Source organism: Labilibaculum sp. K2S (assembly GCF_030372765.1).
Lineage (GTDB): Bacteria > Bacteroidota > Bacteroidia > Bacteroidales > Marinifilaceae > Labilibaculum.
In genome coordinates this window covers 107,418-165,088 of record NZ_JAUCMW010000008.1, presented here as the reverse complement: position 1 = coordinate 165,088, position 57,671 = coordinate 107,418, and the positions used below count along the sequence as shown (strand labels likewise).

Genomic DNA, 57,671 nt, shown 5'->3' with positions numbered 1-57,671 from the left:
GCATATTCATAATAAAATTTCCCTTGAGGGAAATCAAGAAAAACTTCAGATTTTCCAGTTTCTAAATCAATCTTTAATAAGCTATATTCGTAGTGTTCCCCCTCACTAAGAACAAAAGCTTCATTATTTTCGTTCAACATTACTCCATAAAAAAACCCACTTGGTTCAAGTGGAATTTCTTTCGTCTGTTTAGTTGAAAGATCCAAAACCATTAAGTTAGCAGCTCCCTCATTTTCTTCTCCAACGACCAAAAGAATTTTATCTGTTCCAATAACTTTACAACTGGAAATAATATCATCTTTTACTTCTACTAACAATTCTTCTTCCCCCGATTGCAAATCATATCTGAATAACTGTGATTTTTTAATCGATTTTTCATTCGCTGAATCCCAATAATTCCAGCTTTTATTTACATATACATTGCTTTCATTATCCGTTATAAGGTCTACCCACTCTAACTTGGTATCTGACTCAAATTCCTTTTCTATAATAGATTTTGTGTCAAGATTAATTCTCAATATTTTATATTTTTTTATATCTATTTCAGGACTTGCAATCAACAAAATTTCGTTGGTGCTTTTTAAATAAGATAATGAAGAATACATATACTCTCCGCCCGACCAAGGTAATTCCAACAAAACACTTTCGGCACCTGTTTCCGGATTGATTTCTATAACATTATCGTACTGATTATCATAGTTTGATTTTAATACAAAAACTTTTTCTTCCAAAACCTTAAAAACACCAAAATCAATACTTTTTTCATCAACTGTTACAGAAAGAATTCCTGTTTTAGCTTCTTGGGGAAGAACCAACTTAAGCTGAGAAGCCGTAGCTTCTGAAACAGAAATTACCAGGTCATTCAATTTTATCAGGTTTTCTTCTTTTACATTACTGAAGCCTTCACCTGTAATTATCAACTCATCGCCTGCTTTGGCTTCAGTAACATTAAGTTTTCCTGCTACCAGTTCAATCGTATCATCACTATCGGAACAAGAGAGATTAAGTGCTCCTGCCAAGCACATCATTAAAAATAATTTTATTTTCATAAGTTTCTTTTGTAAAAGTTAAAAAGCCTATTCGTTTAAATAGACTATATTTTTTAAAACATTCACGAATGTAAAATATTTTACTTAACATTAGCAACTTAACAAGCCGAAATAATACTGTTTATAATTAATTTAAGAAATGATAAACATTACAATGCAAACACAACTATCTATTTAACAGGTAAATAGCTTCATCGTAGGAATGGGGAAGTTTTTTATTCAGGACTTTTCCCTTTCTGTCAACCAAAAAGAATACCGGAATGGCCCGGGTAAATATCTCATCGTTCGGAAAAGTTTTCTCCAACAGAAAGTGAATGCCTGAATTTTGAAATATGCCTTTATCGGGACCTGCAAAATCGAGAAAATAGGAGTTTACCTGCAACGCATTATTTGATACCAGAGAATCGACTTCTGCTTTGTTTTTACTTGCTGCTATTAGTAGTATTTGATATTCGGAAGCATCAATAGTTTCTTGGAGCCGGGGCAGCGTTTCAGCCAAAGTTTTGCGACAGCCACTGCACCATGTTGTCCAAATGTATACCAAGGTTTTGTCCTTTTTGGAGATGAGATAACTTAGTTTTTGGGAATTAATCATTCTCCCCTTTTCAGTAGTGTTTGAACAGGAAAAGCTCGCGAACAAAAGACTGATGACTAGTAAGTATCTCATAACAAACAATTTTGTAAAGCAAAAGATACGACTTTTATTATTCTATTTTTGCAATAACTAACAATACAATCGTGCGACGGCATGAATAGTCATTAACTTTCTAGATTGTAAAAAAGCGATAGGATAAATCTCTAAACAATTGCTATGAATGAAGCATTTAATGGCTTTACAGGAAGCTCCTTTTTTATCACTATTAAAAATAGTGCATCTTTAATTCATTCACCTATATTTGCTTAAAATTTAAAAACTAGAATTATGATTTCAGCTAACGCATACTTTAATGAAACTGTAAAATCGTTAGGTTACACAACTGCATCGGGAAAATCAACTGTTGGAGTTATGGAAAAAGGCGACTATAAATTTGGCACTTCGATGCACGAAACAATGACTGTTATTGAAGGTGAATTAATTGTATTACTTCCTAATGAGACTGAATGGAAATCTTACAAATCGGGCGAAACTTTTGAAGTTGATGCGAATGCCTCTTTTCAAGTGAAATCGGTTGGACAAACTTCCTATTTGTGCCAGTATAAATAATCAGTTTGCTGTAAAATTGGATTAACTTTTACTCAATCTCAAAAGTTAATCCAATTTGAAACGCATATTCCTTTTTATTTCAGTTACATTCCGGTTGCTGGTCAGTATTTCAAGTAAATGGAAAGCTACATCGAGGCTTGTTGCCGGACCTGTTGATGTAATGATGTTATTATCGACCACCAATTGCTTTTCCTGAACCAAAGCACCGAATTCAGCTAATTGCTTGCGTCTGACACCTTCGTTTAAGTCCCATGTTGTTGCTTTTCTGTTTTTTAAAATTCCCGATTTCCCAATTGGCAAAGCAGCTACACAAATCGAGGCAATCGGCTTCCCTTTTTTATCAAATTCGCGAATTAAACTGAGAAAGCGTTCGTCGTAGGCATCCTCAAAAAAACCAGCATCGCCAGATCCTCCGGGAATGGCTAAAGCATCGAAATCATTCACATTTATTTGCTCGAAAGGAAGTTCGGGCTGTACAATCAAATTCCAATAACATTTTAGTACAGGACGCAATCCTGTTGTGAGCATATCCACTTGCTCGAAACCACACTCCCTGCTCCAACCAAACACATCGGTAAATGCACTGGCCTCGTAAGCTTCAAATCCTTGAGCCAAAAATAAGAGAACTTTTTTATTCATTGCTTATCAAATTGTTCTGCTGCAAATTATTTGTTATTAATAATACTTCATTACAAACTTCTTCAGGCGTTTTGTCTTTTACAAAAACTATATGTGTGGCTAACCTGAAATTTGATTCGTCCATAACTATATGTTCAATTAGCTCTTTTTGAATTTCGGTGAAATTACGACGCTTACAGATAAAATTTAATGATTCCTCTTTATCGGCACAAGGAAATAAAAGAACAATATTTTCGTATGGATTTAAAGCTTTTTTAAGGCGTTTAAACTCGAAATTAAATCCTGACGCATTATTTCCTCCACCAAAATCAAATATACAATTCTGATGATCCTCAAGTATTCTTTCTATTGAATAAGCATCAAAAATCTTTCCGTATTGGTAGATAGCCATTATCCCGGCTTTTTCAAACAGATGTTTCATATGATTGTTGTCATATCCGATTTCTTTATAATAGTCAAATCGAAGATCATCCATCGAAATTAATGGTTTGTTTAACTTTTCGGAAAGCAGTTTTGCTGTTGTTGTTTTTCCAACTGCAACAGGACCTATAAGAATTAAATCTTTCATTGTTTATCTTCTATAAGCGATGGTAAATTACATGGTATCGTGACAGTTATGGCACTTTCCTGTCAAACTGATATGAAGTTTGAGCGGGCTATAACTCTAGGACTTACAACCATATCGGTTATTATTTTTATACATCCTAAGTTTGCAATTTACATATCTTAGTTATTCATCTTCCTTAAAATAAATGGTCTGCCTATTAATGCTAAAAAGATAAAAACCAATATAATAATTAATGGTATAGGTCTTTCCTGGAATTGTTTATACGACGAAAGTAATATGGCTATCAAACAAGCAATAGATCCAATAAGAGATAGTATTCTATATTTCATTTTTTGCTGATAGCTAATATAGTTAACAACGGAAAAAGTGATTAAGAAGATCAGACTTGCGGCATCAACCAACGTACTCAGCGAACCAATAGTTGCTAAAACGGCTGCTAATCCAGCCATAATAATGATGGCATAATATGGTATATTCGCTTGATTTTCTTTAACAAAAAGATGAGGTAAGTCTTTCTTTTTAGCAACTGTTTCCATTAACCTTCCCGTTGAAAAAAGCGTGGCATTAATGGCCGAGCCTGTCGAAAAGGCTGCTGCAATAGTTACCAAAACCAATCCTGTAATTCCCAAAGCTTGTTTTCCGGCAATGGATAAAGCCACTTCTTTTTCCTGAATTAAAGTCTCTGCACCAACTAACATAGTTGACCCGAGTGCAACTAACACATAAATACAAATAACTGCTATTACAGCTGATATTGTAGCTCTTGGTAATGTCTTTGTGGGGTTTTTAATATCTTCATAATCGTAGGACAATAACTGAAACCCCTCAAATGCCATAAATATAGTCGCGGCTCCAATAATTGCGGCACTCCAACTTTTAGGTTCAATTCCTGCTGTAAGCTGCTCCGGACTCCATTGAACTATTCCAAATATTGACAAGCCCAAAAGAACAAATAGTTTCCCCCAAACTGTTATTATTTCAACTCTGGATGAATCTCCCACTCCTCGCAAATTTACTAAGGCTAAGACTGCAATTATTGTGAATGCCAGTACTCTGGGAAACCAACTTCCAAAATTAAAAACGTGAGCTACATAATGTCCAAATGTAAACGCATATACCGAAATTGTTAAAATATATCCGAGAATGAGTACCCATGATAAACTTCCGGCTATACCCTGGTGATTTATTTCATTGAGGAACGTAAAAGCACCACCGCTTTTTTTATATTTAATAGCCAATTGACTGTAACTAAATGCTGAAATCAGAGCGATAAGTCCTGCCAATACAAAACTTAACCAGGCCCATTGTCCGGCAATGCCAATAATTACTCCTAAAACGGAAAAAATCCCACCACCAACCATACCTCCCACAGCCATTGACCATGTGGCATTGAAACTCATTTTTTTGTTTTCTTTTGTCATCTCACTTCTTTTCGGTTAGTGGTGGCAGATTGCACAGCACTTTTTCTGCTATTACTTATACAAAGTGTTATCTGCTTTTATTTCTTTAGCTTTTCTCTTTTTTTAATACAATATCAAGTAATACATATTTAACAGAATATGGTTCAGCTTGAGTTACTTTCTTTACTCTAATCTCATATTCCCATCCAGATTCATAATTAAAGTCTTCAATGTTAACAAGCGCCATCCAACTATCCGTTCCTACCTCTTTCACACGTAGTGCGTTATAAATATTAGGCGACGATTCATCTTCGGCCTCATATTCTTTTCGATATCTGGGTATAAATTTAATCGTCTCCGATGCTACAAAGAGTGTCATCTCTTCCTCTTTATCCGCAGTTATAACTTTTTCTTTTGATAGCAATTCGCTTATAATATATTTAATATCTGAAACATCCTGAGGCGGTTCTGACATCCATATTTTTTTTGCCTTGAAGGTGTACCTATAACCTCTTTCGTAATTAAAATCAACTAATCCTTCAACAAAAATGTTAGTCAAGTTGCGAATTTTCTCATTATCACTTTCAGAAAATAATAAAGGCTCAGTCAGATAGGTACTCAATATAGCTCCACCAAAACCTGTCTCTTCATAAATTGTAAATACAACATCTTTCTCTCTATCTTGTTCCTCTTTAGTAGAACAATTAATAAGCGTAATTAAAATAATAAATCCAAGTAATAAATTTAGTTTTTTAATTTTCTTAATTTTTATTATCAGTTAATATGCCTATTAGATGTTTACTAAGCTAAAGAGTTGCGTGCAGTTTGTCTGTAATTTCGCAGGAAGTTTTCATCATATCCTTGATTTGGAACCTCACACCAACCCTATCCAACATGGAGAAAAAAAAGGAGTGCAAATGCACTCCCCAATTAATCAGTCTTCAACTATTTTTCTATTTCAATTGATTCAAGAAATCGGTAACAGCTTTCCAATACTCTTCTCCGCCTTGCTGATTTTTCCATAAAGCACGGGAACCATGATGTCCGACTCCTTCGGGAATAAACTGAACCTGTTTTCCAAGTAATTTATGCTTTGCGAGCAAATCGGTCACACTTTTTGCCTCGCTGTTCGAACTGGTTAGAAACATTGGCTTTGCAAAATTTTCCAATTTATCGACTAATGACCCTTTGGTTTCGGCCAGATAATCACCCGGACTAAAAGAGATTACTGCACTCACATCTTCCCGCTCGGCAGCAATATACAATGCCAGGGTTGAGGAATAAGATGATCCCCACAAGATTACTTTCGAGGTGTATTCCTGAGTCAAATAATCGATGGCAGCAACAATGTCTGCTTCAGCATCCAGATAATCGACTCCCTTTGCCGTTTCAAGAGCTCTTAAATAAGTTTTGTTCTGAGTATTGCCAATTGGTCCGCCCGAACGTTGATCAATTGCCAGACAGTTAAAACCCATCTCGTTTAATCGTTCGGCAATACCGGCATATTCAAATTTGTTGAATCGTGCCTGATGGCAAAGTAAAATAAACGGAGATGTTTCATCAATCTGATACAAGTAAGCACTAATCATCAATGAATCCAAAGATTCAAACTCAACCAATTCAGGATATCCGGCTTGTCCCTGTATTTCAGAAACGGGTGTTTCAGCTTTTCTAGAAGCCGGATTGCATGATGCCAATACCAAGCTTAATGCGAAAAGTAGTAAGAGAATATTTTTCATCAATTTTAAGTTTAATGTTTACGATATGATGATTAAATGTAAGAATACCCTGCTTGAAAATCAACGGCCATTTTTTTTCCAATGGTATTCATCTTCATTCAATTGATTTCCGTTTTTACAAATTGGACAATAATAAACGTATCTGGTTTTGATAGGAAATACGGATATAAAAAACAGACTGGCAAAAGTCGCGTTCTTTTCCAATACCCAGTTTGTGGTATTGTTGCAATGGTAACAATGCTCCTGATTATAACAATGTTGCTTTTCAATTACTTTATCGTTGGCTCCGAAAATGAAGATCATATTTTGTTTTTTTATTTAAGCCCCTTTAGGTATTTGAGATAATTGTCACAAGATAATATTTGATGTAAACAATACAGCAAGTCTATAAATATAATATTTAAAACACCCCTCTGCCTATCGGTATCTCCCATTCTAAAAGAAACTTTTTCATCTATTTTTCTTTGTGTACTTTGTAATATCCCTAGCTTTTCTTCGTGGTAAACTCCTGATCCAAATCAATATCCTTCAAAAATGACTCTTTCTGATTCAATGAAACGGAATTTCGGTAGTCCTGCAAAATAGATTTTAGTTCTATGTATGTCCTGGTCTCCAAAACGGGAATCTTATCGGATCCTGTATTCTCTAAAATATCAATCACCTTGTTTACCGACATGGTATTAATATCAAAAGCCGGATGGTATGCTATTTGTTTATCTGTATCCGTTACTAATTCTGCCACCAATCCGGCATTTATCAAATCGAAAAGAATTTCCCGTACCAAACGGATAGGCATCTGTAATCGATGAGAAATATCCTGAGAAAGCATTGGGATTTGATCCTTTTTAAAATTATGGATAATTAAATGCAGAACATATATACTTAGCAAGCGTTTGTAGTCGTATGCTATTTCGGAAGTTTCTGTTTCGTACTCGTAATTTTCAACATTCTGCTCTGCAAACGAAATCTCTGCTCCCAATAAAACCACCAACCAACTCATCTGCAACCACATCAAAAATAGTGGTAAGGCAGCAAAACTACCGTAAACAGCATTATAGGTTGTAACCATCCCCTGAAACTCGATGTACAAAACCTGAAATATTTGATAAATTGTACCGGCAATAACTCCCGCCAGTAAACCCGACTTAAATTTCACATGCGTATTTGGCATAAAGGTGTACAGCATGGTAAATAAAGTCCAAACCAAAAAATAAGGAGTCAAATTAATCAGAAAGCTGAGATACGGCCCAACTGCTTCCATTAAAGTATTGCCTTGGGTTACCTGCTTAATCATGGTTTTTAAAAAAACTGTTGCACCGCTGGAACCAATCAGTAAAATGGGTGCAAAAATCATGATCGCAGTGTAATCACTAAACCTGCGCCCCCAGGTTCTCCCCTTTTTTATTCGCCATACGTCGTTAAATGATTCCTCGATATTGCTTAAAACCTTTAATACAGACCAAAACAAGATGACAAATCCCAATCCCGCAACTAACGATCCTTTTGTATTGATCAGCATTTTGTTCGCAAACTCAATCAGCCAGTTCAAAACTTCTTCCTGACCGGAAAGATTGGTGATAAGCTCCTTCTCTAACTTTTTATCCAAATCGAATCCTTTGGCAATTCCAAACCCCATAGCCAAAACAGGCACCACTGATAAAATGGAATAAAAAGTTAAGGCAGATGCCCGCAGTTGACATTTATCCTCATAAAAGCCTTTAATGGCCAAAAGGTAAATTCGTAATTGTCGAATTAAAAAATAACGATGTCCGGACAAATCCTTTAAGCGCATGTTCCATACTCCACGGCTCAAAAAATTCATTACGATATCGAAATAATTACGAAGACTCTTCATTTCTTGCTTTTTAGTAACTGATTTATGAGTTCGAATTTACATAAAAGGCAAAGATTTACCAATAATTTCCAAATCTTGCCATTTGATTGATTCAAAAAAAGCAAAAAATCTTTTTCTACTAAGAAATCTTCTTCCCTTTTTTTAAGTTTGTAAGAACTAAGCTTACTTCTTATCTCTCATCATCATGAAAAAAGAAATTCTAATTATTGAAGATGACCTTTCGCTGCAAAAAATCTTAGCTGATTATCTTACAAGTTGTGGATTGCAATGTACTTGTGCGGAGCTGATTAAGGAAGGTAAATCTCTTTTCGATAAAAAGTTTTTCCACATTGTACTTCTTGATTTGGGACTTCCTGATGGTGATGGATTGGATTGCATCTCTTTTATTAAATCAATTTGGTCCGATACGGGCGTGATCATCATTTCAGCCCGCGATAAGCTGGAAGACCGGGTTGATGGTCTAAACTTAGGTGCTGATGATTATTTAGTAAAACCATTTCATCTTTCAGAACTCAATGCACGAATCAATGCTCTTGTGCGGAGAAACTTTCAAGCAGAAAATCAGGTGTTAAGCTTTGGCGAATTGGAAATTGATACTCGTTCCCATCATGTAAAAATTAAGAGCGAACAAGTAGATTTTAGCCGAAAAGAATTTGATTTACTACTGTATTTTATCGAAAATAAAAATAGAGTTCTTACTAAAGAGAGTTTATTTGAACATGTGTGGGGCGAAAACCCAATTTTTATGGATAACTCCGATTTTATTTACACGCATATTAACCGACTCCGGAAAAAAATCAAAAATCATACCGGAGAAAATTACATCAAAACTGTTCATGGGTTTGGCTATAAATTAGATAATCATTAAAAAATGAAACTCTTAACTAAGATCAACAGATCCTATTTCAAATATGGCATTCTGGTATTTCTAATAGCTGATGTTATAATTATTGCAATGAGCAATTACTTTTTAAAAGAAGAAATTGACCAGCAATTACGTCTTGAAGCTAAAGAAATTTTTGAGGTACTTAAGGAAAAAGGAGAATTTCAAAGCATTTATCCTACGGATATAGTTACTCCCATTTCTTCCTCAGAAATTAGAACGAATATCGAGAAAGACACATTGATTTTGGACTTGTACCAGAATGAACTAACTCCCTATAGAGAATTCACAAGCTCTCAATCAATTAATGAAAAATATTATCGAATTACAACACGGCAAATGCTGATGGAATTCGATGATATTTTCACAATTTTCACCACCCTAATATCCAGTGTATTATTATTAATTTTCGTCGGCTTACTGCTATTTACACGTCGGTTAAATACCTCCCTATGGAAAACTTTTAATGACAATATTGAGGAAATAAAATCTTATTCTTTTACTCCTCCATCAAAATTGGAATTGACAGCTACCGGAATTGATGAGTTTGATGATTTAAACCAGGTGCTTTCCATGATGTCAAATCGTTTGGAAAAGGATTACTCGGCAACAAAGGAATTCTCCGCCAATGCTGCCCACGAACTTCAAACTCCTCTTGCTGTTATCCGAAATAAATGTGAAAACTTATTTTCAGACTCAGGTTTAAATGAGAAAACAATAAAAACAATACGGGAAATATACCTTTCTACAGATAAACTTTCAGGCATTACCAAAGCACTGCTCTTGCTTGCAAAAATTGACCACGGACAATTCAATGAGAGAGATCATGTCTCCTTGAATAAAATTTTCAAATATTGGATGAAGTCATTTCAGGATGTAATACAAGATAGAAACCTACTTGTAACTATTTCTGCTGCAGATAACTGCCAATTGCTAATGGATAAAAGATTAGCCAACCTATTGATTCAAAATGTTTTTGTAAATGCCATAAAACACAGTAAGAATGGTGAAGAAATATCGATTTATCTAGCAAAAGATTATTTTACAATCACCAATTCAGGTGAACAAGCCATTAACCAACCCGAGATGATCTTTAATCGGTTTTACACAGAAAGCCAAAATGTTGGATCAACAGGAATTGGTTTGGCTATTGTAAGAAAAATAGCAGACCATTATAAAATTGATATCAACTATTCTTTTAAGGATTTTAAACACTTATTTACATTCAAATTACAGGATTGTTAGCTTTTTGTTAGAATCAGGTTGTTTTTTTGACCAAAGTATTATAATTTAATAAATATGACGTTCAAAAATATCCTGCGTAGTCGATTTGGTGGTCTTGTACTGTTTGGTTTCATTTTCCTTGCCATTTCTTTTCTGATCCGCACCATTCTATTAATTACTGATTTCCAAAATGTAGATCTAAACTTTATTCGGTTTATTCAGATTTACAGCATAGGCTTGTTTTACGATCTGGTAACCATTTCCTACTTTATCATTCCTTTTACAATCTATCTGCTGTTTATTCCTGATAAAATATTCAACTCAAAAATCCATCGCTGGATTTCTTATGTGTTTTTTATTGTAACGATCGGAATTCTAGTTTTTTCGGGAATTGGCGAATGGTTTTTTTGGGAAGAATTTAGTGTGCGATACAACTTTATTGCTGTTGACTATCTGGTTTACACTCACGAAGTTATTTCCAATATTCGGGAGTCCTACCCAATGCCTGCTATCATATTGGGTATGTTATTGGTTTCAGGAGGAATTTTTGCCTTGGTTAAAAAGAATTTCGACCATAGTATCAATTCAGAATCCCGATTCGTTAAGCGTCTTATCACATGTGTTGTTTTGTGGATGTTCCCTCTTGCAGCATTTTACACAATCAATAAAAGCTCAGCAGAAATTACCGAAAACACTTATTCCAATGAGTTGGCTCACAATGGAATATATCAGATTTTCTCGGCCTTTCGAAACAACGAGCTGAACTACAATTCCTTTTATCAATCAATCGATGATAAAGAGGCATTTACAAACCTTCGAAAGTTGATAAAAACATCAAACAGTGAATTTATAAGTGACGATGTTTTCGATGTCAGCCGAAAAATTACTTATCCGGGCGACGATAAAAAATACAATGTAATGCTGATCACTGTTGAGAGTCTGAGCGGGTCATTTTTTACTCGTTTTGGCGGGAAAGACAATATTACTCCCAACATGGATACGATTGTTCAGCAATCGCTTTTTTTCACCAATTTCTATGCTACAGGTACACGTACAGTTCGTGGAATGGAAGCACTAACTCTCTCCTTACCACCAACTCCTGGATTTTCGATCGTTAAACGACCAAAAAACGAAGGCATGTTTACCCTTGGAAATATATTGACCTCAAAAGGTTATAATTCAAGCTTTATTTATGCCGGAAACGGTTATTTTGATAATATGAACTACTTTTTTGGAAACAACGGATATAATGTTGTTGATCGAAAAGATTTTCTGGACAGTGAAATTACATTTGAAAATGCCTGGGGTGTTTGCGACGAAGACCTGTTTGCGAAAGCATGTCAGGTGGCCGACAGCAGTTATAAAGAGGGAAAACCTTTTCATAATTTTATCATGACAACATCCAATCATCGCCCTTATACTTATCCTGATTCAAAAATTGATATTCCATCGCATACGGGAAGAAACGGTGCTGTTAAGTATACTGACTATGCCATTGCTAAATTTCTTCGTGAAGCAAAAGATCACGAATGGTTCAAGAATACCATTTTTGTGATTGTTGCAGATCATTGTGCTTCAAGTGCAGGAAAAACATCTCTTCCGGTAAATAAATACCACATTCCGCTTATTATTTATGCTCCGGATATTATTCAGCCATCCGAAAACAATACACTGTCCTCTCAAATTGATTTTGCACCGACTATTCTGGGACTTTTAAATATGGATTACACATCCAAATTTTTTGGCAAAGATATTCTGTTGGAGAAACCAAACCGTGCATTAATTGGCACTTATCAGAAAATTGGATTGTTACAGAACGGTCAGCTGATCGTTCAATTACCCGTAAAACGAACCGAATCCTTTAAAATATCCGGAGAAGAACAAGATGCGGAACAAATAAATCCGACCGAATTAAAAGATGCTATTACTTACTATCAAACAGCTAGTTATCTTTTTCACAATAAAAAATATTCTTTTAAAGACTAAAAACCTTATACCCAAAATTGGCGCTGTTCTTCAAAACTAATTTTGAAACACCTTAAGAAGGCTAAATAAAAATGAAGGGATTCCCTAATAATACAACCTCTGTGGTTGTATTATTAGCTCCTAAATTTAAGAATGTCCCGTTTCCTCTTTTTAAGTCTCGGCAAAAATTTCACTTTTACAAGTAAAGAAACCATCTCGTCCCGTTATATTTTTACTTATTTCAAACAAAAAGTACACATTCAATTCATATCTTTGAAAAAATTTACATTTAGAAAAATGTGTATTATTTGCATTGTGATTTGTTTGGCAATGCTTATAACCACTACCAATTCGTTAAACCAAACTTAATGAGCCAGCAAGAAAAAGAATTCGAATTAACGATCATTGTTCCCGTTTTTAACGAGGAAGATAATATGCAACGTGTAAAAGAGGAATTTACAGCCTACTTTGCAAGCTCAAAATATGCCTCAAAAGTACTTTTTGTGAACGATGGTTCATCTGATGGAAGTCAAAAAATGATTGAAGATATTTGCAGGAATTCTGATCGTTTTTCTTATTTGGAACTAAATAAAAATCTTGGATTAAGCGCAGCTATTAAGGCTGGTTTTGATAACACAACGACACCTTTTGTTGGATATATAGACTCTGATCTTCAAACAACACCTTTCGATTTTGATTTATTGATGGAACATCGAAATGAATTTGCGCTGGTGACAGGTGTTCGTCAAAACCGTAAAGACAGCTTTGTGAAAAACATCAGCTCAAAAATTGCAAATGGATTTCGCCGTTATATGACAAAGGATACAGCTGAAGATACTGGTTGCCCGTTGAAAATAATGAAAACCGATTACGCCAAAAAGATGCCTTTCTTTACAGGAATGCACCGTTTTATTCCAGCCTTAATCATGCTTCAGGAAGGTGAAATAAAACAAATTCCGGTGCGTCATTTTCCACGAATTGCGGGCGAAGCCAAATACCATCTCTTCAACCGTTTGGTTGGCCCTTTTAAAGATTGTTTTGCTTATCGCTGGATGAAAAAACGTTACATTAATTACGAAATTATTTCTCGTAGCTAATGGACAGCAAGTATATTTACGCCATTGGTTTTTTTGCACAAGCTCTGTTTTCAGCGCGGTTAATTGTGCAGTGGATAAAATCTGAAAAAGCCGGAAAAACCTTGTCTCCGGTATTATTTTGGCAAATCAGTATTTTAGCTTCGTGGATGCTGTTTATTTACGGCTTACTACGCGATGATTTTGCCATTATTATGGGACAAGTGATTGCTTATTCCATTTACATCCGAAATCTGCACATTCAGAATAATTGGAAAACATTACCCATGTTAACGCGGCTAATTGCCATAATAACTCCTGTTGTTGTTTTATCCTTCATGCTAAAAAACTGGGGATTTCACTATCAGCAGTTATTTAAAAACGAAGACATTCCAACTCTTCTTTTAATTTGGGGTGTAGCAGGACAAATTACCTTTACTTTCCGTTTTGTTTACCAATGGATCTACTCTGAACGTAAAGGAGAATCGGTACTTCCTATGGGGTTTTGGGTCATCAGTATCATCGGATCCATCATGATCTTGTCTTATGCTCTCTATCGGAAAGATCCTGTTCTTTTTCTTGGTCAAGGTTTTGGGATGTTGGTTTACAGCAGAAACATCGTACTGATTCGAAAACAATCTCACAAGTTAGATCACTAAATTCAGATTAATATGATTCAACGTTATCTGTTTGAGAACAAAACTTCTGTTCATATTTTATTTTTACTAGTAGTTTGCTACTTTGCATTCTTCTTTGCCAACAGTAGTTTTTTTGTGAATATCATGGAAGCACGTAACTTTGTAACTGCCCGTGAAATGATTGAAAAAGGAAACTGGTTGGTGCCCACAATGAATGGCGAATTGCGCTTGGCAAAACCGCCGTTTCCTACATGGATTACTGCAGTATTTGGAAACTGGTTTGGAATCGAAAATGTAAGTATGCTTCGATTTCCGGCGGCAATGGTCAGTTCCCTAATGGTGATTTTGATGTATTTCTTCACCATTTCCTTAAATAAAAACAGAATAGCTGCTTTATGCAATAGTCTCGTTTTAGCATCAAGTTTCTATATCGTTTATATGGGAAGAACCGGAACCTGGGATATTTACTGTCATAGTTTTATGCTTGGTGCCATTCTCTTTTTTCATAAAGCATGGAAAACAGAAAATAAAAATTGGAGATTATTTACGGTTGCAGGTGTCTTCTTGGGTTTATCATTCCTTAGCAAAGGACCAGTGGCATTCTTTGCCGTTTTAATTCCATTTTTAATTGCCTATTCATGGGTTTATGGGGGGAAAATAATCTTACAAAAATGGCAGCCGCTTTTATTAGCCATTGGAATTTTTATTGTGATCAGCTTTTGGTGGCCTGTTTTTATCTCTTTGGCTCACGCTAATGAGGCTGCAGCAATTGCTAAGCTGGAATCAGGTTCCTGGATGAACCGTCACGTTCGTCCGTTTTATTACTATTGGAATTTCCCAATTCAATCAGGCATCTGGACACTGATTATTTTCTCGGCATTGATTTTTCCATATGCATTTAAACAATTCGAGGCCAAAAAAGAATACAAATTTGCACTAATCTGGACCATTACAGCCGTTGTGCTGCTATCGCTGATACCAGAAAAAAAAGACAGATATCTACTTCCGGTATTAATTCCTAGCGCTTTACTAGCCGGACAATTAATTCAGCACTTATTTCAGGTTTTTAAAAACAAAACGGCTGACAAATGGGACAATCTTATTTTTGGAGTTAACATCTGGTTAATTGCCATTGTTGCTCTTGTAATGCCTGTCGGTATTTTTATCTTTTTCTATCAGGATCAGCAAATATCATTATTCGCATTTATTCTTTTTGCTCTTTTTTCCGAAGGAATTTTTCTGTTATTGCTGATGGCATGGAAAACCAAAAACATTCTAAACTTTGTTTTTGGTATAATTTGTTTGATGGCAATTACTGAAGTGTTTATAATTCCAAACACCAGTAGCTTACAAAACAGAAATGAAGAATTTAAAAATATCCGGGAGGCACGAAACATCGAATCAATAAAAGATTTAAATCTATATAGTATTGGTAAGGAAGAATTTAGAATTGAATTGGTTTGGGAAGTTGGCCGAGAAGTAAAGTGCTGGAATACAGAAAACTTAACTGAATTTCCTAAGGAGAAATCATTTGTCGTTTTCTCCTCTGAGAATCCAAAGGAATTGTTCTCCGACTTGCAGCTTCAAAATATGGAATTTGAAACTATCGATCATTACGATTACAATCGTCAACCAAAAAGTAACAAGCTGTACTTTCAAAAATACATGACCCTTATTACGATTAAACAATAAAATCCTATTAGTTAAAATAAACTAATATTTCAGGCAAAATCAGTCATCTTTCATGATTATAGAATAGCTTTGTTTTACTTTTAAGTTAATTCTTCAGTTGTTGAAGATAATTGATATGGATTTATCTAATTTTGGTTCACCCTTTTGAATTAAATCCAAAAAATAAGTCAGGAGTAAATATGCAAACTGTGGAGAATAAATCAACGAAAAGAACCATTCTTGTAACCGGATGTGCAGGTTTTATTGGATCTCATCTTTCAGAAAGATTACTATTGATGGGATATAAAGTGATTGGCATCGATAATTTCGATACTTTTTACCCAAAAAAAGTGAAAGAAGAAAATTTAAACGGTTTTCTTCAGGATTCCTCCTTTACATTTCACGAATTGGATTTACGAATTGATTTAAGTTTAGATATCATCGAAGATCAAATTGATTTGGTGGTGCATTTGGCAGGTAAAGCAGGAGTCCGGCCTTCTATCGAAGATCCGCAAGGATACATCGACAGCAATATTACAGCGACCCGAAATGTATTGGATTTCATGCGGAAAAAAGGAATCAAAAAACTAGCTTTCGCTTCCTCCTCATCGGTTTACGGCAACAACAAAGACGTTCCTTTTTCGGAAAATCACAATGTTGACCGGGCCATTTCGCCTTATGCTTTCTCAAAAAAATCTTGCGAAGTTTTAAATCACAGCTACCATCATTTGTATGATTTGGATATCATAAACATGAGATTTTTCACTGTTTTTGGTCCTCGTCAGCGACCCGATCTGGCCATTCATAAATTTCTGAAATTTCTCCGAAATGAACAGCCGATTCCAATGTTTGGGGATGGTTCAACGGCAAGAGATTATACTTTCGTTGATGATACTGTGGAGGGAATTGTAAAAAGCTGCAAGTATCTATTCAATCACGAACAGGTTTTTGAAACCATAAATCTGGGCAACAGCTATCCAATTCTTCTTCGCGACATGATTGAGATAATAGCGAAAAACGCCGAATGCGAACCGCAAATCAATCATCTGCCAATGCAGGCAGGTGATGTGGAACAAACTTATGCCGATATTTCCCATGCAAAAGAACTGATTGGCTACAATCCACAAGTTAGTTTCGAAGAGGGAATTAAGCGCTTTATTACTTGGTTCGACAACAAATAGGAATCATTCCGTACCCGAATTAAAACATAAAAAAGAGGCTCCAAATCAATTGAAGTCTCTTTTCATATTTTATCGATCCACAATTAGAATTATAACATACCTTTTATTTCATCTTCAAAATCTTCAGGAGCAATGTTTGGCTCAATTCGTTTTACCACTTTTCCATTTCTATCGATAATAAATTTGGTAAAATTCCATTTGATCCCGTTTCCTGCATAAATTTCAGGAAACTTTTCACTGATAAATTCCTTGAATTTTTGTCCTGATTCTGAATCATCAAAACCTAAAAACGGTTTTTCTTCAGTCAGCATTTTATAAAGTGGATGAGCATTTGGCCCGCGAACTTCAATTTTCTCGAACATTGGGAAGCTGACACCGTAGTTTTTCTCACAAAAAGCTGCAATTTCCTTAGAGGTTCCAGGCTCTTGTTCCAGAAACTGATTACTCGGAAATCCTAAAATAACCAAACCTTGATCTTTGTATTTCTGATACATTGCCTCCAAACCTTTGTATTGTGGCGTTAAACCGCATTTACTTGCCGTATTAACAATTAAAACAACTTTTCCTTTGTACTGATTCAAATCAACTTCCTCACCAGTTAGAGAGGCTACTTTAAAGCCATACAATCCTTCTTTCATACATTTCTCTTTTGAACAACAGTCTTTTTTACAATCTTTCTTTGCATCTGTTTGTGCTATTGTCTGATAAGACATCAAACCTGCAGCAAAAATAAGCAGTAAGGCAATTCTTTTCATCTCATTATATTTTTAGTTTTCAAAAGTATTCGATGGAACTCGCTGATATAATGTCACACCTATATGATTAATTTTATCATGCTCGTTTAATTTCAACTATTTTTATCGTTTGTATTTGCTTTGCATTTCGAAAAAATCCATTCCAATTTATATCGTGTGCGATACAAATATATGCTTTTATTTTTAATTGATTTAAATAAAGTTTGTTAAATGTCTGTTAACCGATTAAAATCATTTAGGTCATTCGTTGAATCACTTCTTTGGCCACCCATTCCGGAGTAATATCTACCATACATTGCTGATAAACCTTTTGTTTGCATTTCCCCGAGCCATCTTTTGTACATGGACGGCATTTCATATCCACTTCAAGGGTTTTGATGTGTTCTCCCGTTGTAAATCCAAATGCTGTTGGTCCCATTAAAGACAAAGCAGGAATGCTAAACTTATCTGCGGCATGCAAAAAACCAGTATCACCGGAAATCACCAAGTTCGATTTCTGAACCAAATAACAGGATTCCAGTAAACTTGTTTTTCCACTAAGGTTCAGAACTCTTTCTTTTGCAACAGCCTCAATCTCTTCACAAAAAATGTCATCTGGGCCAGCCAAAATTACAAAATGATAATCCGGTAGCAGTTGCACCAATTTTTGCCAGTGAGAGACCGGCCAGCGTTTCATCATCCAGGCTGCAGAAGGAACTAAAGTGACCAATTTGGATGGTTCCCCCTTTAAATTTGAAAAAACCTTCTCCTCCATTTTCTGCTTTAATTCCCTAGGAAAATACCAATTGGTATTGACTTTTGAATAATCGGTTAAGCCCCATTTCTCAAGAGGTTTTCGATATGATAGCATTCCTTTAAAAGGCATCGGAAAGCGGTCAATACCAAACTTAAACAATAAAACTCTTTTGATTCGATCTTTGCTCCGCATGGTATACTTAGATCCGATACCGAACCAACGTTTCCATCGTGGCACCAATACTGTTTTTAGCACAATCGACCGAATGTTGCTGTGAGCATCGTAAACAAAGTCGAATCTTTCCTTTTTAAGCTCTTTTGCCTGCTTTATAAGACCTTTAAACCCTTGTCCCCTATCAAATCCCCAAACTTTGCAGATCCGCTGATCCATCGCCAAAAATGAAGACATATCCTTTCTTGCAATCCAATGTATCTCAGCATCCGGATAGTGGTTTAAAATACCATCCACGGCTGTCATACACTGAATAATATCACCTATGGAAGAAAAACGAATAATCAGGAATTTTTTGGGCATTTTTTCTAGTATCTGGTACGAAGTAATTAGTAGATAGACTATTTACAGCTTCTGTTTAAACAATTACAGTCACAAAAATAGTAAGAGTAGTTAGGAAATCCACAATGTTGGTAATAAAAAAGAGACTTTAGAATTTCTAAAGTCTCTTTACGATAAGTTATATTGCCAATATAAGTACCAATTACTATTGTACTAAATACTAACTTCTATTTTTTCTATTTATCTGCCAATACTGAAATTACATTTTTCTTACATTCAACAACACCTCCATTGACTTCAAAGAAAATTTCATCTCCTCCAACTGGTTTTAGCTTAATTGTTCCTTTCTTCAGAGTAGAAACAATCGGAGCATGGTTTTTCAATATTTCAAAAGACCCGTTTTTTCCTGGAAGCTGAACCAATTCAACCTCTCCGGAATACAGACTTTTTTCAGGTGTGACAATTTCCAAATGCATACATTCTAAGTTTATAAGTACTTACTGAGAGTACTTAAAGTTAAAGTATAGTAGGCACTCCAAGTACTTTTAGTACTTGAAGTACTTAAAAACTTAATTATTCTTTAGATTCCGCTAATAGTTTTTCACCTTTTTCAATAGCTTGTTCAATTGTACCAACAAGGTTAAAGGCTGATTCAGGATATTGATCAACTTCTCCATCCATAATCATATTGAAGCCTTTTATTGTATCTTCAATTGAAACCAAACATCCTTTTAAGCCGGTAAACTGCTCGGCAACGTGGAATGGTTGTGATAAAAACCTTTGTACACGACGAGCGCGATGTACAACCAATTTATCCTCTTCAGAAAGCTCTTCCATACCCAAAATCGCAATAATGTCCTGCAATTCTTTGTAGCGCTGCAAAATCTCTTTTACATCTGTAGCACATTTATAGTGAGCTTCACCAACAATATCTACTGAAAGAATACGGGAAGTAGAATCCAATGGATCTACCGCCGGGTAAATACCTAACTCCGAAATCTTACGATTCAATACAGTTGTTGCATCCAAGTGAGCAAATGTTGTAGCCGGAGCAGGGTCTGTCAAGTCATCCGCAGGAACGTAAACCGCTTGCACAGATGTAATTGATCCTCTTTTTGTTGAAGTAATTCTCTCTTGCATCACACCCATCTCGGAAGATAAAGTTGGTTGATATCCTACAGCCGAAGGCATACGTCCAAGTAGTGCCGAAACTTCAGAACCAGCCTGAGTAAAACGGAAAATATTATCTACAAAGAAAAGAATATCACGCCCCCCAGATTTTTCATCACCATCACGCAAACTTTCCGCAACAGTTAGTCCCGAAAGAGCAACACGGGCACGTGCTCCTGGTGGTTCATTCATCTGACCAAAAACCAGTGATACCTGAGAGTTATCCAAAGCTTTTTTATCTACTAAAGAAAGATCCCATCCTCCCTTTTCCATATTTTTTTCAAATGCATCTCCATATTGAATAACCTTTGATTCGATCATTTCCCGAAGCAAGTCATTTCCTTCACGGGTACGCTCACCAACACCGGCAAATACAGATAAACCGTCTTGACCAATGGCAATGTTATTTATTAATTCCTGAATCAATACAGTTTTACCAACACCAGCACCTCCAAACAAACCAATTTTACCACCTTTTACGTATGGCTCAATAAGGTCAATTACCTTAATTCCTGTATAAAAAACTTCTGATTCAGTACTTAGCTGGTCAAATGCCGGCGGAATTCTGTGAATAGCATTACCACCTTCTTTACTTACAGGTCCAATCCCATCAATGGTTTCCCCAATAACATTAAGCAATCTACCTTTGATCTTATCTCCGGGAGGCATCATAATAGGCGAACCGGTTGCAATTACATCCATCCCCCGGCTTAAACCGTCGGTTGAATCCATTGCGATGGCACGAACAGTGTTCTCACCAATATGCTGCTGACACTCAACAACCAAATTTTTACCATTTTCAATCACGACCTCTAAAGAATCGTAAATTTCAGGAAGCTTGGTTCCTTCCTTATCAAAACTTACATCGATAACAGGTCCGATAACCTGTACTATTTTGCCTGTATTTTGTGACATTTACATTATTATTTTTGGATCATTAATATCGCGTGACAACAAATTTAAAATTTTTTGTCAATAAAGGTGAATCTTATCTGAATTTTTAACATTCTTAAACGGAACGATTTACTAACCCTTTAACCAGTAAATAAAGTTCCTTTTTCTTTTCGGCCTCAACATCTACTTTATCGAGGTATTCAAGACATAAAGCAAAATAATTCTCAATTTTATTCTGTGAATATTCGCGAACATTTAATTGCTCATAAATAGCTCTTACAGCCTTTATTTTTTCTTCCGGATTAAAAGATTTTACTGTAATCCAGGACTTTAATTCATTTTCAACATTTCCCGAAGCAGTTTCCAGAGCTTTAATTAAAAGAAAGGTTTTCTTATTGGATAAGATATCACCGCCAATTTTCTTTCCAAAAACAGCCTCATCACCAAAAACATCTAAAAGATCGTCCTGAAGTTGGAATGCCATACCTAAATTCACACCAAAATGGTATAGTAATTCAGCATCTTTTGAGCTGGCATCACCCATTATTGCACCCATTTTTAGACTTCCGCCTAATAGAACTGCTGTTTTCAATCGAATCATATTTAAATATTCTCCAAGCTCAACATCATTTCTATCTTCAAATTCCATGTCGAACTGCTGTCCCTCACAAACTTCCAATGCTGTTTGATTAAACACCGTAAGAATATCGCGCAGGTATTTGTCTTCGCAGGAACCAATATACTGATATGCCTTAATAGACATAGCATCACCAGAAAGAATGGCTACGTTGCTGTTCCATTTTTCGTGTACCGTTTTCTTGCTTCTGCGTATTGGAGCGTTGTCCATTACATCATCATGCAAGAGTGTAAAATTGTGAAATATTTCTATTCCGATGGCAGGCAAACAAGCTCTTGTAAGATCATCTTTGTATAAATTAGCACCCAACAGGACTAAAATTGGACGAAGCCGCTTCCCGCCAATGCCTAATATATATTTCATTGGCTCAAAAAGACCTTCAGGCGGAGCAGAAAACTCCAAGCCATCTATCTCTTTTTCAATAATTTCCTGAAGTTCATTAAAACTATGCATGGTTTAAAAGCAATTTTAGTATGTATTTTTAAACAGCCCACTAAAATATAAAAAAATCAATTCATTAAGCTTTCTTTTCCCTCTTTGTTTTCCATCGGAGCAATTCTAAGATCATCCAGTTCAATATCCTCCTCTTCATCGAAAATCTGAAGCAGTGGTTCTTTAAACGATCGGTTGGTAATAAACTTCTCAAGAGTCAGCAACAGTGACGGCAACAAAATTAAGTTGGAGAGCATTGCTGAAAGCAAAGTTACGGACACCAATATCCCCAGGGAAACAGTTCCTCCAAAATCAGATAAGGCAAAAATACCGAAGCCAAAAAACAGGATAATTGAGGTGTACATCATACTTTGCCCGGTTTCTCGAAGTGCAAGAACAACAGATGATCGGATACTCCAATTGGTTGCTTTTAATTCTTGACGGTATTTAGCCAAATAGTGAATGGTATCGTCAACAGAAATACCAAATGCGATGCTAAACACCAATATAGTTGATGCCTTAATAGGAATACCGAAAAAGCCCATTAGTGCTGCTGTAATTACCAATGGCAAAAGGTTTGGCAGTAAAGCAACCACAACCATTCTTTTGGAAGAAAACATCCAAGCCATGAATGAGGCAATAAGGAAAATTGCCAAAGCAAGACTTATGAATAAATTCTTTACCAGATATTTATTCCCTTTAAAAAAGATAATACTGGATCCTGTTACATGAACAGTGTATTGATCCTCAGGGAAAATATGACTTACATGGGCAAGAATTCTTTGCTCCATTTCTTCCATTCTGGTAGTTCCAATATCCTTCATTCGAAAACTCATTCGGGTAATTGACTGAGTGGAATCCACGAAAGTGCTGAACAATTTGGAATCATTACCGGTATCAGCTTTAGCCAAATACGACATAATCACATTTCGGGTCTGATTACTAGGCAATTCATAGTATTTTTCTTTGCCATTGAAATACGCCTGATTGGCAAATTTTGCCGCCTCAACAATCGAAACGGATGATGATATTTCGGGATATGATTTTAACGTATCGTTAAGAGCGTTTAATCGTTTTAAGGTTGATAACTTTAAAATAGCTGCTTTTTTCTTGGTTTCTACCATCACTTCCAAAGGCATAATTCCATCCATGTTCTTTTCGAAGAACTTTAAATCCTGAAATATTACATTGTCATGTGGTAAGTCATCGACCATATAACCAGTGCTTTTCATTTTGCTGATTCCAAAAATCCCTACGGCAAGCAAAACAAAACCTACCGTGTAAACTACAGTCCGTCTGTTCAATACAATTTTTACTAATTTGCCCACAAACCAAACTGTCATTTTATTTTCCAAATGACTTGTTGCTTTTTGATCCGGAGGATTTAAAAAACTGAAAATGATTGGAATTAGAAGTAAGGAAAGAACAAAAACCACCATAATATTTAAGGCAGCAATCACACCAAATTCTTTTAATATCTGACTGGAAGTCACAATAAAAGTAGCAAAACCTGATGCTGTTGTTAAATTGGTTAAAAAGGTAGCATTCCCAATTTTAGAAACTACACGCTGCAAGGCTTTTATCTTGTTGTTGTGACGAATGTATTCTCCGTGGTATTTATTGATCAGAAAAACGGAATTCGGAATTCCGATCACCACCAGTAATGGCGGCAGCATTGCGGTAAGTAAAGTAATTTTGTAATCGAACAAGACCATTGATCCAACCGCCCAGATTACACTCAAACCAACAACCAACATACAAAAGAAAACCACTTTAAAAGAGCGGAAAAACATAAATAAAATAATCGCAGTAACCAGAAGAGATAGGTAAATGAACATATTCATCTCCTTTTTAATCATTTGCGCCGTTACTACCCTGATATAAGGAAGTCCCGAGTATTTCATTTCCAAATTGTACTTGGCTGTAAACCGGTCGGTAATTTCCCGAACCCTAACAACCATTGGTTCACGCGCTTTCGAATTAATTATTCTGGCGTTCACCGTAATTCCCATTAAAAATGTATGAGATTCTTTATTAATTAAGCTGCCTTGATAAAATGGCAATGATTCAGCAATAGCCGCAAGACTATCTAATTCTACTTGCGAACTTAGTTTCTTCGGGAATATTGTTTGAAATTCGAATCTCTTCGCTTCATTGTTTTTATTGATATTGTAGGTATGTGCGATGGAAACCACAGCATCAATTCCATCTAAAGCTTTCAGGCTATCTCCCAAGGCAATCCAATCGTTAAACTTATCAAGCTCATAAAAGTCCGAATCCTGAACGGCGAAAAACATTACATTTCCTTCTTGTCCAAAAGTGTTTTTGAAACGCTCATATTCCACAGATGCAGGGTCATCATCAGGAAGGAGTGCCGCATACTGATAGGACATCTCCACAAATTGAGCTTTGTACCCCATAAATATTGTGATAAGTCCAATTATCACCAAAAGTAAAATTCTATTCCTAAGAATTAATCCTGCAATTCTGTTCCACATACTATTATCCTGCTAAAGAGATCTCGTTTTTATTTTTAGATTCCGGCGAAAATACGACTTATAATCATTTTATCAAAAGATGATGATTGTACCGAATCCTAATACGCATCTGTTGGCGGTATTAATGTTCAAAATTATATAAATTCAATGAAACCATCTGGTTTTTAATAAATTAATTACCAAAAATAGTCGTGTTTTAGATGATTTCATCTCAATTATTCACAAATTTCGTCAAAAATTGAATACGAAACTCAACTTTCCAGATGCAAGGCAACACACAATCAACTTACTATCAAAACGATTTGGAAGCGTTAAAAATCTATAAAAAATTCCATTATTATTTTATTGTAACATTTTCCGAATCTTATTTTTACCTTTTCTTAATACTCAATTAACACGATAAAAAATTAGAGGTTTTGCAAATATCTTCTATTTTTGCGGCCTTAACAGCTACTAATCTATTGAAAAACAAATAAACTAAATAAGTTATGAATTACGGATTGACCGATATTTTAACGCTTATAGGATCTTTAGGCTTATTCCTTTACGGAATGAAATTGATGAGTGAAGCTCTTCAACAAGTTGCCGGAGACAAAATGCGAACTATTCTCGCAGCAATGACTTCCAATCGATTTAAAGGTGTAATGACCGGAGTGTTAATTACTGCCCTTATTCAGTCGTCATCAGCAACAACCGTAATGGTGGTTAGCTTTGTAAATGCCGGGCTGTTATCGCTGGCAGAATCGATAGGAGTGATTATGGGTGCCAATATCGGTACTACGGTTACTGCCTGGTTAATCTCCCTTTTGGGATTTAAGGTTAGTATGAGTGCAATATCTTTGCCTTTAATAGGTTTAGCTCTTCCATTCCTTTTTTCAAAAAACCGCACAAAGAAGAACTGGGGTGAATTGATCATGGGATTTGCTTTGCTTTTTATAGGCTTGCAATTTCTTAAAACTTCAATGCCTGATATCAAAAATAATCCTGAAATTCTAAATTTCCTGACCAGTTATACGGACATGGGATTTGCTTCTACCTTACTATTTTTGGCTATCGGAACTCTTCTTACTATTTTAATTCAATCATCGTCGGCCACCATGGCACTTACCTTAGTAATGTGTAATAGTGGGTGGATTAGTTTCGAAATGGCTGCCGCAATGGTATTGGGAGAGAATATTGGGACGACCATTACAGCGAATCTTGCCGCAATGATTGCCAACACTTCAGCTAAAAGAGCTGCAAGAGCCCATCTAATCTTTAATACTTTTGGTGTGATGTGGATGCTGATTACGTTGCCGTTTTTCTTAAAAATGGTTGCTTGGGTCAATATGACTATTCTTGGTGGTGGCGATCCATTTACAAGCACAGTTGCTGTACCAATTTCTTTGTCATTATTTCATACCGGATTCAACATACTTAATGTAGTATTCCTAATTTGGTTTGCCAACTTCATCGTAAAAGTAGTTACCAAACTGGTTCCTGTTCGGGAGGATGTAGAAGAGGAATTCAAACTTCAGCATATTAAAACAGGAACTCTTTCAACTCCAGAAGCATCCCTGTTTTTGGCTAAAAAAGAAATTAGTACCTACGTAAAAAGCACAAAGAAAATGTTTAGCTATACCAAGCAGGCATTTAACGAAACCAATGATAAAACTTTCAATAAGCTTTTCGAAAAAATTGACAAAAGAGAAGATGAGAGTGATGATATGGAAGTGGAAATTGCCAACTTCCTTGCCAAAGTATCTGAAACCCGCCTAAGTTCAGAAAACTCGGAAAGAGTACGTGCTTATTTTAAGATGGTAAGTGATATTGAAAGTGTTGGTGACTCGATTTTAAATCTTGCCAAAGCAATGAAGAGGAAACGTGAACAAAAAGCGTGGTTCCCTCAGGAATTAAGAGATAATATCAACAATATGTTCGTTTTAGTTGACGATGCTCTTAATGTGATGCACGAAAACACAAAAATGGAATTTACCGAAGTGAATATTAAGAAGGCATGGGAAATTGAACGCGAAATAAACGATTACAGAACTTTGCTGAAAACTGAACATTTAAACAATGTAGAGGAACATAAATACAAATACCAGGCAGGTATTATTTACAACGATATATTCTCAGAATGTGAAAAAATTGGTGATTTCTGTATCAACGTAAGCGAAGCTCTTCACGAGATAAAAGAATAATTCAGATGCTGGCACTTTAACCATCAGATTTTAGAATACAATTGATCCTCATCCATTTGGGATGAGGATTTTTTTTGTCCTTTTTCGCCATCAGAACAATCTGGTATATCAAGAGTCTCAGGGATTTTAAAGAATCAGTCCCATGCCATCTGAAATCTAACTATAAACTTATTTGGTAAGTGGCACTGTGTCGGAACTAATATTTGCAACCCAATTTATCTCCTCCAACAGGATGCGTTCTATCCTTTTTCATTTGATTAAATACAATTATCAAAGAAATACATCAAAATCAATTTTGAAAAGATTGAATTTTTATGGCTTGGCAACCAGCCACTAATTGCTGTCAATTCCTGTGGCTCATATTTCGCATCCACCTTTAATTCATTTTCTCCCTTTATCTGCACAAAAAAAGCCCACCCTAAGGTGAGCTTGCAACAATTATAAATCGTTTAAATATGGTCTTTAAAATGGCATTAGTTAGCCAAAGCATCAGCTCCGGATACAATCTCCGAAATTTCATTCGTAATTGCAGCCTGACGAGCTTTGTTGTAGGTCAGATTCAGATCCTGAATTAAATCAGAAGCATTATCTGTTGCCTTATGCATTGCCGTCATTCTTGCTCCGTGCTCGGATGCAAAGGAATCCAACATTGCCTTAAAAAATTGTGTTCGTAAAGATCTTGGAATCAATTCATCTAAAATTTCTTCCTGATTTGGTTCAAAAATATATTCAGTCTGACTGCTCATATCCCCTTCGGGCTGAACAACAGGCAAAAACTGCTCGGTTGTTAAAATTTGTACTCCCGCATTTTTAAACTGATTGTAAACTAATTCTACTCTGTCATATTTTCCTTCTACAAACTCCTTCATAACTAAAGAAGCAATAGTCGAAACACTTTCAAAGTTCAAGTTATCGTACACATGATTGTGTTCTCCAACAACATTGAAATGCTTACGAAGAATTTCAAATCCTTGCTTTCCAATTGCCAATATGTGCAGTGAACCTCGCTGATTTTGTTCAGCATAGGTAGTTTCAGCCAAAATAGTAACCTGCTTAATTACATTTGCATTAAATCCACCACATAAGCCCTTGTTAGAACTTATTGCAATCAACAAAACCTTTTCAGGCTTTCTTTCCACACCGTATAAATTTTCATCAGAATTAGTCAAACTTCCAGTTAGGTCCGATAAAATCTCATGAAGCTTAGCTGCGAATGGACGAATTTGCACAATAGCATCCTGAGCCTTTTTTAATTTGGCAGCAGAAACCATTTTCATCGCTGCAGTAACCTGTTTGGTTTTCTGTACCGATGAAATACGAGTACGAATTTCTTTTAAATTAGCCATTTATTCTAATTAGCAATGATCAATTAATAATTGATGAGCTATCTGCCTTATTATCAATTACTAATCGTTAATTATTTATATTTCGCAGATAACTCAGCAACAACGGATTTCATGATATCCTGTGCTTCCTGAGTATATTTTCCCGATCCCAGCTCAGCTAAAACATCTTTGTGCTTCATGGCCATAAAGTCAAGAAATTCAATTTCAAATTCTTTCACTTTATTTACAGGAACATTACGCAATAATCCTTGTGATCCGCAGTACAAAATCGCGATCTGCTTATCAACTGTGTAAGGTGAATATTGTCCCTGTTTTAAGATCTCTACGTTCTTCGAGCCTTTATCTAAAACAGAACGGGTTGCAGCATCCATATCAGAACCAAACTTGGAAAAAGCCTCTAATTCACGATATTGAGCCTGATCCAGCTTCAAAGTACCGGCTACTTTCTTCATCGATTTGATCTGAGCGTTACCACCCACACGAGATACCGAGATACCTACGTTAATTGCTGGACGAATACCCGCATTAAAAAGATCTGATTCCAAAAAGATTTGACCATCGGTAATCGAAATTACATTGGTTGGAATGTATGCCGATACATCACCAGCCTGAGTTTCGATAATTGGCAGAGCAGTTAAAGAACCACCTCCTTTAATAATCGATTCACCATTCTCATCCCTGGCATTTTTCATACTATCAGGCAAATCATTCATCTGACGGGCGATATCATCTGAACTAATAATTTTAGCTGCACGTTCTAACAATCTTGAGTGCAGATAAAATATATCACCTGGATATGCTTCACGTCCTGGTGGACGACGAAGTAGCAGAGAAACCTCACGGTATGATACCGCTTGTTTCGATAAATCATCATAAATAATTAAAGCTGGACGACCTGTATCGCGGAAAAACTCTCCAATAGAAGCTCCTGCAAATGGTGCATAAAACTGCAATGCTGCCGGATCGGCTGCTGTTGCCATCACAATAACCGTATAGGCCATAGCTCCGTGCTCCTCAAGTGTTCTGGCGATATTGGCTACAGTAGAACCCTTCTGTCCTATGGCTACATAGATACAGTAAACCGGCTCTCCTTTGTCGTAAAATTCCTTTTGATTAATGATGGTATCAATTGCAATTGCTGTTTTACCAGTCTGACGGTCACCAATAATTAACTCACGCTGTCCACGTCCAATAGGAATCATCGCATCAATCGACTTTAATCCCGTTTGTAAAGGCTCTGTTACCGGCTCACGATAAAGTACCCCGGGAGCTTTACGTTCCAATGGCATTTCGTATGTCACCCCTTTTATTTCACCTTTTCCATCAAGAGGCTCACCAATGGTATTGATTACACGTCCTAACATTCCCTCACCAACATTGATTGAGGCTATTCGCTTGGTGCGCTTTACAATATCACCCTCTTTAATTCCTTGAGTTTCTCCCAAAAGAACAGCTCCGACATTGTCCTCTTCGAGGTTCAATACAATACCTAAAACGCCATTTTGGAATTCAATCAACTCATTGGATTCAGCGTGCGATAAACCGTAGATGCGGGCGATACCATCCCCAACTTGCAATACGGTTCCGACTTCTTCCAGTTCTGCCTCGGTTTTTAATCCTTGTAATTGCTGCTTTAGGATTTCCGAAACTTCTGCAGGTTTAATACTAGCCATATTTAATTTATTTGTTCAAGTTTAAAGTATTTAGAGTGTCTAAAGTATTTAAAGTGCCTAAAGTAGTAAGTATAAGATACCCTACACTTTAAGTACTTTTAACTTTAAGTACTTCTAACTCATTTTCATTTCATATGATTTGAAAGCAATTCTCGCTTAATTAGATTCAACTGATTACTTACACTCGCATCCAGTTGCTGATCTTCAATTCGAAGCACAAATCCACCAATAATTTCTTTATCAACCACTTCCTGCAATTCAATTTTTGCATTGAAAGATTTTGACAATAATTCACTCAATTTACGATTGCTTTCTTTCTCAATAGCTGATGCAGATGTAAGTGTTGCCGATAAAATCCCCTTGTCTTTACGACATAATGCCAGAAAATTCCGAGAAATATCCTTCAGATAAATTTCACGACGATTTTGCACCACCAAATCTAAAAAATTAAGACTGACCGGATTTATTTTATCACCAAATATCAGCTTAACCGAAGTTCGTTTCTGAGAAGTTTTAACAACAGGACTTTCAACCATAAGCCAAAATTCAGGCATTGTTTTACAAACCTCATCAACCAGCTGAATATCTTTAATTACGGACTCAATTAAGTTCTTCTCTTTTCCTAATTCAAAAAGAGCTTTGGCATAACGAACCGAGATTTTACTTTCGTTCATATTCTTTTAGATTATTAGATGTGAGATCTGAGATTCAACTAGACTCCCGTACTCTCATTTACTAATTCAACTTTACTTCGTCCATTAGCTTTTTGAAGTAATCTTTTTGCTGCTGATCATCAGCAAATTGCTGACGGAGAATTTTCTCTGCAATTTCAACAGAAAGAATTGCAACCTGAGCTTTGATTTCATTTAAAGCAGCCGATTTTTCACTCTCAATGTTTATTCGTGCCGATTCTATTACTTTATCAGCCTCAAGAGTCGCTTTTTGTTTGGCTTCACTAACCAACTTCCCGCCCATCTCTTTTGCCTCTTTAAGCATTGCCTCACGCTCTTTTCTTGCCTCCTGAAGAATTCTTTCGTTGTCGGCTTGTAATGCTGCCATTTCTTCCTTAGCACGTTCAGCAGAACGAAGAGCACCTTCAATAGATTCTTCCCGCTCTTTTAATGCACTTAATATTGGTTTCCAAGCAAACTTTTTCAGGATAAATAATACAATGGCAAATGCCAAAAGCATCCATATAAAAGTTCCTAATTCAGGTGTTACCAAGCCCATGATATTCTATTTTAATTCACCTTTAAGTGACGTTAACATCCAAATAGATTCCACAATTTGCCGCAGACAATCTCTTATGGCAAATTGTGGATAATACTATTACAATACGATAGCCAACAAACAAATGATAATCGCAAAAAATGCAGCACCTTCAATAAGAGCAGCAGCAACAATCATGTTTGAACGAATATCTCCAGAAGCTTCTGGTTGACGGGCAATACTCTCAAGAGCAGAACCACCAATTTTACCGATACCAATACCAGCACCAATAGCAGCTAAACCTGCTCCAAAAGCAGCACCCATTTTGGCAATGCCCATACTTGCTGCAGCCTGAAGAAGAATTGTTAATGTAATCATAGCGTTTTTAATTAATTGATAAAAAACTATTAAAACTCCCTGTTTTAGGAGTAGATAAATTCTTAATGATGTTCTTCTGTTGCCATACCAAAGTAAAGCGCAGAAAGAAGCGTAAATACATATGCCTGAATTAAACCTACCAACAGCTCAAGCATATTCATAAATACCATAAAAAGTACTGAAACAACAGAGGTTCCGTATCCTAATCCCGGACTAATTTGACCAAAAATGAAAATCAAACTAACAAAAGCTAAAACAATCATATGACCTGCAGTAATATTGGCAAAGAGCCGGACCATTAAAACAAATGGTTTTGTAAAAACCCCCATTACCTCAACCAAGGGCATCAATGGTATCGGAAATTTCAACCACCATGGTACTCCAGGTGTGTTGAAAATATCTTTCCAGTATGCTTTGTTTCCATTAATTGTAGTGATTACAAAGGTGAACAGTGCCAATACCAATGTTATAGTAATATTTCCTGTCACATTTGCCCCCCCAGGAAAAAATGGAACCATGCCCATTAGATTGTTTAACCAAATAAAAAAGAAAATAGACAGCAGATAAGGCAGGTGTTTTTCATATCTCTTTTCTCCGATTGCAGGTTTTGCCACCTCATCTCTCACGAAAAGAATAATAGGTTCGACCAGTGATTGCATGCCTTTAGGTGCCTTACCTTTACTGTTCGTATATGATTTTGCGACAGAAATAAATACCCAAAGCAGTATTGCCATACTTATTAGCATCGATACAACATTTTTAGTCATCGAGATATCAAATGGACGTACTTCATGTCCGTTAACCATTTCTACCACTTTTCCTCTGTATTCACCTTCCTTGGCAATCAAAAATCCATTGTACGTAGAATGTCCGTGATGAAAATTACTGGACATGAACATGTGAAATCCGGAATGCTGAGAGTAAACAATCACTGGCAAAGGCATCGTTGCATGAAAATCACCAATACTAAAAACATGCCAATCGTAAGAATCAGCAATATGATCCATTATAAAACTTCCTGGCTCAAACTTTTCTTTTTCATGTGTTTCTTGAGAAGCAGGTTCTGCATGTTCATCACCAAAGGCAAAAACCGGAATAACACTTAATGCGAAGAAGAAAATCAACAGAAATCGATGAATGTTTTTCATACGTAAACGACTTACTTTGTAACAGATACCAAATAACTTGGTTTGAGACAAAATCCAAATCAACTGATTTAGAATTTATTCGATCCGTTTGGTTAAAATGTTAATACAAAACCAATTGCATTAACAATATTTTTTAGGAATGATAACTCATTCGTTTATTACTTGCTCTTTAAACTAATAACCAACCGGTTTTAATTTTGACTTCCAAATTTAATAAAAAAACTATTGCATGTGACTTTTTAAAATCATTTAACATTTCCAGACTTTAAAGTATTGGATAAAGACACAACATCATAAACTGTATATACCACATAGCAAAAACCAAAAAACAGCACAAAACTCAGTGCTTGTGAACGATCCAGTAAAACGTAAATGATTACAAAACTAAGATGTGAAAATAACTTTATTCCAAACCATGCCATATAGTTTGTATTGAAAACCCGAGGATTATCCTTTGCTGTTTTTATCAACTTATAGTGCTGAAAGGAACTAATCAGAAAAAAGTACAATATAACAAAAGGAAAAACATAGTTGAACCATGGTTTTAACAGAGTCAAATACATTAGAACCGAGATGACTAATATTGCTGCGGAAATAATTCCTAAGTTTCGAATGTACTTTTTAATTGATTTTTCCATATTCGAATTTATATGCGTCCGATTATTTTTTCAACAAATCTTTTAACGCAAAATACAAGGATAATACAACACCTCCAAAAGCTCCGATAATTGTGAATAGTGGAAATTCATTTTCCAAATACTTATCTAACTGAAACCCTCCAAATAATACCAAAAGAATGATGGCAATCATTTGAAATGCCAGACCGGAATATTTTGCCAAACTGGTCGTTTGCTGCTTTCGCTTTTCGAAGGAGCTTTTGTGATCCTTGTTACTTTTTTTCATCTTTTTTTGGAACTGGCTCGCCCATTTTACACGATCCGGTAAATTTGGCTCCCGGCTCAACAGAAATTTTATCGGTAGTTATATTTCCATGAATAATTGCAGTATTTTTTAAATTGACCATTTCTGAAGCAATAATATTGCCTTCTACCATTCCGGAAACGTCGATTGTTTTACAATGAATATCTCCTTGAATTTTACCGGTATTTCCCACAACAACTTTTCCATTTACCTTCATTTTCCCATTTAGGAATCCATCAATTCGAATATCTCTTGATGCTTGAATATCCCCGGTTATGGATGTTCCATCGCAGATCAAATTCACTGCGGTTGGTTGTACTTCATTGTTTTTGCTCATTTTATCTTTTTTGCTAAACATGTTAATATCATATTGAATTTATAAATCTGAGTGGTTAAATACTGCCGACACTTATGAAACTGTCATGTCACCACCTTTTAAAAGCTTCAGTTACATTAATTTCATCAGTAATAGTAAATCAACTCAATTTTATAAAAAAAAGTATTTTCGAATTAAAAAAGAGCTTACAGTTCTCTTTGTAAGCCATACAAATATAAAAATTTGGTTGAAGAAAACCATTCTTTTAAAACGATTCCAAGAAAAAAAAAGCCTCCAAATTGGAGGCCTGATTATATTCTTACTTAGTTATTGTTTTATTTAGGATTGTAACCCCATTTCAAAAGAATAGAGCCCCAGGTAAACCCGGCTCCAAATCCTGAAAGGATAATGTTATCACCTTTATTCAATTGGTTTTCCCACTCCCATAAACACAAAGGAATAGTTGCCGAAGTAGTGTTTCCGTATTTTTGGATATTGATCATTACTTTCTCTTTCGCCAATCCCATTCGTTTTGCTGTGGCTTCAATAATACGATTATTCGCCTGATGGGGCACCAACCACGCTAAATCATCCGCGGTCATGTTGTGTTTTTCCATCATTTCAACGGAAACATCTGCCATATTGGAAACGGCATGCTTAAATACATGATTTCCCTCCTGATAGATGAAATGCTCTCGGGCATCAACGGTTTCATGACTCGCCGGTCTGCAAGATCCACCAGCTTTTTGATGCAGATGTTTTCTGCCGAATCCTTGAGTATGCAGCATTTCATCAATAATACCAATGTTTTCGGTAGTTGGTTCCAACATTACTGCTGCCGCACCATCACCGAATATCGGGCAAGTCTGACGATCTGTATAATCAACAATTGATGACATTTTTTCAGCACCAACAATTACCACTTTCTTATACATCCCTGATTGAATGTACTTTGAACCAGTAACCAATGCGAATAAGAATCCCGAACATCCTGCATTTAAATCAAAACTAAATGCGTCATTAATTCCCAATTTATCGCTAATTATATTAGCTGTTGCCGGAAATTGCATGTCAGGAGTTACTGTTGCACAAATCAACAAATCAACATCCTCAGGAGAAGTATTGGTTTTTTTCAAAAGCTCTTCAACAGCTTTTGCTCCCAAATCTGAAGATCCTTTTCCTTCGCCTTTTAGAATTCTTCTTTCCTTAATACCAATACGAGTCATAATCCACTCATCGGTTGTATCAACCATGGTGCTTAATTCCTCATTGGTAAGAACATAGTCTGGAACATAAGCTCCAACACCAGTTATTACTGCATTAATTTTTGACATTCTTCTAGCTTACTTAGTGTTTATCAGATAGATTCAGCGTTCTGTTTACACAGAAATCCATTCTAAACAAATTAAATAGATACCAAATTATACTTCAACCAAAAATTTGATTAAAACAATTTAATAACTCTGGAATTTGCAAAATGAAACTGTATAATAAGCAAAATTGCTCCCAAGTAAGACCTGAGGAGCAAATTTACATATTGCGTTTAACCTAAATAACTTGACTTAGATTATGCTGTAACTTTCTTTTCGATCGCCAATTTACCTCTGTAATAACCGCATTCAGGGCAAACAGTATGATATTTAACAGTTGCTCCACAATTTGAGCAAGATGCTAAAGTAGCTGGAGTTGCTTTAAGATGAGTTCTTCTCTTATTTCTTCTCTGCTTCGACGTTCTGTGTTTTGGATGTGCCATTTTTCAACCTATTTAACTAATTATTATCAATCAATTTTCTTAAATCATTCCATCTTGGATCGATGCTCTGTTCATCTTTCACTGAATGGTCATTCAATTTTTGAATCATTTCTTCATTACAGGTACTATCTCCATCCTCATCTTCCGGATGTACAAAGCTTAAAGGTAAGCTTAGTGAAAATAGTTCATAGATGTAATGTGCTGTTTCAAGCTCGTTTACTGCTTCCGAAATCACAATAACATCATCGGCCAACTCTTCGTTTTCCTCTCCAAATTTCACATAAACAGAGCTTTCTCCGTTCACCTCCATGTCAAATTGTTCGAGACAACGATCGCAGGCCACATTCATTTTACCATCCAGTTCAATAGTGAGAGTCATAACCAAAGTTTTCTTCTCCAGTGTTACTTTCACTGAGGCATCAACCTGATATGCATCTTCCTGTTGAAAATGCTCAAAGAATTTCTGATCAATGGTAAAATTGAATTCATGCTTACCATCTTTCAATCCTTTGAAAGGAATCGTATATTTTGCTAGATAATCCAAAATATTCTAATAAAACTTTGCAAAAGTATAAAAATTAATCATACGTTTTCATAAATCTCAACATCTTTTTTCGGCAATCTCAACCAATTATTAAACTGAATTACAGTTTCAATGATAAAATTCCCTTGAAAACGGGCTGCAAAAATAGGTAGTTATTTGTTGGTTTCAAAAAAAAATCAGCTATTTGAAAATCAAATGGTTCAATTTAAAGGTAAAATAATCCTAAACACCGCACCGTTGCCCAATTCTGAGCTAACAACAAAAATTTTTCCGCGGTGATAATTTTCAATAATTCGTTTCGAAAGAGATAACCCAAGCCCCCATCCTCTCTTTTTTGAGGTAAATCCCGGCTTAAAAATAGTCTTAAATTGATTTCTTGCTATTCCTTTACCCGTATCGCTGATATCGATTATTAGTTGATTTGTTTTATTTGACACTGAAAATTTCAAACTCCCTTTGCCTTCCATCGCGTCAACCGCATTCTTCGACAAATTCTCTATTACCCACGAAAACAATTCTTTATTTAATGGAATGACTGCATTCTCCACATCAACTCCTTTTAAATTAAAATCAACCTTATCCGAAGTTCTCTTTTTTAGGTATTCGATACTACTACTGAGTACATCCAAAATGTTTGTAAACTTTAAAACAGGCTTTGAACCAATTTTTGAAAAACGTTCAGCGATAACCTCTAACCGATCGACATCTTTTGCCATTTCGAGAGATAATTGAGGATCAATCTCACCAGATTTAATCAACTCCATCCAAGCCATTAAAGAGCTGATAGGCGTTCCCAACTGATGAGCTGTTTCTTTTGACATCCCGACCCAAACCTGGTTCTGTTCGGCTGATTTTGAATACGAAAAAGCCAAAAATGCAATCAAAATAAATGTGATAATCGCTCCCAATTGAACAAAAGGATACCAAGCCAATCGCTTTAGAATACTCGAATCGTCGAAATAGATATAGTTTTTTCCATTTACAAGCTCTATTTCAATGAAATGATTATCATCCTTCATGTCCTGAAGTTTTTCCTTTAAAAACTCATCATCATTCCTTTTCGGGAGTTTAATATTTCTATGATCAACTATGTTTCCATCATCATCAATAAGAATAACAGGAATGGTTTCGTTTTGTTCCAAAATACGGTTAATCAAAGAAACATCCTGATCGGGGTTTAGCTGCAAGCTTCGCATTCCTTCGGCCCACAATTCAATTTTCTTCACCTCTTCGTTGGCTAATTTTCCAACTAAGTTATTGGTATAAAGAATTGAGCCAAAAACGATTATTATGGCAATCAGTAAAAAATAAAATTTCCAATGACGGTTTTTCAGATAAATATCCAAGATTTTCGAGTTCTAAGGTTTCACATAAAGGTAACGACAAATCTTTTGATTTCTTATCTCAGAAACTACTTCTTTAAGTTCGAGTAGAATTCAATTATGGCTTTCGCATTCTCTTTAGGATCATCCTTTTCGAGTGCTATTGAATAAATGGTTTGCCCTTTTCGCTTTTGCTGGCCGTGAAGGTATGCTTTGTCGTAGTAGGTTAGTGTAATATCAGCAACAGTATGAAAATCTCCTTTATCAAGACTTTCCAAAGCATTTTTCACATTCAATCCGCCCAATCTTTTCTCAATTTTTAAAACCAGTTTCTTTAAATCAGCAATATCAAAACATGCATACTCCCTCACTAATCTTTCAATTCGCTCTACTTTTGGAATATCCATTTTAACAACATCAGCTTTTCTCATTCTAAGAAACAACAGCTCATTGACCCAAACAGTTCCTACTGAGTTGCTTTCATCTTCAATCCAAATGGTTTTATTGAAATCGAAACCTGACCATATTCTAGCCAATTCATTTTCAAAATTCTCGTTAGTTGGCTGATCTGCCTGCCCCAAAGCACCAAAAACCGATCCTTTATGATTTGCAACTCCTTCCAAATCGAGAACCTGATGCCCCATTTTTATCATTTCATGCAAAACTTCTGTTTTGCCGCTTCCAGTCATCCCACCCAAAACGATAATCTCCGCTTTTCTGAGAAACTGCTCTCGATTATACGCTCTGTACGCTTTGTAACCGTCCTTTAACAGATAAACTGTAAAGCCGGCAGTCTCGAACAACCAAGCCATGCTTCCGCTTCTCATTCCACCTCTCCAGCAGTGTACCAATATATTTTTCCCGGGAGCAATTTTTTTGGCTTGCTTTACAAAACGCGCCAATTTTGGCCCTACCAATTCCAAGCCTAACAATACAGCAGAATCCTTTCCTGCTCTTTTGTATTTAGTTCCTACAACAACTCTTTCTTCGTTGGTGAAAATTGGAAGATTCTGAGCTCCGGGAATATGACCCGTCTCAAATTCTGCAGCAGTTCTAACATCAACCATGGGTAAAAATTCACCCATCTCAAGAAATTCCTTAGGATCAAGTATTGTAGCCATTTATTTGTTCTGTATCAATAAAAAAACAGCACGTAATAATTACGTGCTTATGTCTTTAAAATCATTTTTTATAATTCCTGTATTTTCTAGATTCTGTATTTACTGTCCTCATCCTCCATGATCATCCCCAAATAACTTTCATATCTGGTGATACAAATTTCTCCAATTTCAACGGCACCTTTTACAGCACATTTTGGTTCATGCACATGGGTACAGTTATTGAATTGACAATGCTTCGAAATTCTAAATATTTCCGGAAAGAAATGAGACATTTCCTGTTTTTCCATATCAATAGTTCCGAACCCCCTAATTCCAGGAGTATCAATAATATAACCATCAAAATCCAATTCAAACATTTCTGAAAAAGTTGTGGTATGTTTCCCTTGAGAATGTGCTTCGGAAATTTCGCCGGTTTTTAGATCCAAACCAGGTTGTATCGCATTTATTAAAGTTGATTTCCCAACACCAGAATGCCCTGAAAGCAGATTTATTTTGCCTTTTAAGGCTTCTCTGATAATATCCAGATGAGTTCCCTTCTTGGCAGAAATTTCAAAACATTTGTAGCCAATTTTTTCGTAAGTGTATTTTAATTCACCCAAACGTTTTATATCATTGGGGCGATATCTGTCAATTTTATTAAAAATAAGATTTACAGGAATGCGATATGCCTCGGCAGCGGATAAAAAACGATCAATAAAAGTTGTCGTTGTCAACGGATAGTTGACGGTAACAATTAAAAACGCCTGATCGATATTTGCTGCGATAATTTGACTGTGTTTTGATAAATTTGATGATTTACGAATAATATAATTCTTCCGATCGTAAATCTTCACAATTACATTCGCCTCATTTTCTTCCTCAAAATCTACTTTATCACCAACCGATATAGGATTGGTTGTACGAATGCCTTCCATTCTAAACCGCCCTTTTATTCGGCAATTATGGATTTCACCATCGTTGGATTTTACGGTATACCAACTTCCTGTCGATTTGATTACAACTCCTTCTTTCAATGTTCTTATTTTTATTACAAAAGTAGTTGATTTGAAGTAATTTTAGGCAATCGTATTGCATTTTCTGAATTTTTAATTTATCTATTATCTGAATTTATCCTTATCAGGGTTTTCTTTTTTATCTTTATTCTCTTCAAATAAAAACATACGCTATGCGAAAAATAATAAGTTACAATGTAAATGGAATTCGAGCGGCTCTTGGAAAAGACTTTATTGGATGGCTCAAACAAGAAAGTCCGGACATCCTTTTAATTCAGGAAACAAAAGCTCAGCCAGAGCAGATAGAAACTCATCTTTTTGAAGAATTGGGATATCATTGTTACTGGTTTTCTGCTGAAAAAAAAGGATACAGTGGTGTTGGCATTCTAACTAAAGAAAAACCGGATAAAGTGGTTATTGGTGTTGACAACCCAAAATATGATATTGAAGGAAGAGCAATTAGAGCTGATTTTGGAGATGTTTCGGTTTTTAGCACATACCATCCATCGGGAACAGCCGGAGGGCCACGACAGGATTATAAGATGGAATGGCTGGCCTATTTTCAGGATTACATTACTGAATTAAAAAAAGAAAGACCAAATTTGATTATTGGCGGTGATTATAATATCTGTCACAAAGAAATAGATATTAGTAAACCGGAAAAGAAAAAAGGCGTTTCGGGATTCCTGCCCGAAGAAAGAGAATGGGTAAGCCAATTTATTGACAATGGTTTTATAGACAGCTTCAGAGTATTCGATCAATCGCCGGATAAATACAGTTGGTGGAGCTATAGAGCCGGTTCCAGAGGTAAGAATTTGGGTTGGAGAATTGATTATCACATGGTGAGTGAACCTCTTCGTGATCAGCTAAAAGGAGCTTCAATTCTAGCTGATGTGATTCATTCGGATCATTGTCCTGTAGTTGTAGAAGTAGATTTTTAATATCACCAATATAAAATGCCAGCATCCCGAGAAGACTTTCCTTTTCGGGATTTTAATTTTTTACCACATACTTAATAGCTGAACACACACCATTAACAGCACCATTGCAATTGGATAAACGGTTGCATATGCAATTGATGGTGCTGCAGAATCTGTCATTCCATCAACAGCAGCCAAACCCGGTGTACTCGTCATACTTCCGGTGAGCGTTCCCAATAAATTAAGAATATTCATTTTCAGAACAAAATGCCCAATTAAGGTTGTAATAATCATGGGTAACAGCGTAATTCCTATCCCCAGTGAAAATAATATAAATCCAGACTCCTTGAATGTTTCTACCAAATGTGAGCCTGCGCTTGTTCCTACAACTGAAAGAAACATTAGCAATCCTAACTGACGAAGCAATTGATTGGATGATCCGGACATGGTCCACAAAATTGGACCGGTTTTGCCAATTCTACTCAGAACCAAAGCAACAATTAAAATGCCACCGGTTAATCCAAGACTAAATGTAAAATCATCCGTAAAGGATATTTTTAATTTTCCCACTAAAACACCAAGTACAATTCCTGTTGCAATTGGAAAGAAATCTGTATCTGACAACTTTTTACTTTCGTTTCCAAACAAGTGACGAACATTACTGATGTTGCCTGTACTGCATGCGACAACAAGTTTATCTCCAAATCGAATTTCTGATTTAGAACTTGCAACAATATCAATTCCAGCTCTTCGAATTCTGGTAACACGTGCATTGTAATTGGCTAAAACATTTAATTGACCTAAGGTTTTATTTACAACTTGTTTGTTTGTAACCAGAATGGATTCAATCACATAATCGTTGCTAAGTGGAATTGCCTTGATCGTTTCTTCCCCAATTAGAATTCTTGCCTTTTCAATAGCCTGTTCAGCACCTATTAATCTAACAATATCTCCCTTCTCAAGTATTGTTGAAGGCAATGGAACAATGGTTTTCCCATTGTGCATTATTCTTGAAATATTGGCTTGGGTCATTGAACGAATCTTCAACTCTTTTATGCTTTTTCCAACAATATTTTCATTCTCAACAACCAGATTCTTATTCACTAATTCAGGATGTTGCTGCAAAACCTCTTCTTCCAATTTCTCCGCTTCCTTTTGGATATCAACTCCAACTAACTTGGGATACAATCGTGCAAACAAAATTACAGCAATTACACCAAAAGGATAAGCTATCCCATAACCGATTGAAGCAAGTGGTGATTGAGTGCTTTCAATTGCAGCGGCCAAACCTGGTGTGCTGGTTAATGAGCCTGTAAGCAGACCAATTGCAATATTCATATCAATTTGAAAAAACACAACTACTATAAGTGTAATAAGCGAGGCGCTTCCCACCAAAATAAATGCCAGCAGAATCAGCTCTCTCCCATTCTTTTTAAAAGATTCAAAAAAACCAGGTCCGGCCTGAATTCCAATGGTGAAAATGAACAATGTCAATCCTATTTTCTGAATATCATTCGGGATCGTAACACCGTAATGACCAAACACCAGGGCCACAAAGATTACTGCAGAAACATCCAGGGATATCCCTTTTATTTTAATATTTCCGACAATAAAACCAATGGCAACAATTAGAAATAAAGCAAAATAGCTAGATGATAATAAATCCATTAATAAGTTTTTTTTGCAAAATATGAAAAGTACAATATTATTTATTTAGAGGTGTACAAAGGTAAAAATTCAAATTTAAAAAAGCGGTTGAATATGATTCAACCGCTTTTAAATGCATTTTCTAAAATTTATTTCAACAAAAAATTAAAATCATCCTTGGGACTCAATTCGTATGTTTTAACATTATTTTTAAAAATTCGACAGTTGTATTTTCCAATCAAATTAATTTTTCCATTTTCGACCAGGAACATGCTTCCCTCTCGCAAACCTGCAACATACATATCAGGATTTACAAGCATGAATTCGTTGATACGATCTTCACGGGTTTCTCCTCCATGACCATCAGGATTTTTATCCAAATAATGCGGGTTAATCTGAAATGGAATCAAATTAAGCGCATCAAATCCCAAGGGATCGATAATCGGCATATCATTAGTGGTTTTAATCGTGGGGCAAGCCAAATTGGAACCTGCACTCCAACCAATATATGGCGCATTTTCACTGATAACTTTCTTACGGATTGCCTCCGTCAGGTTGTTTTTATGCACCAAATGAAGCATATTCCAGGTACTTCCACCACCTACAACAATTGCTTCAGCCTCTTCGACAGCCTTTGCCGGATCTTCGAAATGATGAATAGAAACAATATCATGGCCAACTTCATTGAACTTAGCCTTTACTTTGGCTTCATACTCGTCGAAAGAAACAGTTACTCCTGCGTAGGGGATGAATAAAGCCTTAACTGGCTTATCGCCTAAAAAATCTTTGATGTTGTTTTTTGGATAGTCTAAATATTCCTCCCCGGCCATCGTGGAGTTACTTATTAATAATAATCTCATTTGCGCTGAATTTAGTTTAAGTAGATGTGAATTATCTGACCTAAATTTAGACATTTACGAATGAAATCCGGGTCTCCTTTTTCACAAATTCACTAAATTTATCATCACTCATTGGCCTGCGGGGAATGATAAACGAAAATGTGCTCCCCTTATCAACTTCACTTTCTACCATCATTTCGCCATGATTTTTTACTAAGAAATCTCGGCACAAAGTGATGCCTAGCCCTGTACCTTTCTCATTAGCTGTGCCATCAGTTGTTTTGCCTTCGTAAATATTCTCTATCTGATCCGGCATCATTCCAATTCCATTGTCAATCACCGAAATTTTAACGAAATACTCTCCAATCTCCGATTTAACTTCAATAATTCCCCCTTTATTGGTAAATTTAATTGCATTTGATATCAGATTACGCAAAACCGTATTGATCATATTCCAATCGATATACACTTCTACAGAAGGATTGGTACTTGCTATTAAACGAATGGATTTAATTTTTGCTAACTCTGCCGACAAATTTATATTTGAACTAATTATCGAACTGGCATCAACCATTTGTAGGTTAGCAGATATCGTAGACGTTTGATTTTTTGCCCAAAACAACAGATTTTCAAGTAATTCAAATGAATTATCAGCGGAATGAAACAAAGATTGCAAAAATTCTGTTTTATCTTCTTCAGACAGATCCAATTCCTCGTCGGTAAGCATCATTCTTAATCCATTACTAATATTGCCAATTGCTCCCCGCAAATCATGGGCAATTAAGGAAAACATTTTATCCTTGGTTTCATTGGCTGTTCTAAGCTTATCTTCACTCTCTTTAAGCCTTTTCATTGCTCCTATTAACTCCTCCTGATGCTGACTTACCAGACGATTACGCAGGTATAAAAGCTCATTGTCCTTCAGATTATTTCGGTACCGGAAAGTGAGAAGAAATATAACCACAAGTAGTAAAAGTAAAATCAGTAAACCAATGGTATACTGACGGTTAATTTCCAATTGTTGTGTTTGATTTTCAGCCCGAAGAGCCTGATTTTCCTGATTTTTAATGTTTTCCATATGTCTGGAATCTAAATCATCAATTTTATTTGATAAATGCTCCGACGCAATAGAATCCTGATAAGATTGAAGATTTTGATAGGCAATTACTGAATTCTTATAATCCCCACGTTTTGTATAGTAAAGCGAAAGATATTTGTAATAATCCCGAAGTAACCTTTTCGATTTTAATTGTTTGCCAACCAGATAACCTTTGTCAAGATGATGTTTTGCTTTGGTGAGATCGTTATGCTGGAGATATAAATCGCTCATATTCAGTTCAAAAACCCCGGTTTTATTATTTGGTCCATTTGACTTATAATAGTCAACAGCCTCATGATAAGTTCGAATAGCTTTAAGAGTATCTCCCATTTCGGTATACAAACTGCCAATGTCATTCAATAGTTCTCCAACGATGGATCTGTGTGAAATTTCTTTCCCAAGTTTCAGTCCTTTCTGCAAATAATCGATGGCCTGATCATAATCTCGAATTGACTGATAGTAAACACCAAACATATTCAGACATCGGGCAATTCCCTCCTTATCATCCAGTTTCTTATAAATACTGTTGGCTTCCTCTGTATAATGGTATGTTTTGTTGATTTTCCCAGATTGGTAGTAAACAGTAGCCAATTGGTGACTGATATCAGCAACTTTCTTTTGGTAATCATGATTTTTCGCAAAACGATACGCCTGCAGCAAATAATCCAGCGAGAAATCATACTGATTATCCTTATAGTAAGCCGTTCCCAAATAAAACATGGCTTTCACTATTTCCTGATCATAACCAAGACTTTGAGCCGTTGCGAGTGCTCTGGTAGCTATTTCAATTCCTTTTCCGGGTTCGGTATCCCAATATGCCCGACTCATCTCCAATAATGTCTCCAATTTTTCCTGACCAAACACTTTTGTATAGCGATTATTCAAGCTATCCAAATTTGTCTGGGAATCAGCAAATGCAGGTAGAGCAAGGAAGATAGAAAAAAAGCAAATTAAAAGCTGGAATTTTCTTTTCATGTCGCTAATATACTACTTTATAGCACATAATTCAACACTCGTCAAAGCTCATGATACAAATCAATAAAAATGCCGGATTCATCAGGGATCCGGCATAATAATATTTATCTATTAGTAATATTCTAAAAACTCACCAAGGTAATTCCAACCGTAAAAGGCACTAGTTCCGGGCCTTTATTATATTCGAATAAATTGGTTAAACCATAAGTAGCAAAAAAGTTTAGTGAACGATAACCGATGCGAGCATGAGCTGCGTAACGCAGAGTGTTCAGGTTAAAATCGTCGCGATCTTTATCTTTGTGCATGTTCCCGTTCGATTTGTATTTTACTTTTGTATGAGAACCTATTCGCAATCCTCCCACTACTCCGACAGACATGTGCACTCTTCTTGATTTATACTTAACCGGAATTTGAAACTCCAACAATAAAGGTACTGTCAGGTACAAACTGGTTAATTTGCTTTTTTTGATGTTCCAGTCAGGATCAAAATCAATTGGTTCAATTTTTCCAGAACCATCATTTGCCAATGTTATATTTTGATCGAAACGGTAATTGTTCCATTCCAATCCCATACCAGTCACCAAACCAATGGTGTTTCTTTCCTTTTGTAAACTAATATCGTACTGAAGAAAGTTTAAGTTAACGGCAAGTGATTTGGCCATATCTAAATCCATAAAATCCTTCTGATCATCAGGATAATTACCATAATACTCGTCAGCAAAACCATTTACACCCACTTCAAAACCTGCCCAATGTCCTCGAAAACCTTTCTCCTCTTCCATAAAAAATTTATCCTGATTGGCATCCCAAGGATTTACCTTCTGAATTCGAATTCTTGTTCCGTGCCAGCCGTCAATAATATTAATCTGTTTTCCGCCAAGTCGAATTTTTGTAGTGTCTCTGTCCTCTTCAAAACCTACCTTACCAATTTTCCCAATTCTAGCTTTAATTCCTTTGTCATCCTCAACAACTTTTACTAAATCTTTTTCGAGAAATTTAACTTTTGTTGTATCTGCATTCGTTTCCCATGATTGAGCTTTAACAGTTTCTTTTTTCTCTGATTTCGTTTTCTTGTTCGACCATGAATCTTCAATTAAAATCTTCTTCTTGATCGTATCAGTCTTTAAAGTATCAACAACTTCCTGAGCGTTGCTTCCAAATACAAGCACAGAGGCCATGCATAGTAAAAATATTTTTTTCATCATTTTATAATTTTCTTGTTACTATCAGATGAAACTTACCAATTGTAAATAATCATGCTTATAGAGTTAATGATGATTTACTCATGGACGTTTCATAACGGTATATTTATGTTATTTCTATGGGTAAGACGAAATGGTGAATGAATAGTTACAGGCCTATTTAATTGTTTTTGAGAAACCGATGCCTGCAGTATTAAAATCTAATCGTGTCTTTTCAGTAGTAGAGTCATACTTCTTCTCCAATTGAACATTTTTCCCGGCAATTTCGCCCAATTTATCAACGCCATATTTCGCAATAGCATATAAAACAGAATTTTGAGCTTTCTTTTCGGGCACACTTGATTTCCATGACATACCCAATTGTGCTAGTCCGTTATTTTGAGTACTGATTTCAGTATTCTTTTCTTTGGGAATATCCAGTTCTATCGTTGGATCTGCAGAATTGGCTAATGCGATGAGTTTTATATCAGACGAAAGCACCACAGGTTCAACCCGCTTAAGCACCTTTTCTATATTTTCGACTTGTGTTTTATCTCCCTGATTATCTGCTGTTTTTTGTTGTCTGTTTTCAATGGAATATTTTTTCTCCGATTGAACAACCTCTCGTTTGGGAGTTACAAGAGCCTCAACATCAATTGCCTCTTTAATTTTATTCGTCTTCTTACTTTCCGTAATTGCTTTTTCTACCTTGGCAGTAATTTTCTCTTCATCTGATTGATTACCTTTAAATTGATACAATATACTCCAAAGTGAAAAAAGCAGAACAATTGAGGCAGCGACTCCAATTCTTGAAAAATACCACCAGTAAGCAACTTTACGGGAACTCCTTTTTAACTTTTCCTTATCGGTAAAAACAAGACTATTATCAGCATGTAAAATCGTTTTTTGATAGATCTGATTCTCTTTTTGAAAGGACTTGTTCTTTTCTAAAAAAGTGTCAAATGCAATTTCATTTTCAACTGACAAGTCTCCTTCCAACCTGGCAATACAGAAATCATCAAAACTTTCGCGAAAAGGAATTTCTTTTAAAGATTTCAAATCAATTTCAACGCTGTCTTTAGTAAAAACAGGACACTCCATCTCCTCCAATTCTAATTTTAGATCTGGATTCCTGGTCAGAAAATCTTCCAAAGCGACGCTCTGAAGGGAACTTAATGTTCCTTCCAAATAATCGAGGAAGAATTCCTCATAGTTGTATCGGGTTATTTCCCTCATCTCCTATTCTTTATACTATTGATTCAATACTTCCGATGTAATTTTTCAAATGCATTCTAGCCCGATAAATATAAACTTTCACCTGCGACTCAGTTAAATCTGTAATTTTTGCAATTTCTGTGTAAGAATATCCTTCGTAGTCGCGCAATAAAATTACCGATCGTTGAACATCCGATAATCTTTTCAAGGCTTCATCAAGAATTTCACTTAAATCTGAATAATGCTCTGAATGTGAATAATCTCTAACATCCACATTTTCAAAATCTTCTTTTCTTTTCTCTCGTCGAATCAAATCAATCATGGTATGATAAGCCGTTGTGTACAAATAAGATTTTACTTTCAGGTAATTAACATTCTCAACATTTCGCCATAATTTCTCGAAACTATCCTGCACAACATCCCTCGCTTTATCCTCATCTCTAATGCTTTTGAGGATAAAACGGAACATTCCATCAGCATGCTGATCTACGCTTATGTTGTATTCGTCCAGATTCATATTTAGTGGCAATCAAATGTATGACGCATACACCTAAATTAAAGTTACAGCCATTTTTTTATTATCTTCGGTTTCCGAAACCATTTTTAGTATAATCTACAATTTGAAATTCATCTCCGAAGATTTAAAAATCCAATTCCTAGTGAATTACTAAAATTAAAATATCAATTGATATGAGAAAAGTATTTTTTGCTTTAGCCACATTTTCCATCCTGATTTCTTCTTGTTCCAAACCTCTGGATTCAAAAAAACAGGAAAATAATCAGAATGAACATTTAGTAATGGCTACTCTTTGGTTTCAAAGAGCTTCGGAGTGCAGAGCATTGTATTATCAGGCTTTTAACATGGCTAAACTTTCGTTGGATAATCAATTATTAACCAAGAGTGATAATACGAAACCCAAAGCTGTTGTTGTTGATATTGATGAAACAGTTTTAGACAACAGTCCTTTCGAAACCAATTCGATTCGCAGTGGCAAAGCATTTACAAGCGCAGCCTGGAAAGAATGGACAGATATGGCAAAGGCTTCACCAACACCAGGATCTCTGGAATTTTTAAAATATGCCGAATCGAAAGGCGTTGAAACCTTTTATATATCCAACCGTGATACTTCGGCTTTAGCTAAAACAATAAAGAACCTTAAAGATTTCGGATTTCCCTTTGCGGATCAAAAACATGTCTTACTAAAAACGAAAACAAGCATAAAAACAGAGCGCCGAAACAAAGTACTGGAAACTCATGAAATTTTAATTCTTGCCGGTGATAATTTAGGCGATTTTGATGAATTTTTGGAAGACAGATCGGCTGACTTTGGATTTTCGAAAGTAGATGAAATGCAAACTGAATTTGGACAACGATTTATAGTTCTTCCCAACCCAATGTATGGTTCATGGGAGAAAGAGGTGCTAAAAAGTGAGAGAAAATTAGATGGCTTTGAAAAAGAGAATCTTCGCAAAAAGCAATTAATAGGTTACAAAGAACTGTAAATAAGACAAAAGCCCGATAAAATTTCGGGCTTTCTTTTTGGCTGGAAATATATCTCCACGAAAAATAAAATTATCTTTGTAAAAATCAATCCAATAAGTTCCTGATATAGTATGGCGCAAAACAATTCACACCTTTTACTTGTGAACAAGATTCCCTTAAGTGATTCATTGATTCAATCAGGCAATGAATTAAAGGATTCTATCATTTTTCGTCCCGCGCAACAAGTATCAGCAAAACAAACAGAAACAGCAGCTGATTCTGTTTTTAATCCGATAATCGGAATTCCAATTGATTCTTTACTAATTTCAGATAGCATCCCAATAACTGAAAAAGATTCCACTGTACAAGTAATCCGTGAGAAAGGAGTTCTAATTGCTTCTCATAACAGCGACTGGATGGTTGGTGTGCTTTTATTTGCATTGATTTTAATGGCAATCGTAAGATTTTCATTTAGTAAATTCCTGCTTCGGGTATTCGATTCAACAATCAACTACCAAACCTCTTCCAATCTTTTTTTGGAAAAAAATATGAGAAACTTAAGAGGTTCTATTTTCTTGCACCTCCTTTTTTATGTGAATTTCACCTTATTTATTGTACAGTATTTTGTTTACATCCTCTCACTTAACCATGAGCACAACAATATTGTTTTTTTCCTCTATTGTCTTGTTGGATTAGTGGGTTTATACAACACCAAATTCATCTTCATTAGATTTATTGGATATATTTTTAACGGAATTAAGGAAAGTAAAGAATATTTACACACAGTATCTATTTACAATAAAAATTTGGGGGTAATCCTCTTGCCCATCACTATTAGTGCGCCATTTATAGCACAACACTCTGTACCAATGCTATTAAATTCGGGGTTGATATTAACTCTGATTTTTTATGTATTCCGACTATCCAGAGGTTTAAAAATATTATTTCGCCAACATGTGTCAATATTTTATATGATTTTGTACCTTTGTGCACTGGAAATTTTGCCCTTGCTAATGATTTACAAACTGTTGTATTTATTGGTGTAGGTCGGTTAACAAATTGTCGAACTAAACTCTACTATTTTGAAAATCAAGACGATACTGGTTTCACAACCAAAACCACAAACTGAAAAGTCCCCGTATTTTGATTTGGCCGAAAAATATAATTTAAAAATTGATTTTCGACCTTTTATTCAAGTTGAAGGGATTTCAGCCAAGGAGTTTAGACAAGAAAGAATCAATGTATTGGATCACACAGCTGTAATATTTACTAGTCGTACAGCAATTGATCATTTCTTTAGAATTTGTCAGGAACTTAGAATTACTGTACCCGATGAGATGAAGTACTACTGTATCTCAGAATCAACGGCTTTCTATCTTCAAAAATACATTGTTTATCGCAAAAGAAAAATCTTCTTTGGAGAAAAACGATTTGAAGATTTAATGGAAATTATTTTGAAACACAAAGGAGAAACATTTTTAGTTCCTCTTTCGGACATTCATAAACAATCCATTCCTGAATTGCTTACTAAAAGCAAAATAAAATATTCCAAAGCTATTCTATACCGAACCGTTAGCAGTGATTTGTCGGATTTAGCAAATGTGAATTATGATGTGTTGGCCTTTTTCAGTCCTTCAGGAATTGCATCTTTGCTTCAAAATTTTCCAGATTTTAAACAAAACAATACACTTATAGCTGCATTTGGACCTTCTACATCTGATGCTGTTACATTAAATAACCTAAGACTTGATATTCAGGCTCCAATGCCACAAGCTCCATCTATGACAATGGCTCTTGATCAGTTCATTAAGAAATTTAACAAGGATAATAAATAGATATTATCTCTGAAAATCCAATCAAACAAGAAAGGGGAATAATTTCCCCTTTTTTTGTCGATTTTTGTAATTATGGTAGATATGAATCGCTTCACATTTAAAAAGGCGGAAAGACTGACTCATAAAATCCTTATTGGAAAACTTTTTTCTGAGGGAAAAGGATTTATTTGTTACCCTTTTCGTGTTGTTTGGAAAGAAGCGAAACTTAATTCAGAATTTCCTGCACAGGTAGCCATAACGGTATCTAAACGAAGTTTTAAAAAGGCTGTTACCCGAAACTTGTTGAAAAGAAGAATTCGTGAAATCTACCGTCTTAATAAGGGAGAACTCTATCGTGAACTTGAATCGATCAATGTAAACATTGCTTTTATGCTTGTTTATCTCCCTAAAACGATACTTACAACTTCCGAAATGGAAGACAAGTTGATTAAAGCCCTTAAAAGATTACCTAAAGAATATGAAAAACATTCTCTACTTTCTGAAAAAAGTGATTCTGTTCATCATGATACTTCCGATTAGGTTTTATCAATACACAATTTCACCCCTTACTCCCTCTGCCTGCAGGTATCATCCTACCTGTTCAACTTATGCTATTCAGGCACTTAAAAAACACGGACCTTTTAAAGGCACTTACCTTGCTGTTAAAAGAATATTTTCATGCAATCCTTGGGGCGGACATGGCCACGATCCTGTACCTTAAGCTATATTTTTTTCAAAAAACTAATTCAACTCTCAAGTATTTAGAACTATTCTTAATAAATTAGCGTATACAAAGATTGATCCATTTATTGTTTCCCTTTTTTCACTGAATTCAAGTGCCGTAGGGTTAACAAATGTTAAAGTCAATTATTTTAAAAAGGGAATAATTATATTTGTTTTACCTACATATTATTTTATTTCTTCTAATTTGTAAATTCGTGCGTTAGGGATAGCAAAGGCTAGGCTGCGGGGAGAGTTATTTTAAATATCAATTTAAACAAAAACATATGAAGCTTCGAAAAAAATCGGGAGCCATCTGGTTACTTGCTGTTTTGCTCTTTTGTAGTGCAGCTTTCTGGGGGTTTAACAGAGATGAGAGAAATTTTGAGATTAGCAAAAATTTAAACATTTACTATACTTTATTTAGAGAATTGAATCTGTTTTATGTAGATGAAATTGATCCGGGAGACTTGGTGAAAAAAAGTATGGACGCCATGTTAAACACTCTTGATCCTTACACAACTTACATTTCTGAATCAGAAATTGAAGACTTTAAATTGATGACCACTGGCGAATATGCCGGTATTGGTTCATTAATCAGCAAACACAAGGATGAAGTAATTATTGCAGAACCTTACGAGGGATTTCCAGCTTTTAAGGCTGGTTTAAAAGCTGGTGATGTATTGCTTGAAATTAATGGTACACCGGTATCAAAAAAGAGTACTGACGATGTAAGCAGCCTGTTAAAAGGACAACCGAATGTTCCTCTTACCATTAAAATAAAGCGACCTGGTGTTGATAAAACCATGGAGAAGAAATTGGTGCGTGAAAAAATTCAATTAAAATCAGTTCCCTACTACGGAATGGTTTCTGATTCAATTGGATACATTCTTTTAAATCAATTTACAGATAAGGCGTCGGGAGAAATTAAGAATGCTTTAAAAGAGCTTAAAGAACAAAATGCAAAATCTATTGTTCTGGATTTGAGAGGTAACCCGGGAGGTTTGTTAGATCAGGCAATTGAAATTGTGAACCTATTTGTAGATAAAGGTGAAGATATTGTTAGTACCAAAGGAAAAGTTTCGCAATGGGATAAGTCTTACACAGCCACAAAAACACCTTTTGATGCCAAAATTCCAATTGCGGTATTGGTAAACAGAGGATCGGCTTCGGCTTCGGAGATTGTATCGGGCGCTATTCAGGATCTCGACAGAGGTATTATAATCGGAGAAAGAACATTTGGTAAAGGATTGGTTCAGACAACACGTAATTTAACTTATAACGCCAAATTAAAGGTGACTACAGCGAAGTATTACATTCCAAGTGGAAGATGCATTCAGGCTCTTGATTACAGCCATAGAAACGAAGATGGAAGTGTAGGAAAGATTGCTGATTCTTTAATTACAGAATTTCACACTAAAAATGGGCGGTCTGTTTATGATGGCGGTGGTGTTCTTCCGGATTTAAAGATTGAATCGGAAAGATACAGTAGCTTAAGCGTTAACCTGATTCGTCACTTTCTGGTTTTTGATTACGCAACTTTGTACGCAAACAGCCATGATAAAATAGCGGGCGCGAAAGAATTTAAAATTTCGGATCAGGAATTTGAAAAATTCTCTCAATACATTAAAGAACAGAAGTTTGTTTACGAATCGGAAAGTACTGAAATTCTAGATGCTCTTAAAAAATCAGCTAAAGAAGAAAAGTACTTTGATATCTCAACCAATGAGTTTGATGCTCTTACGGCAAAGTTAACTCCTAACCTGGATCGTGACTTAACACGATTTAAAGATGAAATCAGCGACTTGCTTGCACATGAAATTATTAAGAGATATTACTACCAAAATGGTGGTATCGAATACAGTTTAAAAGAAGATAAAACTCTTTTAAAAGCCATTGAAGTGCTTCAAGATAAAAATGAATACCTGGGTATTTTAGATGGAAGTATCGGTTTGCATGCTTTAAATAAGTAAAAAGAATACATTTAAAATCGACATCAAAAAAGCTCATTCTTTTCATTGAAAGAATGAGCTTTTTCTTTGCATAGTAGTAAAGGTTTATTGTACTCCTAAGGATTCTTTAATTTGTTTTCGATAAGTTCGTCCGATATTTAATTGGATGTCATCCACTAAAACCTGATCGTAAGAAAAACTCTTAAGCCGATTTTTATTAATGATAAAAGAACGATGAATCCGTAAAAACGGACAAAATTTACTTTCTCTCTTTTTCAGTAAACCCTGCCTAGGGGTTAACTGCTGGTATTTACCATGAAACATGCAATCTCAACAAGCATACATTTCGCTTCTTTCCAACCGATTGCATTATTACCAATAAAATCCACATAAACCAACAAAAATGCGTGTTTCACAGAAAAAACATCAAAAATAAGGGAGGTCGTTATTATTTGTTAATGGCTTCACGAAATGATAAAACGTTCATTATTATTTGTTAACGGCTTCACGAAAGGTTTAGGCAAGCCATTATTATTTGTTAATGGCTCCACAAAATAATAAAACGTCCATCATTATTTGTTAACGGCTCCACAAAAGGCTTAGGCAAGTGCCTATAATTTATTAACGGCATTGTTACATGAAAAATCACATTATAGCAAACCCAATAATAGCAGGAAATTTTGTTGCAAAAAAAAGCTCATCCCTTCGCATGAAAGAATGAGCTTTTCCACGTTCTTATATTATCTAATGCGCTTCCAGCCAGTTCTCTCCCACTCCCATATCCACGGTAAGTGGAACGGAAAGCTGAATGGCATTTTCCATTTCTTCTTTCAAAATAAGCTTCATTTGATCCAATTCAGATAACAAACAATCGAAGTTCAATTCATCATGCACCTGAATAATCAATTTAGATTGCATTCCTTCCCGTTTCATTCTTTTGGTAATGTTGATCATCGCAATTTTGATGACATCTGCTGCAGATCCCTGAATAGGTGCATTAATCGCATTTCGTTCTGCAACGCCACGTACTATTGCATTACTGGAATTAATATCTTTTAAATATCTTCGGCGAGACAGTAAGGTAACTACAAACTCATTTTCACGGGCTTTCTCCACACATTGATCCATAAACAACTTAACTCCCGGATAAGATTCAAAATAGCCTGTAATCAACTCTTTTCCTTCTGTTCGGCTAATACTTAACCGCTCAGCAAGTCCCCAAGCTGAAATTCCATAAATAATACCAAAATTTGCAGTTTTAGCTCTGCTTCGCATGTCCTTGCTCACCTCATCGATTGGCAACTTGTAAATCTTTGCTGCTGTAGCTGTGTGAAAATCTTCAGAATTAATAAAAGCATCTATCATGTTCTGATCCTGACTCATGTGAGCCATTAATCGTAATTCTACCTGCGAATAATCGGCCGAAAGAAAAGTGTGATTTGCAGATGAAGGAACAAATGCTTTTCGGATGTATCTGCCCTGCTCGGTACGAATTGGAATATTCTGCAGGTTAGGGTTGGTTGAACTTAACCTTCCTGTTGCAGCTTCGGCTTGATTAAAAGAGGTATGTATTTTCCCGGATTTTTCGTTAATGTAAGTTGGAAGCGCCTCAACATAGGTGGAAATCAACTTTTTAAGCGATCTAAAGTCCAATATTTTTTGAATAATTTCGTGCTTATCCTTCAATTTGGAAAGAACATCTTCGGAAGTTGAATATTGACCCGATTTGGTTCTTTTAGCTTTGCTGTCGAGCTCCATTTTATCAAATAAGACATCACCCAACTGCTTTGGTGAAGCCACATTAAAATCGACTTCAGCCATCTCTTTAATATCTTTTTCGATACCATCAACCTCTTCATTCAGCACAAGAGCATACTCTTTTAGAGTTCGTACATCTATACTTACTCCTGTGAACTCCATATCGGCTAAAATACTTACCAAAGGCATTTCAATATCGTAGAACAAATCAAGTAGATCGTTTTCTTTCATACGACTCTCCAACTCTTCTTTCAACTCCAAGTTTAGAATGCATTCTTCGCAGAAAAAATCATATTCGACAACTTCAGGTTCCAACATCAAACTCAATTGAGCTTTTTTTCCTTTCGACTTATCCTCCTTGGCAATTACCTGATAATTTAAAATAGACTGAGCGACAAATGCAAAATCGTGTTTTAATTCGGGTTGAATTAAATAATGAGAAATCATGGTGTCGAAAATTGGCCCTTTCACATCAACTCCATGCCAACGCAAAATCAAAATATCACGTTTGATATCGTGACCAATTTTTAAAATATTTTCATCTTCAAAAATAAATTTAAACTCTTGAGCCACTTTTTTTGCCTCTTCGAAATTTTGAGGAAAAGGAACAAAAAAGCCTTTGTCTTTTCGATACGAAAAAGTCAATCCAAGAAGATTTGATGTATTTGGATCGGAACCGGACAAAATTGTTCTAAACGAGAACTCTTTCTGAACACACAATTCAGCTTTCAAATCGGCTCTTACATTCTGGTTATCAAGCACAAAAAAATCACAAGACAATTCTTTTACATCTCTTAGAATCACTTTTTTATCTTCTGCTGTATCCTTGCCCGTAAATTTTTCACTCTCAGTGGCAAAAAGATCCCCTTGATTTTTAAAAACCCGTTCGGCCAAAGTGAAAAACTCCAATTCCTTAAAAATGGCTCTCAACTTAGCTTCATCATAATCTATCAGTTTAAAATTGTCTTCATCAAAATCTATTGGAGCATCGAGTGCAATTTTTGCCAGCACTTTTGAAAATCGAACTTGTTCTTCCGACTCAATAATTCTTTCTTTTTGTTTTCCTTTTAGCTTATCGGTATTCTGATACAAACCATCGATGTCTTTATAAAGCTCTATTAATTTTTGAGCCGTTTTCGGACCAATTCCAGGACAACCCGGAATATTATCTGCAGTATCTCCCATCAAACCTAAATAATCAACAATTTGATCGGGATGCTCTACGCCAAACTTTTCTTTAATTTCAGGAACACCCCAAACCTCAACCTCTTTCCCATTGCTTTTAGGCTTAAACATGAAAATATTCTCACTCACCAATTGTGCATAATCCTTATCCGGTGTCATCATATAAACCGTATAACCTTGTTTTTCAGCTTTTTTAGCCAAGGTTCCAATCACATCATCAGCCTCGTAACCTTCTACGTCAAATTCAGGAATATTAAAACCCTGTATAATAGATTTGATATAGGGAATCGATTTCCTTAAGTCTTCGGGCATCGGGGGACGCTGTGCTTTGTAATCCTTAAACATATCATGACGAAAAGTTGGTCCTATCGGATCGAAAACTACAGCAATGTGCGATGGCTTTTCTTTTTCAAGCACTTCCAATAATGTATTGGTAAATCCGAGCATGGCCGAAGAATTAATTCCGGTTGAAGTAAATCTTGGATTTTTAATAAATGCGTAATATGATCGGTATATCAAGGCAAAAGCATCTAATAAAAATAGTTTTTTGCCTGAGTTGGTACTTGCTGAGTTCATAAGATTCTAAATATAAATTGTATTGAAACAAAAGTACAAGATAATCGCTCTTGCGCAATTATCAATCCACAAATATTAACCAATTAGATTAAATGGAAACAACAAAAATTTGTCAAAAAAAAACCTGGAATTACTTCCAGGTTCGCTTCTATATTTTTTTAGTTCTATCAATTATCCTCAGCATACCACTCTGCAAACGAAGTAGCTGTTTCGTGTAATTTTAAAGAATGAAGTTTCACCTCCTGAGGCAAACGTTTCGTGATTTTACCTGCAAAATCAACAATCATGTTTTCACAAGTTGGCTGATAATCTGTAATAAAAAAACGATCAAATATCTGTTCAATATTCAATTGCTCCAGATCGGGTGTTGCCTTACTCAAAACTACCGAATGATCTAAGCGGTCAACAATTTCTTCTGATACAATCTTTTTTAAATCTCCAAAATCCATTACCATTCCCAATTTTGTACTATCTGCATCGGTTATTGGTTCGCCAATTACTGTAACAAATAAAATATAGGAATGACCATGAATATTCTTACAAAGGCCATCATAGTTCCATAAGGCATGAGCCATTTCAAAATGAAACTCTTTGGTTAATCTTACTTTCGCCATTTATTTATATCGTATAAAAAAACCAGTACTAAACTGGTTCTTCAATTTCTTATCCATGAGTAC

General features: G+C 35.6%; 56 protein-coding genes (2 of these 56 cut by a window edge). 16 read left to right on the top strand and 40 right to left on the bottom strand.

What is annotated here, in order from left to right:
* Both QUH73_RS11500 and QUH73_RS11495 read right to left on the bottom strand, forming a co-directional pair.
* Nucleotides 1-1,049: the 5' portion of an IPT/TIG domain-containing protein gene (locus tag QUH73_RS11500; RefSeq protein ID WP_289530585.1), read on the bottom strand. The gene continues 163 nt to the left of window position 1, outside the view; only the first 1,049 of its 1,212 coding nucleotides appear in the window; it begins with the start codon at nt 1,047-1,049; the stop codon falls past the left edge of the window.
* A 166-nt stretch (nt 1,050-1,215) separates the two neighbouring features.
* The gene (locus QUH73_RS11495; protein ID WP_289530584.1) at nt 1,216-1,716 is read right to left on the bottom strand and encodes a TlpA family protein disulfide reductase; all 501 of its coding nucleotides are present in this window, start codon (nt 1,714-1,716) and stop codon (nt 1,216-1,218) included.
* A gap of 255 nt (nt 1,717-1,971) precedes the next feature.
* Between QUH73_RS11495 and ppnP the strand changes: the two genes are divergently transcribed.
* Nucleotides 1,972-2,253 (top strand): pyrimidine/purine nucleoside phosphorylase, encoded by a 282-nt coding sequence (ppnP, locus tag QUH73_RS11490; protein ID WP_289530583.1) that lies wholly within the window; start codon nt 1,972-1,974, stop codon nt 2,251-2,253.
* A 45-nt stretch (nt 2,254-2,298) separates the two neighbouring features.
* Here the strand turns inward: ppnP and QUH73_RS11485 are convergent, their stop codons facing one another.
* The 7 genes from QUH73_RS11485 to QUH73_RS11455 form a co-directional block, all read right to left on the bottom strand.
* Entirely contained in the window at nt 2,299-2,892 is a 594-nt protein-coding gene (locus QUH73_RS11485; protein ID WP_289530582.1) for a DJ-1/PfpI family protein, read from the bottom strand.
* Nucleotides 2,885-3,460, bottom strand: a complete 576-nt coding sequence (locus QUH73_RS11480; RefSeq protein ID WP_289530581.1) for a shikimate kinase — start codon at nt 3,458-3,460, stop codon at nt 2,885-2,887. Before QUH73_RS11480 ends, QUH73_RS11485 begins: the two co-directional genes overlap by 8 nt.
* A gap of 158 nt (nt 3,461-3,618) precedes the next feature.
* Nucleotides 3,619-4,881: an APC family permease gene (locus QUH73_RS11475; RefSeq protein WP_289530580.1), complete on the bottom strand. Its 1,263-nt coding sequence runs from the start codon at nt 4,879-4,881 to the stop codon at nt 3,619-3,621.
* An 85-nt stretch (nt 4,882-4,966) separates the two neighbouring features.
* On the bottom strand, nt 4,967-5,419 hold the full coding sequence (locus QUH73_RS11470) for a DUF4377 domain-containing protein (protein WP_289530579.1): 453 nt from the start codon (nt 5,417-5,419) through the stop codon (nt 4,967-4,969).
* Nucleotides 5,420-5,813: 394 nt separating this feature from the next.
* Entirely contained in the window at nt 5,814-6,599 is a 786-nt protein-coding gene (locus QUH73_RS11465) for an alpha/beta hydrolase (RefSeq protein ID WP_289530578.1), read from the bottom strand.
* Nucleotides 6,600-6,659: 60 nt separating this feature from the next.
* Nucleotides 6,660-6,902, bottom strand: a complete 243-nt coding sequence (locus tag QUH73_RS11460) for a zinc-ribbon domain-containing protein (RefSeq protein ID WP_289530577.1) — start codon at nt 6,900-6,902, stop codon at nt 6,660-6,662.
* A gap of 181 nt (nt 6,903-7,083) precedes the next feature.
* On the bottom strand, nt 7,084-8,454 hold the full coding sequence (locus tag QUH73_RS11455; RefSeq protein ID WP_289530576.1) for a YihY/virulence factor BrkB family protein: 1,371 nt from the start codon (nt 8,452-8,454) through the stop codon (nt 7,084-7,086).
* Nucleotides 8,455-8,638: 184 nt separating this feature from the next.
* Here QUH73_RS11455 and QUH73_RS11450 point away from each other — a divergent pair, with 184 nt between their 5' ends.
* The 7 genes from QUH73_RS11450 to QUH73_RS11420 all read left to right on the top strand — a co-directional run bounded on the left by QUH73_RS11450 (nt 8,639) and on the right by QUH73_RS11420 (nt 17,089).
* Entirely contained in the window at nt 8,639-9,322 is a 684-nt protein-coding gene (locus tag QUH73_RS11450; protein WP_289530575.1) for a response regulator transcription factor, read from the top strand.
* A gap of 3 nt (nt 9,323-9,325) precedes the next feature.
* Nucleotides 9,326-10,582, top strand: a complete 1,257-nt coding sequence (porY, locus tag QUH73_RS11445; RefSeq protein ID WP_289530574.1) for a sensor histidine kinase — start codon at nt 9,326-9,328, stop codon at nt 10,580-10,582.
* Nucleotides 10,583-10,636: 54 nt separating this feature from the next.
* Nucleotides 10,637-12,547, top strand: coding sequence for an LTA synthase family protein (locus QUH73_RS11440; protein ID WP_289530573.1), 1,911 nt, complete (start codon nt 10,637-10,639; stop codon nt 12,545-12,547).
* 347 nt (nt 12,548-12,894) lie between these two features.
* The gene (locus QUH73_RS11435) at nt 12,895-13,623 is read left to right on the top strand and encodes a glycosyltransferase (protein WP_289530572.1); all 729 of its coding nucleotides are present in this window, start codon (nt 12,895-12,897) and stop codon (nt 13,621-13,623) included.
* Entirely contained in the window at nt 13,623-14,258 is a 636-nt protein-coding gene (locus QUH73_RS11430; RefSeq protein ID WP_289530571.1) for a lipid-A-disaccharide synthase N-terminal domain-containing protein, read from the top strand. Before QUH73_RS11435 ends, QUH73_RS11430 begins: the two co-directional genes overlap by 1 nt.
* A 12-nt stretch (nt 14,259-14,270) precedes the next feature.
* Complete coding sequence (locus tag QUH73_RS11425) at nt 14,271-15,929, top strand: ArnT family glycosyltransferase (protein ID WP_289530570.1); 1,659 nt, start codon at nt 14,271-14,273, stop codon at nt 15,927-15,929.
* A gap of 188 nt (nt 15,930-16,117) precedes the next feature.
* Complete coding sequence (locus QUH73_RS11420; RefSeq protein WP_289530569.1) at nt 16,118-17,089, top strand: GDP-mannose 4,6-dehydratase; 972 nt, start codon at nt 16,118-16,120, stop codon at nt 17,087-17,089.
* Nucleotides 17,090-17,178: 89 nt separating this feature from the next.
* On the opposite strand, the gene QUH73_RS11415 is transcribed toward QUH73_RS11420, so the two are convergent.
* The 6 genes from QUH73_RS11415 to QUH73_RS11390 form a co-directional block, all read right to left on the bottom strand.
* The gene (locus QUH73_RS11415) at nt 17,179-17,844 is read right to left on the bottom strand and encodes a glutathione peroxidase (RefSeq protein ID WP_289530568.1); all 666 of its coding nucleotides are present in this window, start codon (nt 17,842-17,844) and stop codon (nt 17,179-17,181) included.
* Nucleotides 17,845-18,079: 235 nt separating this feature from the next.
* Entirely contained in the window at nt 18,080-19,114 is a 1,035-nt protein-coding gene (locus QUH73_RS11410; protein ID WP_289530567.1) for a glycosyltransferase family 9 protein, read from the bottom strand.
* A 215-nt stretch (nt 19,115-19,329) separates the two neighbouring features.
* The gene (gene atpC, locus QUH73_RS11405; RefSeq protein WP_289530566.1) at nt 19,330-19,569 is read right to left on the bottom strand and encodes an ATP synthase F1 subunit epsilon; all 240 of its coding nucleotides are present in this window, start codon (nt 19,567-19,569) and stop codon (nt 19,330-19,332) included.
* A gap of 97 nt (nt 19,570-19,666) precedes the next feature.
* Nucleotides 19,667-21,178, bottom strand: a complete 1,512-nt coding sequence (atpD, locus tag QUH73_RS11400; protein ID WP_289530565.1) for a F0F1 ATP synthase subunit beta — start codon at nt 21,176-21,178, stop codon at nt 19,667-19,669.
* A 94-nt stretch (nt 21,179-21,272) separates the two neighbouring features.
* Nucleotides 21,273-22,247 (bottom strand): polyprenyl synthetase family protein, encoded by a 975-nt coding sequence (locus tag QUH73_RS11395; protein ID WP_289530564.1) that lies wholly within the window; start codon nt 22,245-22,247, stop codon nt 21,273-21,275.
* 56 nt (nt 22,248-22,303) lie between these two features.
* Nucleotides 22,304-24,724, bottom strand: a complete 2,421-nt coding sequence (locus QUH73_RS11390) for an efflux RND transporter permease subunit (protein WP_289530563.1) — start codon at nt 24,722-24,724, stop codon at nt 22,304-22,306.
* A 488-nt stretch (nt 24,725-25,212) separates the two neighbouring features.
* On the opposite strand from QUH73_RS11390, the gene QUH73_RS11385 reads away from it, so the two are divergent.
* The gene (locus QUH73_RS11385) at nt 25,213-26,907 is read left to right on the top strand and encodes a Na/Pi cotransporter family protein (RefSeq protein WP_289530562.1); all 1,695 of its coding nucleotides are present in this window, start codon (nt 25,213-25,215) and stop codon (nt 26,905-26,907) included.
* A gap of 473 nt (nt 26,908-27,380) precedes the next feature.
* Here the strand turns inward: QUH73_RS11385 and atpG are convergent, their stop codons facing one another.
* The 15 genes from atpG to rsgA all read right to left on the bottom strand — a co-directional run bounded on the left by atpG (nt 27,381) and on the right by rsgA (nt 39,651).
* Nucleotides 27,381-28,253, bottom strand: a complete 873-nt coding sequence (gene atpG, locus QUH73_RS11380) for an ATP synthase F1 subunit gamma (protein ID WP_289530561.1) — start codon at nt 28,251-28,253, stop codon at nt 27,381-27,383.
* Nucleotides 28,254-28,324: 71 nt separating this feature from the next.
* The gene (gene atpA, locus QUH73_RS11375) at nt 28,325-29,926 is read right to left on the bottom strand and encodes a F0F1 ATP synthase subunit alpha (protein WP_289530560.1); all 1,602 of its coding nucleotides are present in this window, start codon (nt 29,924-29,926) and stop codon (nt 28,325-28,327) included.
* Between the two features lie 125 nt (nt 29,927-30,051).
* Entirely contained in the window at nt 30,052-30,600 is a 549-nt protein-coding gene (gene atpH / locus QUH73_RS11370) for an ATP synthase F1 subunit delta (RefSeq protein ID WP_289530559.1), read from the bottom strand.
* Between the two features lie 61 nt (nt 30,601-30,661).
* On the bottom strand, nt 30,662-31,156 hold the full coding sequence (locus QUH73_RS11365) for a F0F1 ATP synthase subunit B (protein ID WP_289530558.1): 495 nt from the start codon (nt 31,154-31,156) through the stop codon (nt 30,662-30,664).
* A gap of 99 nt (nt 31,157-31,255) precedes the next feature.
* A complete protein-coding gene (gene atpE, locus QUH73_RS11360; protein WP_156194809.1) occupies nt 31,256-31,513 on the bottom strand; it encodes an ATP synthase F0 subunit C in 258 nt (85 codons plus the stop codon).
* Nucleotides 31,514-31,575: 62 nt separating this feature from the next.
* Entirely contained in the window at nt 31,576-32,661 is a 1,086-nt protein-coding gene (atpB, locus tag QUH73_RS11355) for a F0F1 ATP synthase subunit A (protein WP_289530557.1), read from the bottom strand.
* Between the two features lie 245 nt (nt 32,662-32,906).
* Nucleotides 32,907-33,299: a hypothetical protein gene (locus QUH73_RS11350; RefSeq protein ID WP_289530556.1), complete on the bottom strand. Its 393-nt coding sequence runs from the start codon at nt 33,297-33,299 to the stop codon at nt 32,907-32,909.
* Between the two features lie 22 nt (nt 33,300-33,321).
* Nucleotides 33,322-33,564, bottom strand: coding sequence for an AtpZ/AtpI family protein (locus QUH73_RS11345; protein ID WP_289530555.1), 243 nt, complete (start codon nt 33,562-33,564; stop codon nt 33,322-33,324).
* Nucleotides 33,551-33,919 (bottom strand): bactofilin family protein, encoded by a 369-nt coding sequence (locus tag QUH73_RS11340; RefSeq protein ID WP_289530554.1) that lies wholly within the window; start codon nt 33,917-33,919, stop codon nt 33,551-33,553. The genes QUH73_RS11345 and QUH73_RS11340 overlap by 14 nt, the downstream gene beginning before the upstream one ends.
* 314 nt (nt 33,920-34,233) lie before the next feature.
* A complete protein-coding gene (locus QUH73_RS11335) occupies nt 34,234-35,232 on the bottom strand; it encodes a beta-ketoacyl-ACP synthase III (RefSeq protein ID WP_289530553.1) in 999 nt (332 codons plus the stop codon).
* A gap of 233 nt (nt 35,233-35,465) precedes the next feature.
* Nucleotides 35,466-35,651: a 50S ribosomal protein L32 gene (rpmF, locus tag QUH73_RS11330; RefSeq protein ID WP_101261094.1), complete on the bottom strand. Its 186-nt coding sequence runs from the start codon at nt 35,649-35,651 to the stop codon at nt 35,466-35,468.
* A 16-nt stretch (nt 35,652-35,667) separates the two neighbouring features.
* Nucleotides 35,668-36,195: a YceD family protein gene (locus QUH73_RS11325; protein ID WP_289530552.1), complete on the bottom strand. Its 528-nt coding sequence runs from the start codon at nt 36,193-36,195 to the stop codon at nt 35,668-35,670.
* Between the two features lie 200 nt (nt 36,196-36,395).
* Nucleotides 36,396-37,541, bottom strand: a complete 1,146-nt coding sequence (locus QUH73_RS11320) for a sensor histidine kinase (protein ID WP_289530551.1) — start codon at nt 37,539-37,541, stop codon at nt 36,396-36,398.
* Nucleotides 37,542-37,606: 65 nt separating this feature from the next.
* Nucleotides 37,607-38,638, bottom strand: coding sequence for a tRNA 2-selenouridine(34) synthase MnmH (gene mnmH / locus QUH73_RS11315; protein ID WP_289530550.1), 1,032 nt, complete (start codon nt 38,636-38,638; stop codon nt 37,607-37,609).
* A gap of 86 nt (nt 38,639-38,724) precedes the next feature.
* On the bottom strand, nt 38,725-39,651 hold the full coding sequence (gene rsgA / locus QUH73_RS11310; protein ID WP_289530549.1) for a ribosome small subunit-dependent GTPase A: 927 nt from the start codon (nt 39,649-39,651) through the stop codon (nt 38,725-38,727).
* Nucleotides 39,652-39,803: 152 nt separating this feature from the next.
* Between rsgA and QUH73_RS11305 the strand changes: the two genes are divergently transcribed.
* On the top strand, nt 39,804-40,571 hold the full coding sequence (locus QUH73_RS11305) for an exodeoxyribonuclease III (RefSeq protein WP_289530548.1): 768 nt from the start codon (nt 39,804-39,806) through the stop codon (nt 40,569-40,571).
* Between the two features lie 60 nt (nt 40,572-40,631).
* Here QUH73_RS11305 and QUH73_RS11300 read toward each other — a convergent pair whose 3' ends face one another.
* The 6 genes from QUH73_RS11300 to QUH73_RS11275 form a co-directional block, all read right to left on the bottom strand.
* On the bottom strand, nt 40,632-42,218 hold the full coding sequence (locus QUH73_RS11300; protein WP_289530547.1) for an aspartate:alanine exchanger family transporter: 1,587 nt from the start codon (nt 42,216-42,218) through the stop codon (nt 40,632-40,634).
* 128 nt (nt 42,219-42,346) lie between these two features.
* Nucleotides 42,347-43,057 (bottom strand): dipeptidase PepE, encoded by a 711-nt coding sequence (gene pepE, locus QUH73_RS11295; RefSeq protein WP_289530546.1) that lies wholly within the window; start codon nt 43,055-43,057, stop codon nt 42,347-42,349.
* Nucleotides 43,058-43,103: 46 nt separating this feature from the next.
* Nucleotides 43,104-45,020, bottom strand: a complete 1,917-nt coding sequence (locus tag QUH73_RS11290) for a tetratricopeptide repeat-containing sensor histidine kinase (RefSeq protein ID WP_289530545.1) — start codon at nt 45,018-45,020, stop codon at nt 43,104-43,106.
* A gap of 212 nt (nt 45,021-45,232) precedes the next feature.
* Nucleotides 45,233-46,312: an outer membrane beta-barrel protein gene (locus QUH73_RS11285; protein WP_289530544.1), complete on the bottom strand. Its 1,080-nt coding sequence runs from the start codon at nt 46,310-46,312 to the stop codon at nt 45,233-45,235.
* Between the two features lie 156 nt (nt 46,313-46,468).
* Nucleotides 46,469-47,527: a hypothetical protein gene (locus QUH73_RS11280; RefSeq protein ID WP_289530543.1), complete on the bottom strand. Its 1,059-nt coding sequence runs from the start codon at nt 47,525-47,527 to the stop codon at nt 46,469-46,471.
* Between the two features lie 10 nt (nt 47,528-47,537).
* Nucleotides 47,538-48,023, bottom strand: coding sequence for an RNA polymerase sigma factor (locus QUH73_RS11275; RefSeq protein ID WP_289530542.1), 486 nt, complete (start codon nt 48,021-48,023; stop codon nt 47,538-47,540).
* Nucleotides 48,024-48,196: 173 nt separating this feature from the next.
* Here QUH73_RS11275 and QUH73_RS11270 point away from each other — a divergent pair, with 173 nt between their 5' ends.
* From QUH73_RS11270 to QUH73_RS11245, 6 genes are all read left to right on the top strand, one after another.
* Nucleotides 48,197-49,009 (top strand): 5'-nucleotidase, lipoprotein e(P4) family, encoded by an 813-nt coding sequence (locus tag QUH73_RS11270; protein WP_289530541.1) that lies wholly within the window; start codon nt 48,197-48,199, stop codon nt 49,007-49,009.
* A 111-nt stretch (nt 49,010-49,120) separates the two neighbouring features.
* On the top strand, nt 49,121-50,035 hold the full coding sequence (locus QUH73_RS11265; protein ID WP_289530540.1) for a DUF4271 domain-containing protein: 915 nt from the start codon (nt 49,121-49,123) through the stop codon (nt 50,033-50,035).
* 36 nt (nt 50,036-50,071) lie between these two features.
* Nucleotides 50,072-50,824, top strand: a complete 753-nt coding sequence (locus tag QUH73_RS11260; RefSeq protein ID WP_289530539.1) for a uroporphyrinogen-III synthase — start codon at nt 50,072-50,074, stop codon at nt 50,822-50,824.
* An 81-nt stretch (nt 50,825-50,905) separates the two neighbouring features.
* On the top strand, nt 50,906-51,343 hold the full coding sequence (rnpA, locus tag QUH73_RS11255) for a ribonuclease P protein component (RefSeq protein WP_289530538.1): 438 nt from the start codon (nt 50,906-50,908) through the stop codon (nt 51,341-51,343).
* Nucleotides 51,327-51,524 carry a membrane protein insertion efficiency factor YidD gene (gene yidD, locus QUH73_RS11250; protein WP_289530537.1) on the top strand — a complete coding sequence of 66 codons (198 nt, stop codon included), beginning with the start codon at nt 51,327-51,329 and terminating at the stop codon, nt 51,522-51,524. Before rnpA ends, yidD begins: the two co-directional genes overlap by 17 nt.
* 286 nt (nt 51,525-51,810) lie before the next feature.
* Nucleotides 51,811-53,496 (top strand): S41 family peptidase, encoded by a 1,686-nt coding sequence (locus QUH73_RS11245; RefSeq protein WP_289530536.1) that lies wholly within the window; start codon nt 51,811-51,813, stop codon nt 53,494-53,496.
* A gap of 84 nt (nt 53,497-53,580) precedes the next feature.
* Here QUH73_RS11245 and QUH73_RS20905 read toward each other — a convergent pair whose 3' ends face one another.
* The 4 genes from QUH73_RS20905 to QUH73_RS11230 form a co-directional block, all read right to left on the bottom strand.
* A complete protein-coding gene (locus QUH73_RS20905) occupies nt 53,581-53,799 on the bottom strand; it encodes a LytTR family transcriptional regulator DNA-binding domain-containing protein (RefSeq protein ID WP_442913415.1) in 219 nt (72 codons plus the stop codon).
* A 420-nt stretch (nt 53,800-54,219) separates the two neighbouring features.
* A complete protein-coding gene (polA, locus tag QUH73_RS11240; RefSeq protein ID WP_289530535.1) occupies nt 54,220-56,994 on the bottom strand; it encodes a DNA polymerase I in 2,775 nt (924 codons plus the stop codon).
* 167 nt (nt 56,995-57,161) lie between these two features.
* Nucleotides 57,162-57,608 carry a 6-pyruvoyl trahydropterin synthase family protein gene (locus QUH73_RS11235; protein ID WP_289530534.1) on the bottom strand — a complete coding sequence of 149 codons (447 nt, stop codon included), beginning with the start codon at nt 57,606-57,608 and terminating at the stop codon, nt 57,162-57,164.
* A 49-nt stretch (nt 57,609-57,657) separates the two neighbouring features.
* On the bottom strand, nt 57,658-57,671 hold the 3' portion of the coding sequence (locus tag QUH73_RS11230; RefSeq protein ID WP_289530533.1) for an ArsR/SmtB family transcription factor. It continues 286 nt past the right edge of the window; only the last 14 of its 300 coding nucleotides appear in the window; its start codon lies off the right edge, out of view — the gene reads right to left on this strand; the stop codon is at nt 57,658-57,660.

Coding starts and splice junctions, on each gene's coding strand:
- QUH73_RS11465 (WP_289530578.1), bottom strand. CDS start 6,599: ATGAAAAATATTCTCTTACTACTTTTCGCATTAAGCTTGGTATTGGCA.
- QUH73_RS11280 (WP_289530543.1), bottom strand. CDS start 47,527: ATGAGGGAAATAACCCGATACAACTATGAGGAATTCTTCCTCGATTAT.
- QUH73_RS11450 (WP_289530575.1), top strand. CDS start 8,639: ATGAAAAAAGAAATTCTAATTATTGAAGATGACCTTTCGCTGCAAAAA.
- ppnP (WP_289530583.1), top strand. CDS start 1,972: ATGATTTCAGCTAACGCATACTTTAATGAAACTGTAAAATCGTTAGGT.
- QUH73_RS11300 (WP_289530547.1), bottom strand. CDS start 42,218: ATGGATTTATTATCATCTAGCTATTTTGCTTTATTTCTAATTGTTGCC.
- mnmH (WP_289530550.1), bottom strand. CDS start 38,638: ATGGCTACAATACTTGATCCTAAGGAATTTCTTGAGATGGGTGAATTT.
- atpC (WP_289530566.1), bottom strand. CDS start 19,569: ATGCATTTGGAAATTGTCACACCTGAAAAAAGTCTGTATTCCGGAGAG.
- porY (WP_289530574.1), top strand. CDS start 9,326: ATGAAACTCTTAACTAAGATCAACAGATCCTATTTCAAATATGGCATT.
- atpA (WP_289530560.1), bottom strand. CDS start 29,926: ATGGCTAGTATTAAACCTGCAGAAGTTTCGGAAATCCTAAAGCAGCAA.
- QUH73_RS11385 (WP_289530562.1), top strand. CDS start 25,213: ATGAATTACGGATTGACCGATATTTTAACGCTTATAGGATCTTTAGGC.
- QUH73_RS11335 (WP_289530553.1), bottom strand. CDS start 35,232: ATGTCAAAAATTAATGCAGTAATAACTGGTGTTGGAGCTTATGTTCCA.
- rpmF (WP_101261094.1), bottom strand. CDS start 35,651: ATGGCACATCCAAAACACAGAACGTCGAAGCAGAGAAGAAATAAGAGA.
- QUH73_RS11265 (WP_289530540.1), top strand. CDS start 49,121: ATGGCGCAAAACAATTCACACCTTTTACTTGTGAACAAGATTCCCTTA.
- QUH73_RS11475 (WP_289530580.1), bottom strand. CDS start 4,881: ATGACAAAAGAAAACAAAAAAATGAGTTTCAATGCCACATGGTCAATG.
- QUH73_RS11415 (WP_289530568.1), bottom strand. CDS start 17,844: ATGAAAAGAATTGCCTTACTGCTTATTTTTGCTGCAGGTTTGATGTCT.
- QUH73_RS20905 (WP_442913415.1), bottom strand. CDS start 53,799: ATGTTTCATGGTAAATACCAGCAGTTAACCCCTAGGCAGGGTTTACTG.
- QUH73_RS11485 (WP_289530582.1), bottom strand. CDS start 2,892: ATGAATAAAAAAGTTCTCTTATTTTTGGCTCAAGGATTTGAAGCTTAC.
- QUH73_RS11410 (WP_289530567.1), bottom strand. CDS start 19,114: ATGCCCAAAAAATTCCTGATTATTCGTTTTTCTTCCATAGGTGATATT.
- QUH73_RS11365 (WP_289530558.1), bottom strand. CDS start 31,156: ATGGGCTTGGTAACACCTGAATTAGGAACTTTTATATGGATGCTTTTG.
- QUH73_RS11245 (WP_289530536.1), top strand. CDS start 51,811: ATGAAGCTTCGAAAAAAATCGGGAGCCATCTGGTTACTTGCTGTTTTG.
- QUH73_RS11480 (WP_289530581.1), bottom strand. CDS start 3,460: ATGAAAGATTTAATTCTTATAGGTCCTGTTGCAGTTGGAAAAACAACA.
- atpG (WP_289530561.1), bottom strand. CDS start 28,253: ATGGCTAATTTAAAAGAAATTCGTACTCGTATTTCATCGGTACAGAAA.
- atpE (WP_156194809.1), bottom strand. CDS start 31,513: ATGATTACATTAACAATTCTTCTTCAGGCTGCAGCAAGTATGGGCATT.
- pepE (WP_289530546.1), bottom strand. CDS start 43,057: ATGAGATTATTATTAATAAGTAACTCCACGATGGCCGGGGAGGAATAT.
- QUH73_RS11425 (WP_289530570.1), top strand. CDS start 14,271: ATGATTCAACGTTATCTGTTTGAGAACAAAACTTCTGTTCATATTTTA.
- QUH73_RS11350 (WP_289530556.1), bottom strand. CDS start 33,299: ATGGAAAAATCAATTAAAAAGTACATTCGAAACTTAGGAATTATTTCC.
- QUH73_RS11305 (WP_289530548.1), top strand. CDS start 39,804: ATGCGAAAAATAATAAGTTACAATGTAAATGGAATTCGAGCGGCTCTT.
- QUH73_RS11435 (WP_289530572.1), top strand. CDS start 12,895: ATGAGCCAGCAAGAAAAAGAATTCGAATTAACGATCATTGTTCCCGTT.
- QUH73_RS11440 (WP_289530573.1), top strand. CDS start 10,637: ATGACGTTCAAAAATATCCTGCGTAGTCGATTTGGTGGTCTTGTACTG.
- polA (WP_289530535.1), bottom strand. CDS start 56,994: ATGAACTCAGCAAGTACCAACTCAGGCAAAAAACTATTTTTATTAGAT.
- QUH73_RS11235 (WP_289530534.1), bottom strand. CDS start 57,608: ATGGCGAAAGTAAGATTAACCAAAGAGTTTCATTTTGAAATGGCTCAT.
- QUH73_RS11270 (WP_289530541.1), top strand. CDS start 48,197: ATGAGAAAAGTATTTTTTGCTTTAGCCACATTTTCCATCCTGATTTCT.
- QUH73_RS11430 (WP_289530571.1), top strand. CDS start 13,623: ATGGACAGCAAGTATATTTACGCCATTGGTTTTTTTGCACAAGCTCTG.
- QUH73_RS11390 (WP_289530563.1), bottom strand. CDS start 24,724: ATGTGGAACAGAATTGCAGGATTAATTCTTAGGAATAGAATTTTACTT.
- atpB (WP_289530557.1), bottom strand. CDS start 32,661: ATGAAAAACATTCATCGATTTCTGTTGATTTTCTTCTTCGCATTAAGT.
- QUH73_RS11455 (WP_289530576.1), bottom strand. CDS start 8,454: ATGAAGAGTCTTCGTAATTATTTCGATATCGTAATGAATTTTTTGAGC.
- atpH (WP_289530559.1), bottom strand. CDS start 30,600: ATGAACGAAAGTAAAATCTCGGTTCGTTATGCCAAAGCTCTTTTTGAA.
- QUH73_RS11460 (WP_289530577.1), bottom strand. CDS start 6,902: ATGATCTTCATTTTCGGAGCCAACGATAAAGTAATTGAAAAGCAACAT.
- QUH73_RS11395 (WP_289530564.1), bottom strand. CDS start 22,247: ATGCATAGTTTTAATGAACTTCAGGAAATTATTGAAAAAGAGATAGAT.
- QUH73_RS11340 (WP_289530554.1), bottom strand. CDS start 33,919: ATGAGCAAAAACAATGAAGTACAACCAACCGCAGTGAATTTGATCTGC.
- atpD (WP_289530565.1), bottom strand. CDS start 21,178: ATGTCACAAAATACAGGCAAAATAGTACAGGTTATCGGACCTGTTATC.
- yidD (WP_289530537.1), top strand. CDS start 51,327: ATGATACTTCCGATTAGGTTTTATCAATACACAATTTCACCCCTTACT.
- QUH73_RS11285 (WP_289530544.1), bottom strand. CDS start 46,312: ATGAAAAAAATATTTTTACTATGCATGGCCTCTGTGCTTGTATTTGGA.
- rnpA (WP_289530538.1), top strand. CDS start 50,906: ATGAATCGCTTCACATTTAAAAAGGCGGAAAGACTGACTCATAAAATC.
- QUH73_RS11345 (WP_289530555.1), bottom strand. CDS start 33,564: ATGAAAAAAAGTAACAAGGATCACAAAAGCTCCTTCGAAAAGCGAAAG.
- QUH73_RS11275 (WP_289530542.1), bottom strand. CDS start 48,023: ATGAATCTGGACGAATACAACATAAGCGTAGATCAGCATGCTGATGGA.
- QUH73_RS11495 (WP_289530584.1), bottom strand. CDS start 1,716: ATGAGATACTTACTAGTCATCAGTCTTTTGTTCGCGAGCTTTTCCTGT.